This is a genomic window from Pseudarthrobacter sulfonivorans, from assembly GCF_031454915.1.
GTDB lineage: Bacteria > Actinomycetota > Actinomycetes > Actinomycetales > Micrococcaceae > Arthrobacter > Arthrobacter sulfonivorans_C.
The window spans coordinates 115,344-171,897 of sequence record NZ_JAVDRS010000003.1; the positions used below are offsets into that span (position 1 = coordinate 115,344).

55 protein-coding genes (2 of these 55 only partly in view) are annotated in these 56,554 nt (G+C 65.9%); 21 read left to right on the forward strand and 34 right to left on the reverse strand.

Translation table 11 applies throughout. The features are described from left to right. From J2808_RS08455 to J2808_RS08475, 5 genes are all read right to left on the reverse strand, one after another. A protein-coding gene (locus J2808_RS08455; RefSeq protein WP_309814577.1) for an amino acid permease crosses the window boundary here: on the reverse strand, positions 1–648 show its 5' end (the start). Its footprint begins 813 nt before the window's first position; the window shows 648 of its 1,461 coding nt (coding positions 1–648); its start codon is at positions 646–648; the stop codon falls past the left edge of the window. Between the two features lie 188 nt (positions 649–836). Beyond that, the gene (locus J2808_RS08460; RefSeq protein ID WP_397428029.1) at positions 837–1,190 is read right to left on the reverse strand and encodes a Rieske (2Fe-2S) protein; all 354 of its coding nucleotides are present in this window, start codon (positions 1,188–1,190) and stop codon (positions 837–839) included. A gap of 11 nt (positions 1,191–1,201) precedes the next feature. After that, the gene (gene nirB, locus J2808_RS08465; RefSeq protein WP_309814583.1) at positions 1,202–3,718 is read right to left on the reverse strand and encodes a nitrite reductase large subunit NirB; all 2,517 of its coding nucleotides are present in this window, start codon (positions 3,716–3,718) and stop codon (positions 1,202–1,204) included. Further along, a complete protein-coding gene (locus J2808_RS08470) occupies positions 3,718–4,065 on the reverse strand; it encodes a molybdopterin oxidoreductase (protein ID WP_309814586.1) in 348 nt (115 codons plus the stop codon). Before J2808_RS08470 ends, nirB begins: the two co-directional genes overlap by 1 nt. Positions 4,066–4,318: 253 nt before the next feature. Then, positions 4,319–6,082, reverse strand: coding sequence for an ABC-F family ATP-binding cassette domain-containing protein (locus tag J2808_RS08475; protein ID WP_309814589.1), 1,764 nt, complete (start codon positions 6,080–6,082; stop codon positions 4,319–4,321). Positions 6,083–6,383: 301 nt separating this feature from the next. Between J2808_RS08475 and J2808_RS08480 the strand changes: the two genes are divergently transcribed. From J2808_RS08480 to J2808_RS08495, 4 genes are all read left to right on the forward strand, one after another. Next, positions 6,384–6,899, forward strand: a complete 516-nt coding sequence (locus tag J2808_RS08480) for a histidine kinase (RefSeq protein ID WP_309814592.1) — start codon at positions 6,384–6,386, stop codon at positions 6,897–6,899. Further along, positions 6,899–7,762 carry a DUF4097 family beta strand repeat-containing protein gene (locus tag J2808_RS08485; protein WP_309814595.1) on the forward strand — a complete coding sequence of 288 codons (864 nt, stop codon included), beginning with the start codon at positions 6,899–6,901 and terminating at the stop codon, positions 7,760–7,762. The genes J2808_RS08480 and J2808_RS08485 overlap by 1 nt, the downstream gene beginning before the upstream one ends. A 62-nt stretch (positions 7,763–7,824) precedes the next feature. Further along, the gene (locus tag J2808_RS08490) at positions 7,825–8,769 is read left to right on the forward strand and encodes an ATP-binding cassette domain-containing protein (RefSeq protein ID WP_309814598.1); all 945 of its coding nucleotides are present in this window, start codon (positions 7,825–7,827) and stop codon (positions 8,767–8,769) included. Continuing rightward, positions 8,766–9,554 (forward strand): ABC transporter permease, encoded by a 789-nt coding sequence (locus tag J2808_RS08495; protein WP_309814602.1) that lies wholly within the window; start codon positions 8,766–8,768, stop codon positions 9,552–9,554. Before J2808_RS08490 ends, J2808_RS08495 begins: the two co-directional genes overlap by 4 nt. An 83-nt stretch (positions 9,555–9,637) precedes the next feature. Here the strand turns inward: J2808_RS08495 and J2808_RS08500 are convergent, their stop codons facing one another. From J2808_RS08500 to J2808_RS08510, 3 genes are read right to left on the reverse strand one after another with little or no spacing between them, the layout of a single operon-like run. Continuing rightward, a complete protein-coding gene (locus J2808_RS08500) occupies positions 9,638–10,507 on the reverse strand; it encodes a metal ABC transporter permease (RefSeq protein ID WP_309814605.1) in 870 nt (289 codons plus the stop codon). Between the two features lie 3 nt (positions 10,508–10,510). After that, positions 10,511–11,353: a metal ABC transporter ATP-binding protein gene (locus J2808_RS08505; RefSeq protein ID WP_309814608.1), complete on the reverse strand. Its 843-nt coding sequence runs from the start codon at positions 11,351–11,353 to the stop codon at positions 10,511–10,513. Beyond that, positions 11,350–12,369: a metal ABC transporter substrate-binding protein gene (locus J2808_RS08510; RefSeq protein WP_309814610.1), complete on the reverse strand. Its 1,020-nt coding sequence runs from the start codon at positions 12,367–12,369 to the stop codon at positions 11,350–11,352. The genes J2808_RS08505 and J2808_RS08510 overlap by 4 nt, the downstream gene beginning before the upstream one ends. A 92-nt stretch (positions 12,370–12,461) precedes the next feature. Here J2808_RS08510 and J2808_RS08515 point away from each other — a divergent pair, with 92 nt between their 5' ends. The 5 genes from J2808_RS08515 (at position 12,462) to J2808_RS08535 (ending at position 16,902) form a co-directional block, all read left to right on the forward strand. After that, positions 12,462–13,223 carry a CPBP family intramembrane glutamic endopeptidase gene (locus J2808_RS08515; RefSeq protein WP_309814612.1) on the forward strand — a complete coding sequence of 254 codons (762 nt, stop codon included), beginning with the start codon at positions 12,462–12,464 and terminating at the stop codon, positions 13,221–13,223. A gap of 76 nt (positions 13,224–13,299) precedes the next feature. Then, positions 13,300–13,740 carry a VOC family protein gene (locus tag J2808_RS08520; protein WP_309814615.1) on the forward strand — a complete coding sequence of 147 codons (441 nt, stop codon included), beginning with the start codon at positions 13,300–13,302 and terminating at the stop codon, positions 13,738–13,740. Positions 13,741–13,761: 21 nt separating this feature from the next. Then, entirely contained in the window at positions 13,762–14,751 is a 990-nt protein-coding gene (locus J2808_RS08525; RefSeq protein ID WP_309814618.1) for a 1,4-dihydroxy-2-naphthoyl-CoA synthase, read from the forward strand. 13 nt (positions 14,752–14,764) lie between these two features. Further along, entirely contained in the window at positions 14,765–15,940 is a 1,176-nt protein-coding gene (locus tag J2808_RS08530) for an AMP-binding protein (RefSeq protein WP_309814621.1), read from the forward strand. Positions 15,941–16,020: 80 nt separating this feature from the next. Next, the gene (locus J2808_RS08535; RefSeq protein WP_309814623.1) at positions 16,021–16,902 is read left to right on the forward strand and encodes a 1,4-dihydroxy-2-naphthoate polyprenyltransferase; all 882 of its coding nucleotides are present in this window, start codon (positions 16,021–16,023) and stop codon (positions 16,900–16,902) included. Here the strand turns inward: J2808_RS08535 and J2808_RS08540 are convergent. Continuing rightward, the gene (locus J2808_RS08540; RefSeq protein ID WP_309814625.1) at positions 16,899–17,210 is read right to left on the reverse strand and encodes a DUF4229 domain-containing protein; all 312 of its coding nucleotides are present in this window, start codon (positions 17,208–17,210) and stop codon (positions 16,899–16,901) included. The genes J2808_RS08535 and J2808_RS08540 overlap by 4 nt on opposite strands. A gap of 60 nt (positions 17,211–17,270) precedes the next feature. On the opposite strand from J2808_RS08540, the gene J2808_RS08545 reads away from it, so the two are divergent. Both J2808_RS08545 and J2808_RS08550 read left to right on the forward strand, forming a co-directional pair. After that, positions 17,271–17,672 (forward strand): PLD nuclease N-terminal domain-containing protein, encoded by a 402-nt coding sequence (locus tag J2808_RS08545; RefSeq protein ID WP_309814629.1) that lies wholly within the window; start codon positions 17,271–17,273, stop codon positions 17,670–17,672. Positions 17,673–17,677: 5 nt separating this feature from the next. Further along, positions 17,678–18,247, forward strand: a complete 570-nt coding sequence (locus tag J2808_RS08550; RefSeq protein ID WP_309814631.1) for a hypothetical protein — start codon at positions 17,678–17,680, stop codon at positions 18,245–18,247. A gap of 88 nt (positions 18,248–18,335) precedes the next feature. On the opposite strand, the gene J2808_RS08555 is transcribed toward J2808_RS08550, so the two are convergent. The 10 genes from J2808_RS08555 to J2808_RS08600 form a co-directional block, all read right to left on the reverse strand. Next, on the reverse strand, positions 18,336–19,829 hold the full coding sequence (locus J2808_RS08555) for a dynamin family protein (RefSeq protein ID WP_309814634.1): 1,494 nt from the start codon (positions 19,827–19,829) through the stop codon (positions 18,336–18,338). Next, complete coding sequence (locus J2808_RS08560) at positions 19,826–21,784, reverse strand: dynamin family protein (protein WP_309814637.1); 1,959 nt, start codon at positions 21,782–21,784, stop codon at positions 19,826–19,828. Before J2808_RS08560 ends, J2808_RS08555 begins: the two co-directional genes overlap by 4 nt. A gap of 108 nt (positions 21,785–21,892) precedes the next feature. Continuing rightward, positions 21,893–22,888 carry an IniB N-terminal domain-containing protein gene (locus tag J2808_RS08565; protein WP_309814640.1) on the reverse strand — a complete coding sequence of 332 codons (996 nt, stop codon included), beginning with the start codon at positions 22,886–22,888 and terminating at the stop codon, positions 21,893–21,895. 157 nt (positions 22,889–23,045) lie between these two features. Continuing rightward, positions 23,046–25,097: a LuxR C-terminal-related transcriptional regulator gene (locus J2808_RS08570; protein ID WP_397428014.1), complete on the reverse strand. Its 2,052-nt coding sequence runs from the start codon at positions 25,095–25,097 to the stop codon at positions 23,046–23,048. Between the two features lie 3 nt (positions 25,098–25,100). Next, positions 25,101–27,059, reverse strand: a complete 1,959-nt coding sequence (locus tag J2808_RS08575) for an Hsp70 family protein (RefSeq protein WP_397428030.1) — start codon at positions 27,057–27,059, stop codon at positions 25,101–25,103. A gap of 155 nt (positions 27,060–27,214) precedes the next feature. Then, positions 27,215–28,336: a c-type cytochrome biogenesis protein CcsB gene (ccsB, locus tag J2808_RS08580; protein WP_309814645.1), complete on the reverse strand. Its 1,122-nt coding sequence runs from the start codon at positions 28,334–28,336 to the stop codon at positions 27,215–27,217. Then, the gene (gene resB / locus J2808_RS08585) at positions 28,336–30,060 is read right to left on the reverse strand and encodes a cytochrome c biogenesis protein ResB (protein ID WP_309814649.1); all 1,725 of its coding nucleotides are present in this window, start codon (positions 30,058–30,060) and stop codon (positions 28,336–28,338) included. The genes ccsB and resB overlap by 1 nt, the downstream gene beginning before the upstream one ends. After that, on the reverse strand, positions 30,060–30,815 hold the full coding sequence (locus tag J2808_RS08590; protein ID WP_309814651.1) for a cytochrome c biogenesis CcdA family protein: 756 nt from the start codon (positions 30,813–30,815) through the stop codon (positions 30,060–30,062). Before J2808_RS08590 ends, resB begins: the two co-directional genes overlap by 1 nt. A 15-nt stretch (positions 30,816–30,830) precedes the next feature. Next, positions 30,831–31,436, reverse strand: a complete 606-nt coding sequence (locus tag J2808_RS08595; RefSeq protein WP_309815557.1) for a TlpA family protein disulfide reductase — start codon at positions 31,434–31,436, stop codon at positions 30,831–30,833. 8 nt (positions 31,437–31,444) lie between these two features. After that, positions 31,445–32,125 carry a histidine phosphatase family protein gene (locus tag J2808_RS08600; protein WP_309814654.1) on the reverse strand — a complete coding sequence of 227 codons (681 nt, stop codon included), beginning with the start codon at positions 32,123–32,125 and terminating at the stop codon, positions 31,445–31,447. Positions 32,126–32,329: 204 nt separating this feature from the next. Between J2808_RS08600 and J2808_RS08605 the strand changes: the two genes are divergently transcribed. The 3 genes from J2808_RS08605 to J2808_RS08615 all read left to right on the forward strand — a co-directional run bounded on the left by J2808_RS08605 (position 32,330) and on the right by J2808_RS08615 (position 34,564). Further along, positions 32,330–32,878 carry a YceI family protein gene (locus J2808_RS08605; protein WP_309814657.1) on the forward strand — a complete coding sequence of 183 codons (549 nt, stop codon included), beginning with the start codon at positions 32,330–32,332 and terminating at the stop codon, positions 32,876–32,878. A gap of 159 nt (positions 32,879–33,037) precedes the next feature. Beyond that, the gene (locus J2808_RS08610) at positions 33,038–33,574 is read left to right on the forward strand and encodes a hypothetical protein (RefSeq protein WP_309814661.1); all 537 of its coding nucleotides are present in this window, start codon (positions 33,038–33,040) and stop codon (positions 33,572–33,574) included. 159 nt (positions 33,575–33,733) lie between these two features. After that, positions 33,734–34,564, forward strand: coding sequence for an AI-2E family transporter (locus tag J2808_RS08615; protein ID WP_309814663.1), 831 nt, complete (start codon positions 33,734–33,736; stop codon positions 34,562–34,564). A 59-nt stretch (positions 34,565–34,623) separates the two neighbouring features. On the opposite strand, the gene J2808_RS08620 is transcribed toward J2808_RS08615, so the two are convergent. Together J2808_RS08620 and J2808_RS08625 are read right to left on the reverse strand one after the other, a co-directional pair. Next, positions 34,624–35,331, reverse strand: a complete 708-nt coding sequence (locus J2808_RS08620; protein WP_309814665.1) for a redox-sensing transcriptional repressor Rex — start codon at positions 35,329–35,331, stop codon at positions 34,624–34,626. A gap of 90 nt (positions 35,332–35,421) precedes the next feature. Beyond that, positions 35,422–35,676 (reverse strand): glutaredoxin family protein, encoded by a 255-nt coding sequence (locus J2808_RS08625; protein WP_309814668.1) that lies wholly within the window; start codon positions 35,674–35,676, stop codon positions 35,422–35,424. A gap of 99 nt (positions 35,677–35,775) precedes the next feature. Between J2808_RS08625 and J2808_RS08630 the strand changes: the two genes are divergently transcribed. Continuing rightward, positions 35,776–36,594 carry an HAD family hydrolase gene (locus J2808_RS08630; RefSeq protein ID WP_309814672.1) on the forward strand — a complete coding sequence of 273 codons (819 nt, stop codon included), beginning with the start codon at positions 35,776–35,778 and terminating at the stop codon, positions 36,592–36,594. Between the two features lie 92 nt (positions 36,595–36,686). Here the strand turns inward: J2808_RS08630 and J2808_RS08635 are convergent, their stop codons facing one another. From J2808_RS08635 to J2808_RS08670, 8 genes are all read right to left on the reverse strand, one after another. Continuing rightward, entirely contained in the window at positions 36,687–36,785 is a 99-nt protein-coding gene (locus J2808_RS08635; RefSeq protein ID WP_003792170.1) for a 30S ribosomal protein bS22, read from the reverse strand. A gap of 189 nt (positions 36,786–36,974) precedes the next feature. Beyond that, a complete protein-coding gene (locus J2808_RS08640; RefSeq protein WP_190987656.1) occupies positions 36,975–37,187 on the reverse strand; it encodes a helix-turn-helix domain-containing protein in 213 nt (70 codons plus the stop codon). A 138-nt stretch (positions 37,188–37,325) separates the two neighbouring features. Next, the gene (locus J2808_RS08645) at positions 37,326–38,435 is read right to left on the reverse strand and encodes a 3-deoxy-7-phosphoheptulonate synthase (protein WP_309814677.1); all 1,110 of its coding nucleotides are present in this window, start codon (positions 38,433–38,435) and stop codon (positions 37,326–37,328) included. A 309-nt stretch (positions 38,436–38,744) separates the two neighbouring features. Then, a complete protein-coding gene (locus J2808_RS08650; RefSeq protein WP_309814680.1) occupies positions 38,745–39,764 on the reverse strand; it encodes an acetylxylan esterase in 1,020 nt (339 codons plus the stop codon). Positions 39,765–39,873: 109 nt separating this feature from the next. Beyond that, positions 39,874–41,349, reverse strand: coding sequence for a rhamnulokinase (locus J2808_RS08655; RefSeq protein WP_309814683.1), 1,476 nt, complete (start codon positions 41,347–41,349; stop codon positions 39,874–39,876). Further along, on the reverse strand, positions 41,346–43,394 hold the full coding sequence (locus J2808_RS08660; protein WP_397428016.1) for a bifunctional aldolase/short-chain dehydrogenase: 2,049 nt from the start codon (positions 43,392–43,394) through the stop codon (positions 41,346–41,348). The genes J2808_RS08655 and J2808_RS08660 overlap by 4 nt, the downstream gene beginning before the upstream one ends. Before the next feature lie 2 nt (positions 43,395–43,396). Continuing rightward, positions 43,397–44,563 carry an L-rhamnose isomerase gene (rhaI, locus tag J2808_RS08665; protein ID WP_309814689.1) on the reverse strand — a complete coding sequence of 389 codons (1,167 nt, stop codon included), beginning with the start codon at positions 44,561–44,563 and terminating at the stop codon, positions 43,397–43,399. Between the two features lie 100 nt (positions 44,564–44,663). Beyond that, complete coding sequence (locus tag J2808_RS08670; RefSeq protein ID WP_309814692.1) at positions 44,664–45,011, reverse strand: L-rhamnose mutarotase; 348 nt, start codon at positions 45,009–45,011, stop codon at positions 44,664–44,666. A 142-nt stretch (positions 45,012–45,153) separates the two neighbouring features. Between J2808_RS08670 and J2808_RS08675 the strand changes: the two genes are divergently transcribed. The 5 genes from J2808_RS08675 (at position 45,154) to J2808_RS08695 (ending at position 49,967) form a co-directional block, all read left to right on the forward strand. Beyond that, complete coding sequence (locus J2808_RS08675; RefSeq protein ID WP_309814695.1) at positions 45,154–46,200, forward strand: LacI family DNA-binding transcriptional regulator; 1,047 nt, start codon at positions 45,154–45,156, stop codon at positions 46,198–46,200. A 117-nt stretch (positions 46,201–46,317) separates the two neighbouring features. Next, positions 46,318–47,721, forward strand: a complete 1,404-nt coding sequence (locus J2808_RS08680) for an FAD-binding oxidoreductase (RefSeq protein WP_309814698.1) — start codon at positions 46,318–46,320, stop codon at positions 47,719–47,721. Positions 47,722–47,745: 24 nt separating this feature from the next. Beyond that, on the forward strand, positions 47,746–47,907 hold the full coding sequence (locus J2808_RS08685; protein ID WP_309814701.1) for a hypothetical protein: 162 nt from the start codon (positions 47,746–47,748) through the stop codon (positions 47,905–47,907). Positions 47,908–48,029: 122 nt separating this feature from the next. Next, the gene (locus tag J2808_RS08690) at positions 48,030–49,274 is read left to right on the forward strand and encodes a Gfo/Idh/MocA family protein (protein ID WP_309814702.1); all 1,245 of its coding nucleotides are present in this window, start codon (positions 48,030–48,032) and stop codon (positions 49,272–49,274) included. Between the two features lie 105 nt (positions 49,275–49,379). After that, the gene (locus J2808_RS08695) at positions 49,380–49,967 is read left to right on the forward strand and encodes a hypothetical protein (RefSeq protein ID WP_309814705.1); all 588 of its coding nucleotides are present in this window, start codon (positions 49,380–49,382) and stop codon (positions 49,965–49,967) included. Positions 49,968–49,987: 20 nt separating this feature from the next. On the opposite strand, the gene J2808_RS08700 is transcribed toward J2808_RS08695, so the two are convergent. Genes J2808_RS08700 through J2808_RS08720 form a run of 5 tightly spaced genes read right to left on the reverse strand, consistent with a single transcriptional unit; the run spans position 49,988 to position 55,147 of the window. Next, positions 49,988–51,247, reverse strand: a complete 1,260-nt coding sequence (locus tag J2808_RS08700; RefSeq protein ID WP_309814708.1) for an MFS transporter — start codon at positions 51,245–51,247, stop codon at positions 49,988–49,990. Between the two features lie 48 nt (positions 51,248–51,295). Beyond that, entirely contained in the window at positions 51,296–51,940 is a 645-nt protein-coding gene (locus J2808_RS08705) for a Poxvirus protein I5 (protein ID WP_309814711.1), read from the reverse strand. A gap of 24 nt (positions 51,941–51,964) precedes the next feature. Continuing rightward, positions 51,965–52,882 (reverse strand): carbohydrate ABC transporter permease, encoded by a 918-nt coding sequence (locus J2808_RS08710; protein WP_309814714.1) that lies wholly within the window; start codon positions 52,880–52,882, stop codon positions 51,965–51,967. After that, on the reverse strand, positions 52,879–53,832 hold the full coding sequence (locus tag J2808_RS08715; RefSeq protein WP_309814718.1) for a carbohydrate ABC transporter permease: 954 nt from the start codon (positions 53,830–53,832) through the stop codon (positions 52,879–52,881). Before J2808_RS08715 ends, J2808_RS08710 begins: the two co-directional genes overlap by 4 nt. 31 nt (positions 53,833–53,863) lie before the next feature. Beyond that, positions 53,864–55,147 (reverse strand): ABC transporter substrate-binding protein, encoded by a 1,284-nt coding sequence (locus tag J2808_RS08720; RefSeq protein WP_309814721.1) that lies wholly within the window; start codon positions 55,145–55,147, stop codon positions 53,864–53,866. A gap of 178 nt (positions 55,148–55,325) precedes the next feature. Between J2808_RS08720 and J2808_RS08725 the strand changes: the two genes are divergently transcribed. Then, positions 55,326–56,554 carry the 5' portion of a beta-galactosidase gene (locus tag J2808_RS08725; protein ID WP_309814724.1) on the forward strand. 787 nt of this gene lie beyond the right edge of the window, so the window shows 1,229 of its 2,016 coding nt (coding positions 1–1,229); its start codon is at positions 55,326–55,328; the stop codon falls past the right edge of the window.

The following is a 56,554-nucleotide window of genomic DNA, read 5'->3' on the forward strand; positions in this document are numbered from 1 at the left end:
GAACATTCCACCTTCGGCGGCGAAGAGGTTATTGACCGAGGCGTTGCCGTCGCCCACCTGGGCGTTGGTGATGACCATAAAGGTGCCTACGGCCAGGAAGATCATGATGGCGCCGACCTTGAGGCAGGAGGCCCAGAATTCGAATTCGCCGAACGCTTTCACACTCAGGAGGTTGACGCCCACGAGCAGCAGCAGCGCCGCGATGGCGGACAGTTCAACAGGGACGTTGGGGAAGAAGAACTGGAAGTACAGCCCGATTGCGATGAGTTCCGCGATGCCGGTCATGGCCCAGTTGATGAAGTACATCCAGCCGGACAGGTACGCGCCCTTCTTGCCGAACATTTCGCCGGCGTAGCTGACGAAGGAACCGGACGTCTGGCGGTACATGATGAGTTCGCCCAGGGCACGCATCAGCAGGTAGGCGATGACGCCGGCGATGGCGTACGAGAAGATCAGCGCAGGACCGGTGGAGGCCAGGCGCCCGCCGGCACCCATAAAGAGGCCGACGCCGATGGCGCCGCCCATGGCGATCATGGTCACCTGGCGGCCGCTCAGGGATTTTTTGTAGCCCTCGGCGCTGAGGGTGGAGTCGACGACGGCGGATGGCGCCGCTGGGCTCACGAGTTCTGTGGGGGTACTTTGAGGCACAACAATTCCTTGTGGGTAGGGGATTGGCCGGCGCCCCTGGCTGAGCTACTCACATCCTGAAAATTCGCCTTCACTGTGTTTGAAGGAATTTCCTGCATGGAAAGTCTCGTTGCGTCGAAGTTCGCGCGGCGTTCCTATCCTACAAGACCCGAACCGCACCAAGTGACGCGGGCTACATTCATCCCCGGTTAAGCCAAACTATTGCCTGCCCCGGGGCCGTTTTGCAGAACAATATTCTGCGCTGAGTCCTCCTGGACGCCGTAGGTGCGCAGTGGTTCGGCGCCCGTGGTGGAGCATCCGGTGGCCAGTTCGAAGGCGTGCTGATGCAGCGGGCACATCACCACCTGCTGGTCGATGGTGCCGTCGGCGATGGGCCCGCCGCGGTGGGGACAGATGGCGGACACTGCCCGCAGGGACCCGTCACGGAGCCGGAAGACCGCCACCTGCTCGCCGTCGACGCCGAATGCCCGGCCCTCCCCGAGGGGGATCTGGTCCACCGGGCCAAGGTTGTGGCTGGCCGCGCCCACCGGATTCGTACTCATTGGATCGGCGCTCATCGGACCGGCACCTGAGGGAGGACGGTCAGTGGCAGGGAGGTCCGGAACTGGCCCGGGGTGAGTGGGTCATCGCGTTCGCTCCACGGATCCACATAGCTGTCCACCGAAGCCTGCATGGCCGCGTCCAGCCGTCCAGCGATGCCTTCGGAATCGTCCACGATGACCGCGCGGAGGTGCTCGATGCCCACCCGCGGCACAAAGGCGTAGGTCCGTTCCAGCCAGTTGGCCTGCTCCCGGTAGTACTGCATAAAGCGGCCGGTCAGGAGCTTGACGTCCTGGGGGTCGTCCACCGTGGCCAGCAGGTCGCCCTTGCGGATATGGGCACCCGCCGCACCACCGACATACAGTTCCCAGCGGCCGCCCTCCACGGCCACCACACCCACGTCCTTGACCAGCGACTCCGCACAGTTCCGCGGGCACCCGGACACGGCCAGCTTCAGCTTGGCGGGCGACTCGATCCCCTGGAACCGGGACTCGATCTCGATGCCCAGCTTGGTGGAATCGCCGGTGCCGTACCGGCAGAAGTCTTTGCCCACACACGTTTTCACGGTGCGGAAGCTCTTGCCGTACGCGTAGCCGGAGGGCATGTCCAGGTCAGCCCAGACCTGCGGGAGGTCCTCTTTGGGGATCCCCAGCAGGTCGATCCTCTGCCCGCCGGTCAGCTTGATCAGCGGTACCTGGTGCTTCTCGGCGACGTCGGCAATCCGGCGCAGCTGCTGCACCGACGTGACGCCGCCCTTCATCTGCGGCACCACGGAGAACGTGCCGTCACGCTGGATGTTGGCGTGCACGCGGTCGTTGATGAAGCGGGCATCGCGTTCGTCGATGTATTGGTCCGCGAGCATCATCTTCAGCAGTGAGGCGAGGCCCATCTTCGATCTGGCGTCCTCGGCACTGCCGGGGGCCAAAGCCGCGAACACCTGGGACACGGAGCGCAGACCCTGTTTGCGGATGGCGGCCATCAGGGCCGGCTTGTCCAGCGGAATCCCGGGAACGTAGTAACTGGCGGCCGGGTCCTCCTCCACTGCGCCGTCCGCCGCCCACTCCACCACCTGCTTGACCAGGAGTTTGCAGGAGCCGCAGCCCTTGCCGGCCCGGGTGGCGTCCATGGCACCGGAAACCGTGGAGCAGCCGCCCTTCACGGCGGCCACGAGCGCCCCTTTCGAAACGCCGTTGCAGTTGCAGACCTGCGCGCCGTCGTCGAGCTCGGCCACGCCCACGTCCTCACCCGGCCCGCCGACGTCGAACATCAGCGCGATCCGCTCCTCCGGCAGGGGCAGCCCGCGGTCGTAGGCCTGGGTCAGATAGGCCACCTTCCGGCTGTCGCCCAGCAGCGTGGCACCCACCATTTTGTTGTCGCGGATCACGATGGACTTGAAAACGCCGCGGCTCGGCTCGGAGAAGACAATGTGCTCGTCCGTGTCGAGTTCCGGGCCGTGGAGCCCCATGGAGGCGACGTCCACGCCGGCCACCTTGAGCTTGGTGGCGGTCCGGGAGCCGAGGTAGGCCGAGGACGTGTCGGCGCCGGTCACATGGTTGGCGAGCACCACGGCCTGTTCCCACAGCGGCGCCACCAGGCCGTACACCTCGCCGCGGTGCTGGACGCACTCCCCCACCGCAAAGATGTCGTCTTCGTCCTGGACCATCAGCCGGTCATCCACCACGATGGCCCGCTCCACCGGCAGCCCGCTGAGCACGGCCAGGTCCACGTTGGGCCGGATCCCGGCGGCCACCACCACCATGTCGCAGGCGATGTCCTCCCGGTCCCGGAGGCTGACGCCGGAAACCCGGTCGGTGCCAAGGACGGCCGTGGTGCGGCTGGACGTATGCACCCCGATGCCCAGCGCCTCCACGCTCCTCCGCAGCACCGCGCCGCCGTCGGACGCCATCTGCGCATTCATAAGATGCCCGCCCGAGTGCACCACCTCCACGTCGATCCCGTGGCTTTTCAGTCCGTAGGCCGCCTCGAGGCCCAGGAGGCCGCCGCCGATCACCACCGCCCGCCGGTGGTGGTCCTGCTGCGCATGCTGGACCATCCTGCGCGTGTCATCGATGGTGCGGAAGCCGAAGATCCCGTGTTTCACGGACCCGCCCGGCGTGTAGAGGCCGTCCATCGGCGGCATGTGGGAACGGCTGCCGGTGGCGATGATGAGCGTGTCGTACGGCGTGACCCTGCCGTCGTTGGAGAACACGTGCTTGGTGGCCTTGTCGATCCGGTCAACGCGGACCCCGGCGTGCAGGGTGATGCTGTTCTCGCGGTACCAGGAGAGGGCGTTCAGGAAGATGTCGGCGTCACTTTCCTCACCGGAGAGGACATGGCTGAGCATGATCCGGTTGTAGTTGCCGTAGGGCTCGTCGCCGAACATGGTGATGGTGAACTGGTCCGCGCCGCCCCTGGCGAGGATCTCCTCCACAGCGCGGGCGCCTGCCATCCCGTTGCCCACTACCACCAGCCGACGGCGGGGCGTGCCGCCCAGGTGCCTGCCCTGCGGGCGGTCCAGCACGCTGGTCATCAGTGCTCCACCATGCCCAGGTCCACCACAACGAACCCCGACACCCCGTCCGGAGCAGCGACATGGAGCTCAACCACCGAGCCGCCGTCGATGTCCTCAACCACCCGCAGCGGCACGTGGACCTCGCTCTTGGCGCCGATGGGGAAGTAGCGCATGGGCACGCCGTTCCGCATGAGCACCACCGTTATGAGTTCACTGCTGGAATTGCCGCCCCGGAAGTAGAGCGTCTGGTTGATGATGCCGTCCGGAACGTAATGCGACAGCCCGCTGTGGATGAGGACGGGCTTCTCCAGACCGGTGCCCTCGAAGGGGAAGATGCCCTGTAGGAAAAGGTTCTTGGTGATCACGGACAGATCCTTTCGGCCGGCGGAAAGACTGGCATGTGCCCATCTTCCGCCGCCGATGTTTCCGCCCGCCGGTCAGTGCGTAACTTTTCGCTTACGCAAACCTCACCAGCTTCGGGGCGGCGTCCAGGACTGGCGGAAATGCGTAACTTTTGCCTGTCCTCACGGCGGCAAACCCCGGAAACCCGGGGAAGTCCGCGAGCAGCATGGCTAAAAGTTACGCAATTTGGTTACGTTCGCCCGGGGTCCCCCGGGCTTAGGCCCGGGCCAGCACGCCCTTGTCCATGGAGTACCGGATCCAGCGTCCTGCCTCGTCCGTCCGCGACTTTTCGCTCTTCTTGGCACAGCGGGCAAACCAGTCCCGGAGGGCTCGGTCATGGCTCACCATCACGAGTGTCCCGGTGAAATCCGCGAGCGCCTCTTCCAGCTGTTCCACCAGCACGGGCGCCAGGTGGTTGGTCGGTTCATCGACGATCAGGGTGCCATAGCCGCCCAGCAGGAGCCGGGCCAGCGCGAGCCTGCGCTGCTGGCCCGCGGACAGGCTGCCAACGGGGACGTGGAACTCGCTGGTTCGGAACAGTCCGAGGCGCAGGAGGGCCTCGGCGTGCTCATCGATGTTGCCGCCCAGGCCTGCCACGAAGGCCGGCAGCAGGCGGAGGGAGGGACGCTCCGGCAGTTCGAGCTCCTGCTGGAGATAGCCGATGCGCGCCGGCCGGGCCACGCTCCCCTCGGCCGGCTCCAGGGTGCCGGCGAGCACGGAGAGCAGCGTCGACTTGCCGGCACCGTTGGGGCCGGTGATGAGGATTTTCTCGCCGGCCCAAGCTTCGAAATCCGTGGAGCGCAGGCGGCCGGGGACACTCACGCCGCGGGCCGAGAGGACTGCTGACGCGTGCCAGCCAGCGGAACCCGGATCCAGGGCACCGGGATCCACCGCCCGTTGACCCGTGGCCCCCGGACCGGGACCGGCGGACCCGGCAGCGGACCCAGCTTCCAGAGCCCCCGCGTCCACGGCCAGTTCCGCGTTAAGCCGCAGCGGCACCGGCGGGCGGTCCACCGGACTGGCTTCCAGGCGGCGGAGGCGTTCCTGGGCATTGCGGACTTTGCTGGTGGCCGCCTTTTGCCAGGTGCCGGCCTTGAAATCGAAGCCCATCTTGTCGCCGTCGCGCTTGCGGGCGTACCCCATCCTGTCGGTCACGGTGTCAGCCTGCCGCTGCTCGGCCTCCATCGCGTCAATCCAGGCGTGGTACTGCTGGACCCAGCGCTGGCGTTCGGCGGCCTTCTCGCGGAGGTAGCCGTCATAGCCGTTGCCGTAGCGGGTCACCGCGAGGCGTTCGGCGTCCACCTCAATGATCGTGCTGGCCACTTTGCGGAGCAGCACACGGTCGTGGGAGACCACCACTACGGTGCCGCGGTGGGCCGCCAGCCGGTCCTCCAGCCAGGCAGTTCCCCGCGCGTCCAGGTGGTTGGTGGGTTCGTCCAGGAGCAGGATGTCCGCCGGATCGGCCAGGACGCAGGCCAACGCCACGCGTTCCTGTTCGCCGCCGGAGAGTGAGCCCAGGACCCGGTTCCGGTCCAGGCCGCCCAGCCCCAGCCGGTCCAGTGCGGCCTCCACCCTGGACTCCGCAGCGTACCCCTCGCGCAGCTGGTACTCGGTCTGCAACCGGCCGTAGGTTTCGAGTTCGTCGTCCTCGGCGTCGGCCAGGCCTGCCTCCAGCCGGTCCAGTTCGGCCTCGAGGGCCCGGAGCGAGGCAAGCGAAGCGTCGATGGCGGCGCCCACGGTGAAGGATTCCGGCAGGCCATGGGTCTGGGCGAGGTAGCCTACCCGGCCTTGGCTGGCTACCGAGCCTTCGTTGGGAGCTTCAAGCCCGGCCATGAGCCGGAGCAGCGTGGATTTGCCGGCGCCGTTTTCGCCCACGATTGCCACATGCTCGCCGGCCGTGATGACCAGGTGGATGGCGTCAAGCAGCTGGCGGTCGCCGTAGCCATGGGAGACGGCTGAAAGGCTGAGGTGTTCGGTCACGGAAAGTCCTTGTAATTTGCTGCAGTGTGGCGGCCGGAGCTGACCCGGATGGATCAGGTGATGCTCGACGGCGGCCTTGGATTTGGGGGAACTGTCCGGCGTGGCCGGGCTGCTGCTTAGGACTTCATCGGTCCAGCCTGCCGTGGGGAAGCCCGTCAGTCAACAATGGCGACGGCGACGCAGCAATACCCCAGCCCTTTAGTGGCGTTTGACCCCTCAACACGACTATCGACACCATCGGCGACACCACTATCCACAAGAAAGTATTGCAATGACACCATATTGACGTCATAGTGGTGTCATGCAACTCAATCAGTACGTCACAGCCGTCCAGCACCAGCTGGACGTAGCCGCCGCAGCTGGAGGGCAGGACGCCCTGGCCCTCAGCGAGCGCCTTACCCCGGCCCTCGAATCCAGTCTCCGCCTGGTACTGCTCGAAGCCCTCTCCGACGCCGCCAGCGAGATGACCCTCGAGCTCGCGCCGGCATCGGTGGAGGTCCGGCTGCGGGGCCGCGATCCCGAGTTCGTGGTCACTAATCCGCCCGCCGCCAGCGACTTCGAAGCAGTAACAGCGGGGTCCAGTCAGCACGCGCGCCAGGCCCCAGAAGAGTTCGACGGCGCCAGCTCCTCCCGGACAACGCTCCGGCTTCCGGATCACCTCAAGCAGCAGGTTGAAGAGGCCGCGGGCCTCGAAGGGCTCTCCGTAAACTCCTGGCTGATCCGGGCAGTGGCCGATGCCCTCACCGGCCGCAACTCAACACAACGCTCAGCACGCCGGGACCCCGGCGAGCAGACCTTCACAGGATGGGCCCACTAATGAACACCTTCCAGACACCCCAGCCAATCGCCGTCGTCGTGGACGTTTCTGTCCGCGCCGACATCCGGGTCGTCGCGGCCAACCGCGAGGACACGGTGGTCAATGTGCAGCCCCGCGATGCCACCCGCGCCCTCGACGTCAAAGCGGCCGAGCAGACCACCGTGGACTATGTAGAGGGACGCCTGCAGGTCAGGCTGCATCCCCTGCGCCGCTACAGCTGGTTTGGCGACGGCGGGGCAGTGGACATCACTGTGGACGTGCCCATCGGCTGCAGCCTGGAGCTGAAGTCCGGCATGGGTGACCTCCACTGCGAGGGCGAGTTCAGCTCGGCCGACCTGAAGACCGACATGGGCCACATCCGCATCGACCATTGCACGGGCCTCCGGGCCCACAGCGGCATGGGCGATGTGACAGTGGAACGCGTGGCGGGCCGGGCCGAGGTCAAGACCGGCTCAGGCAAGATCCGGATCCGGGAGATCGACGGGGTTGCCAGCATCAAGAACGGCAATGGCAGCACGCACATTGTGGACACGGCAGGCGAGCTGCGGGTCAGCGCCGCCAACGGAGACGTGGCCCTTGAGCGCGCCGGCGCAACCACAACCATCAAGGCCTCCAACGGCGACATCACGGTGGGCGAGGTCAGCCGCGGGACCCTCACCCTTCAGACCGCAGCGGGCTCGCTGGCCATCGGCGTCCGCGAAGGAAGCGCCGCGTGGCTGGACCTCAGCACGAAGTACGGCCGCGTCCGCAATGGACTGGACGCCACCACCGGGCCCGGAGAGGCGGACGCCAAAGTGGAGATCCGTGCCCGCAGCGCCTACGGCGACATCACCGTGCGCCGCTCCCCCGTCCCCACCAGGTAGAGAACCAACCAGATAGAAATCCATCCCACTCAGGATCCACCCCAGTAAGCAAAGGAAGAGCCATGGCAACCACGGCATCCGCGGCGATCACGGCCGCCGGTTTACGCAAGGCATACGGCAGCAACCAGGTCCTCGACGGCGTTAACCTCACCGTTCCGGCGGGAACGGTCTTCGCTCTCCTCGGTCCCAACGGCGCCGGCAAGACCACCATTGTGCACATTCTCTCCACCCTGATCCGCGCCGATGGCGGGGACGCCGCGGTGGGAGGTTTCGACGTCGTACGCCAGGTCGATGAGGTACGCGGCAGGATCGGCCTCACCGGGCAGTTCTCGGCGGTGGACGGCCTTCTCACCGGCGAGGAAAACCTGGCGCTGATGGGCAGGCTCCACCACCTGCCGCCGGCCGAGGTCAAGCGGCGCACGGCAGATCTCCTGGAGAAGTTCGATCTCGTGGAGGCTGCCCGGAAACCGCTGGTCACTTACTCAGGCGGCATGCGGCGGCGGCTCGACCTCGCCATGACGCTGATGGGTGATCCGGGGATCATCTTCCTGGACGAGCCAACAACGGGCCTGGATCCGCGCAGCCGCCGCACCATGTGGGAGATCATCCGCCGCCTTGTTTCCCGCGGCGTCACCATCTTCCTGACCACCCAGTACCTCGACGAAGCCGACCAGCTTGCGGACAAAATCGCCGTGCTGGACCAGGGCCGGATCGTTGCCGAGGGCACGCCGGCCGAGCTGAAGCGGCTGGTGCCCGGCGGGCACATCCGCCTCACCTTCGGTGACCTGGCCGCGCTGGAGCGCGCCGCCGTCGTCCTCGGTCCTGAAGCCCGCGACGACGACACCCTCACCCTGGATGTCTCCGGCGACGACGGCGTCCGGTCCCTGAAGGACGTGCTGGACCGCCTGGAGGGCGCGGCCATCGACGTCAGCGACCTGTCCGTCCACACACCGAACCTGGATGACGTCTTCCTCGCCCTCACCAGCCAGAAGGAGAACGTACGATGAGCACCCTCGGCTATGCAGTCAGCGATTCGACCACCATGCTGCGCCGGAACCTGAAGCATGTGGTCCGCTACCCCTCGATCCCGCTGTTCGTGGCGGGGACGCCGATCGTCTTCCTGCTGCTTTTTGTGTACGTGCTCGGCGGGACGCTGGGTTCGGGGCTGGGCGGCACGCGGGATGACTACCTCGCGTACATCGTGCCGGGCGTCCTGATGCTGACCCTCACCGGGAGCGCCACGGGCACCGCAATCTCGGTGGCCACGGACATGACGGAGGGCATCGTGGCCCGTTTCCGCACCATGTCGATATCGAGGGGCGCCGTTCTCACGGGCCACGTCCTGGGCAGCCTCATCCAGACCATGGCCGCCATGCTGCTGGTGGCCGTCGTGGCCGTGCTGATCGGCTTCCGGCCCACCGGTTCGCCGGCGGGATGGCTCGGAGCCTTGGGCGTGCTGACGCTCATCGCCTTTTCCGTGACGTGGCTGTCCGTGGCCATGGGCATGAACGCCAAGAGCATCGAAACGGCCAGCAACCAGCCCATGATCTTCCTGCTGCTGCCGTTCCTGGGCAGTGGGTTCGTGCCCACCGATTCCATGCCGGACGTCCTGCGCTGGTTCGCCGATGTGCAGCCGTTCACGCCGTTCATTGAGGCGGTGCGCGGGCTGCTGATGGGGACCACGGTTGAAGCCGGCACGATGCTCGCCACCGTGATCTGGTGCGCCGTCCTCAGCGTGGCCGGGTATGCGTGGGCGCTGTGGCTCTACAACCGCAGGTCCGTCCGGGCCTGACAAAAGCAACGCGGGGTCACTTAATGCCCGATTTTCCCCTCGGATTGGGCATTGAGTGACCCCGCGTTGCTGTGGACGCTTGGTTACGCGACCTGTAGTGCGGCTGCCTTCTTGCGGCGGGCCTTCGCCAGGCGCGTTCCGATCAGCCCCTGCCGCGGGCTGAACAGATAGACGACGGCGAACACGGCGCCTTGGGTGAGCACCACCATGGCGCCGGAGGCGGTGTCCAGGTAGTAGCTGAAGTAGATGCCGGCGATGGAGCAGACGGCCGAGACCACCGGGGCAATCACCAGCATGCGGGAGAAACGGTCGGTCAGCAGGTAGGCCGTGGCGCCGGGGATGATGAGCATGGCCACCACCAGGACCACACCGACGGTCTGCAGCGCCACCACGGACGTCAGCGCAAGCAGTCCCAGGAGCAGCGCCCCCAACCGCTTTGGCGAAAGTCCGATCGCATGGGCGTGCGTGGGGTCAAAGGCGTACAGAGTGAGATCGCGGCGCTTCAGGATCAGGATGGCAAAGGCCACGACGCCGAGGACCAGCACCTGGATCAGGTCCGGGATGCTGACGCCCAGGAGGTTGCCGAAGATGATGTGGTTCAGGTCCGTCTGGCTGGGGGTGACGGAGATCAGCACCAGGCCCAGGGCAAACAGCGAGGTGAACACAATGCCGATCGCGGCGTCCTCCTTCACCCGGCTGGTGTTGCGGACCACCCCAATCAGGGTGACGGCGATCAGCGCGAAGACCAGTGCGCCGAGTGCGAAGGGTGCCCCCACAATGTAGGCGAGCACCACGCCCGGCAGCACGGCATGGGAGACGGCGTCGCCCATCAGGGACCAGCCGATCAGCACCAGCCAGCAACTGAGCACGGCACAGACGACGGCCGCGAGGGCGGTGGTGATGATGGCGCGGACCATAAAGTCGTAGCTCAGGGGCTCAAGCAGGAATTCCATGGCTCAGCGCTCGCTCTCGTGGCCGGCGGCGTGGGCAGGGGCGGGCGGCGCAGGGGCATGCGCATGGGCCTCGGACCGCGTAGGGCGGTGCCTGTGGCCGGGCTCTTCTGGAAGGTCCCGGTTCAGCACGTCCAGGCCGAACGCCATGGCCAGGTTTTCCGGCTGCAGGACCAATTCCGGGGCGCCGTGCATCAGGACGCGGCGCATCAGGAGCACGGCTTCGTCGCACAGTTCGGGGAGGGCGTGCAGATCGTGGGTGGAGATCAGGATGGTGCAGCCGTCCGAGGCGAGTTCGCGCAGCAGCCGGGTGATGGTGGCTTCCGAGCGCTTGTCCACACCGGCGAACGGCTCGTCCAGGAGCATCATGGTTGCGCCCTGGGCGATGCCGCGGGCCACGAATGCCCGCTTCTTCTGGCCGCCGGACAGCTGGCCGATCTGCCGGCCTGCAAACTCGGACAGTTCCACCCGGTCCAGCGCCTCATCGACGGCGGCACGGTCGGCCTTGGACGGGCGGCGGGTGAAGCCCTGGTGCCCGTAGCGGCCCATCATCACCACGTCACGGACGGACAGCGGGAACTGCCAGTCCACGTCCTCGCTCTGCGGCACGTAGCCGATCCCGCCCTCCTTGCGTGCCTTGGCGGGTGACTGTCCGCCGATCAGGACGCGGCCGGCGTCGGGCTTGATCATGCCCATGATCACCTTGAACAGGGTGGATTTTCCCGAGCCGTTCATGCCGATCAGGCCGCAGATCCGGGCGGCGTCCAGGGTGAGGGAGGCGGAATCGAGCGCCAGCACCTCGCCGTAGTGGACGGTGACGTTTTCGACGAGGATGGCGGGGGCGTTCATGACTTTGCCTGTCCTGAAGTGGAGGCGCTTGCGGTGGCGCTTGCCGAGGTGCCGGTCAGCGCTTTGGTGATGAGGTCGGCGTCGTGCCTGATCAGGTCGAGGTAAGTGGGCACGGGACCGTCCGCCTCGGACAGCGAGTCGACGTAGAGGACGCCGCCGAACTTCGTCCCCGTGGCCCCGACCACCTGCTGCATGGGGGCGTCCGACACTGTGGATTCACAGAAGACGGCGGGGACCCGGTTGGTCCTGACATACTCGATGGCGCGGGTGATCTGCTGCGGCGTGGCCTGCTGCTCGGCGTTGACGGCCCAGATGTAGACCTCGCGGAGCCCGGCGTCGCGGGCCAGGTAGGAGAAGGCGCCCTCGCAGGTCACCAGGGCGCGCTGCTTCTCCGGCACGCCGGCCAGGCTGGCTTTCATCTCGTCCTGCACAGCCTGCAGCTCGGCCTTGTAGGCGTCACCGTTGGCCTGGAATGCCGCGGCGTTGTCCGGGTCCAGTGCGCTGAAGGCCTTCACCATGTTGTCCACATAGATCTGGACGTTCACCGGCGACATCCAGGCGTGCGGGTTCGGTTTGCCCTGGTAGGAGTCCTCGCTGATGGACATGACCTCCACACCGTCGCTGACCACGGCATGCGGCACGTCCAGACCCTCCACGAACTGCCCGAACCACGCTTCGAGGTTCAAGCCGTTATCCAGGATGAGGTCCGCCTTGGAGGCCTTGCGGATATCGCCGGGGGTCGGTTCGTAGCCGTGGATTTCCGCGCCCGCCTTGGTGATGGACTCCACCGTGAGCTTGTCGCCCGCAACGTTCCGCGCCACGTCAGCCAGGACCGTGAAGGTGGTCAGCACCACGGGCTTCTCGCTGTCTCCGTTGCCCGAGGCGTCACCCCCGCAGGCAGAAAGGGTGAGGGACAGGAGGACGACGGCGGCGGCACCGGCAGCGCGGGACGCTGCGGTTCGCGGCGTGAGGGTCCGGGCGGCTACTTTGGCGCACCGAAACAGAAAGTTAGGCATACCGAATATTCTACGGGACGCCGAACTGGCCCCGCAATGTGACGCTGCCCGCTCCTCGCTCCCAACTGGGTAGCGGGCGATAGGCTGAACCCATGGCCACAACACACCGGCGACCACCCGCTCCGCAGCCGGAGCTGTACCGGATTTCCGCCCTCGATTTCACCGCTGTCGGCCTGTACGTGGCCGCAGCTGGACTCTTCGCCGTCGCCGGTGAACTGCTCGCCCCGTTCCTGCGGCAACTGGCACCCAGCCCAGCCGCGGCGTCGTACGGAGTGAATCTGCTCTTCTATGGGTCCGTCGGGATCCTGGCCGTGATCGCCGCCCGCCGGGTCGTGGCCAGGGACCTCCGGGTGCTGGCCACCCGCCCGTGGTTCACGCTCATGATGATCCCTGCCGCGGTGATAGGCATGATGATCCTCACCGCCATCGTGGTCACGGCGGCGGGCGGCGTACAGACGTCCGCGAACCAGGCCGGACTGCAGGAGCTGATGCAGCAGGTCCCCGCCTGGCTCATGGTGCCCGTGGTGGTCATTGTGGGCCCGTTTGTGGAGGAGTACATCTTCCGGCACCTGCTGATCGGCAAGCTCAGCCGCCGGCTCAACATCTGGCTGTGCTGCGCCCTGTCCGTGGTGCTGTTCGCCGCCCTCCACATCGTGGGCCAGGAAGCGATCACCCTTCCGGCGCTGCTGCCCTACCTGGCCATGGGCGCCACCTTGGTGTTTGTGTATATGTGGACCGGCAAGAACCTGATGTTCGCCTACTTTGTGCACGCGGCGAAGAACCTTCTGGCCGTGGTGTTCATCTACGCCATCCCGCCGGAGCTCTTCGAGCAACTCCAGCAGGTCCAGCCCTGACTCACTGCAACGCGGGGTCGCATGAGGGGGCTGTATAACCTATCCATCAGCCCGCCGCCGCGCGTAGGTTGAGGGGATGGGACTGAAGATCCAGATCGTGGTGGACAGCAAGAACCCGCACGAGCTCGCTGACTGGTGGGCGGAGACCCTGGACTGGGCCGTGGAGCCGCAGGACGAGGGGTTCATCCGCTCCATGATCAGCCAAGGCTACGCCACGGAGGCGGAAACCCTCACCCACCATGGCAAACTCGTGTGGCGGACAGGACAGGCCATCCGGCCGGTGGAGGAACTCGAGGCAGCCGCACCTGCCCACCGTGTCCTGTTCCAGGCGGTCCCGGAAGGAAAGACCGTCAAGAACCGCGTCCACTGGGACGTCCGGCTGGACGGGCGGGACAAGGAAGAAGTCAGGAAGCAACTGGAAGCCCGCGGGGCCACCTTTCTCTGGACCGCCAACGAAGGCCCGCACGAATGGCACACCATGGCCGATCCGGAGGGCAACGAGTTCTGCATCAGCTGAGCCGATTACTAGACTTGTCCGGTGAGCAACCAAATTCCCGCCAAGGTGTCCGACGTCTTTGACCCCACCCGCTGGCGCACCGTCTCCGGCTTCGAAGATTTCCAGGACATGACCTACCACCGGCAGGTTGAGCGGGTCTCGACAAGCTCGACCACCGGGACGGGCTCAACAACGGGGACTGAAACGGAAACCAGGGACCTGCCCACCGTCCGGATCGCGTTCAACCGCCCCGAAGTCCGGAATGCGTTCCGCCCCGGCACCGTGGACGAGCTGTACCGTGCCATGGACCACGCCCGCATGACCCCTGACGTCGCCACCGTCCTGCTCACCGGCAACGGCCCCTCCCCCAAGGACGGCGGGCACAGCTTCTGCTCCGGCGGGGACCAGCGGATCCGCGGCCGTGACGGCTACCGCTATGCCGACGGCGAGACCCAGGAAACCATCGACCCCGCCCGCGCCGGCCGCCTCCACATCCTGGAAGTCCAGCGGCTCATGCGCACCATGCCCAAGGTGGTCATCGCCATCGTGAACGGTTGGGCCGCCGGCGGCGGGCACTCCCTACACGTCGTCTCGGACCTGACCATCGCGTCCCGCCAGCACGGCAAGTTCAAGCAGACGGACGCCACGGTGGGAAGTTTCGACGCCGGTTACGGCTCCGCGCTGCTGGCCCGCCAGATCGGCCAGAAGTCCGCCCGGGAAATCTTCTTCCTGGCCCGCGAGTACTCGGCCGAGGACATGGTCCGGATGGGTGCGGTGAACGAGGCCGTGGACCACGAACGCCTCGAGGAAGTGGCCCTGGAATACGCCGCGGACATCGCCCGCCAGTCACCCCAGGCCATCCGCATGCTCAAGTTCGCCTTCAACCTCGCCGACGACGGCCTGGCCGGCCAGCAGGTCTTCGCCGGCGAAGCCACCCGGCTGGCCTACATGACGGACGAGGCGGTGGAAGGCAAGGAAGCCTTCCTGGAGAAACGCGACCCGGACTGGTCCCGCTTCCCCCACTACTTCTAAGGCAGGACGGCACATGAACATCGGACGCCAGCACATCGGCCCCCTGGATATCGAACCGGCGCTCACCGCCCTGGCCGCCGCCCTGCGCGGTGAGGGACCCGCCGTCGAACTGTCCGTCAGCCCTGACGGCGAGCTGGTGGTGGGGCATACCGAGACCCCGGGCTGCGACGACGCCGTGGCGGTGGTGCGCACGTCCGGCTCGACGGGCGCGCCGAAGGCCACGGTCCTGACCGTCGAGGCGCTGGCGGCCTCCTCCATGGCCACAGCGATGGCCCTCCAGGGCGAAGGCCAGTGGCTGCTGGCCCTGCCGGTGCAGTACGTGGCAGGTGTGCAGGTCCTGGTGCGTTCGCTGTTCGCCGGCACCCGGCCGTGGGTCATGGACATGTCCGGCGGCTTCACGCCCGCCGCGTTCACGGCCGGCGCCCTGGAACTGACCGACAAGATCCGCTTCACCTCGCTGGTGCCCACCCAGCTGCAGCGCCTGCTGGACTCGCCCTCGCCGGATACCTTGGCCGTGCTGCGCCGCTTCGACGGCATCCTGCTGGGCGGGGCACCGGCGTCGGCCGGACTCCTGGAGGCCGCCCGCGAGGCCGGGCTCCGGGTCGTCACCACCTATGGCTCCGCCGAAACCTGCGGCGGCTGCGTGTACAACGGCGTGCCGCTGACCGGGGTGGAGGTCCGGATTGCCGAGGACGGCCGGATCCTGCTGGGCGGCGACACCGTGGCCGCCGGATACCTCGACGCGCCCGAAAGCACGGACACGTTCTATGAGGAAGACGGCGTCCGCTGGTACCGCACCAACGATCTCGGCGCCCTTGATGGGGACGGCCGGCTCACCGTGCTGGGCCGCGCCGACGACGTCATCATCACCGGCGGCCTCAAGGTCTCCGCCGCGCATGTGCAGGAAGAGCTGGAAAAGTCCGACGGCGTCGCAGCGGCTTTTGTGGCCGGTGTCCCGTCCGCTGAATGGGGCCAGGCCGTGGCCGCCTACGTGGCGCTGGCCGGCGCCGACGTCGCCTCCCCCACCGGGGATCACGCCGTCGTGCTTGAAGAGGACTGGCACCAGCGGCTGGGCCTGCTGGCCCCGAAAACAGTGCTCGCCGCCCCGGAGCTGCTGATGCTTCCCAACGGCAAGCCGGACCGGCTGGCAATGATCGAGCGGCTCAACTCCCTGCACCAGGGAAAGTAGAGTAGAGCTGCACCGGCGGCGCGTCAGCGGCCTGTGCGCAACCGTTTCACCGTTCTCCCCAACCCAACGAGGTACTCACCGTGGCCACAGCCGCACAATGGATCCAAGGCGCCCGCCTCCGCACTTTGCCGGCCGCCATCGCACCCGTGCTGATCGGCACCGCCGCGGCCTACGAGCTGGATTCGTTCCGTCCCGTGAACGCCGTGCTGGCCGCCCTGGTGGCGCTCCTCCTGCAGGTCGGGGTGAACTACGCCAACGACTACTCCGACGGCGTCCGCGGCACCGACGAGGACCGTGTTGGTCCGCTGCGGCTGGTGGGCTCCGGTGCGGCCAAGCCCGAGCACGTCAAGTATGCGGCGTTCGGTACGTTCGCGCTGGCCATGCTGTTCGGCCTGGCGCTGGTGGTGATCACCCAGAGCTGGTGGCTGATCCTGGTGGGAATCGGCTGCGTGATGGCCGCCTGGGGCTATACCGGCGGCAAGAACCCGTACGGCTACATGGGCCTGGGTGACGTCTTTGTGTTTGTCTTCTTCGGCCTGGTGGCAACCCTCGGCACAACTTACACCCAGGCCGGGCAGGTCAGCCTGCCTGCTGTCATCGGCGCGATTGGTACCGGCCTGATTGCGTGCGCCCTGCTGATGGCCAACAACGTCCGCGACATCCCCACGGACATGCAGGCCGGCAAGAAGACCCTGGCCGTGCGGCTGGGGGACAAACACGCCCGCGAAAGCTACGTGCTGATGCTTGCCGTGGCCATCCTGCTGGTGGTGATCCTTGCGCCCGGGAGGCCGTGGATACTGATTGTCCTGCTCCTCATCCCGGCCTGCCTGATGCCCGCCTGGCTGATGATCAACGGGCGCAAACGCAAGAGCCTGATCCCCGTGCTGAAGCAGACCGGCCTGATCAACCTCGGCTACAGCCTGCTGTTCTCACTGGGACTGGTGCTCAGCCACGGAATCTAGGCGTCGGGAGTCTTCGGTGTGCTGCTGCGGATGGTGACGTCGGGGTTGGCGTCTGTGAGGCTGTCCTCGGCGTCCGCGTCGGCGGCCTCGCCGGCGTTGCGCACCGGCTTGGTCTTGCCGGTGAACCGGTCATGCAGGGCGGCGGCAGCGTCGTCGCGCTGCTTCTGGAAGAACAGGTAGCTGACCGCGAAGGCGATCAGCGCCGCGCAGACGACGGACAGCAGCGCCCCCAGCTGCAGGAACATGAACAACACAAAGAGCGGCGCAAACAGCGCCAGCCGGATCAGGGAGTATTTCAGGAAAGCCACCATCCAAGTTTAGCGGCCCCGCCTGAACGCCGATGGCGTGCGAACGATAGACTTAATGGCATGCTCTTCCGTGTGGCTCTGGCCGTGGCAGTACTCGTCATCTTTGTGTATGGATTGGTGGACGTGATCCGTACTGACGCCCGCCTGACCCGGGGCATCTCCAAGCCGGCATGGATCATCGTGATGATTGTGCTCCCGGTGATCGGCGCCATCCTGTGGCTGCTGATCGGACGTCCCCGGAACACGGCTCCCGCCCGCCGGACATACAGCGGTCCCACCGCCCCGGATGATGATCCTGATTTTCTCCGGAACCTGGAGGTCCGCCGCCGGAAGCAAGCCGAAGCCGCCCGCCTCAAAAAGCTCAAGGATGAGCTGGAGGCAAAGGCCGAGGACGGTCCTGCCGGCGCCGGACCGGACAGCACAGGAGACGCGGACACCCGTGACACTGGCGACGTGAAGTAGGACCTATGCCACAGCACCCCGACGGAGAATCCCAACTGCCAGTTGGCTCCGCCGAGGCTGCCACGCCCCCTCCTCCCCCGCCGCGGCCTGGCCTGTCCTACTCCCGCCCAGCGCCCATCGAGGTTATTCCGCCAACACCCAGCAGCGTCAGGGTGGCCCGGGCTTTCTGGCTGTCCGGCTTCGCTGCCGGACTGGCCGTCATTGTCGGGTCCTTCCTCACCCGCGATTCCCACCTGGACCGGCTCCGCACCGTAGTGGACCAAATGGCCCCGGGCGGGAATGCCGATGCTGTGACCACGTCCACCGCGGTCGTTTTCTGGGGCAGCCTCAGCCTCCTGCTGCTGCTGATCGTGCTCCAGGCGGCCCTGCTGTCCGCTGTCTCCGGACGCCGTGGCTGGGCCCGCTGGCTGATGCTTCCGCTACTGGCAGTCCAGGTGGCGGCGATGGCCGTGACGTCAGTTTTCCTCGTTCCCGAGGGCGACGCCGGCAGCTACGTTTTAATCCTCTGGGGCGCCCAGTTGCTCCTGGCCTTCGTCGGCTGGCTGGCGCTGCTGATGCCGTCAGCAGGCAGGTAGTTCAAGTCGCGGCGGGACGGGCCACAGGGCTTCACCCCGGCGCGTTAGTAGGTGCGGCTTCCGTGGGGCCCGCCGTTGGAACCCGCCGTCACGCAGGTTGCCAGTGCAAATGCAGCCCGGCAGCCTCAGCCAGGACGCCTTCACAGCTGCGCACCACCACGCGGCAGGCGTCCAAAGCCGACCGGTCCGTCAGTGGATTCTCAGACACCAGCCGCCACCGGTGAAGGATCCGGTGGGCCTCGGCGCTGATCTCTTCAGTGGATGCCTCCGTCTGCAGACCCAGCCGCGCGTGCGCTGCCACACCCTCGCCGCCAATAATCCGCTCCGCCTCTGCAGCCAGCTCGTGCCTGAGCGTGACGCCCGTTGTCCGCAGCGCGGCCAGCAGGCGCAGTTCCCGGAACTCGTGCGCATTAATCTGGAGTCGTTCCAGGGCCGCGGCCAGATGTCCGGCTCCTGCCCGTGGTGAGCTGCGGAGCAGGGATTCCACGCCCACCAGGGCGGTGCGGGCCTTGAGGGCATCAGCGCGGGCATGAAACTGTCCCTCGAGCATGGTCAGCAGCGGGTCCAGCCCGCTGCGCCGGGCAAGCTCGTGCGCCAGCGGTGTGGGGTCCGTGAAGCCGGCCCGGATCAGCACAACCCCCAACCGGATCCCAAACAGCCCGAACCGCGCCAGCAGCTGCTCCCTTGCCTCGGCGGTGAGGCCTTCCGGGACGGCGGCCCGCAGGAACCTGTCCGCGGATAGCAGCAGCCGTTCCCGGTCCGGCCGGTCCATGGCGGAAAGGAGTGCCAGCGATTCATAGTCGGACTGGCGCATGCTCCGGGCACTCTGGGCCAGCAGACCTGCCACCGGGACCACCCCCAATGCCAGCTTGCGCAGGCTGGGGTCCCGACGGTACCGCTCGGCGATGTCCCCCGCCGAAAGCAGGGAATCGATCCGTCCTGCGCCAATTTCGTCGGCCCGGGACAGCACTGCCAAGGCGTTGACGGTGCCGGAGCGGCCCGCTTCGGTGTCCTTGAAGGACTCCAGGAACCGCAGATCGGCGGCGTGCATGTGCCGCATCAGGTAGACAACCGCGTCCGCTTCGGAGGGTGAGTCTGCTGGCGTGAGGAAACTGACGGAGCGGGCAGACACATCCTCGGACAAGGACGCGATGCCCGGGGTGTCGATCAGGGTGACATTCCGCAGGCTCTCCGACGGCCACTCCACGACCAGCCGTTCGACGTCCTCCGCCCGGTCCCTGCCCAGATCAAACACGAGCCGCCCGTTGGCCCGCTTCAGGGGCAGCAGACGGGATCCGCCTGCCACGGAATGGAGCGTGATGCGGGGTGTATGGGCGAACCGGTACCACGTGACGATCCGCGTGCATTCGCCGGTGTCCGTGGGGGCGATCTCTTCTCCGATGATGGCGTTCAGCAGGGTTGATTTTCCAGCTTTCACCATTCCTGCGACGGCGATCCGCAGGGGTTCGGCCAGCCTCGCGGCGTACCCTTCAAGAGCCGCCACCGCAGCGGGATCATCGCGGTAGACGGCAAGGGCTTCCTTGATCAGGTCGGACACTCCCGCGACCGTCGGCGCCTTCATCGGACTGCCACCACCGCCGGTGCCCGCAAAGGCGTGGATGCGGGCCCATGAGCAGGCCTGGCCGGCGGTTCGCTGCCTGCCAGGGCCTCGGCGGCCTGGTGCAGGGCGTCCACGCGCTTGAGCCCGGCCTTGATGTCCCGGATCCGCATGTCCTTCTCCAGCTTGTACGTGGTGGCTGCCTTCTGCGCGGCCGACACGGAATCCGAGAGCGAGCGGTGGTGCATCTCGGCAATTTCGGTGAAGTGGTCACGGGTGGACCGCTGGACCAGCCGAAGCCTGTCCTTGAGCTGCTTGCCCACCTGGAAGACCACATCGTCCAACTGGCGGCGGACCAGCGCCTTGGCTTCTGCCTGCCGGCGCTTGAGCCTGGCTTCCTTGTCCTCCCGGTAGGCTTTGCGTCCCAGCAGCAGCCCGGCCCCCACGGAGAGTGGATTGATCAGGGCCATGCCGAAGAGCCCCGTCAGGAGGCCGAACATCAGGACGCCCCCGTAGGAGCCCCGCATGCCGATCAGGACCTTCTGCATCGGGTTGATGTGGCCGTCATCCATGCCGGGCATGTCGTCCACGGGATCCAGGGCGTCCCCAGTGTCGGAGACGCGCAGGACGGGAAGCGCCACCTCGTCTTCCGAAAAGTGCTCCGCCACTTGCGATGCCAGCCATTGCGACCGCTCGCTGGTCCAGACGAATGTGTCCGAGATGGCGGCTGCGGTGCACTCTTCCAGCCATTTGGTGAATGCAGTCCAGGTGGGACCCGGATCGCCCTGGTCAATCGCCGTTTCAGCATCGCGCTGGATCCGCCGCAGACGGTCCCGCAGGTCGTACTCCATATCGGCAATCAAATCGCCGATGCCGTCGTTGAGCGTGATCTGCCAGCGGGCGGAACGTTTGCGGAGGTCATCGGCCTCCACCTTCGCTGCCTCGAGGCCCGCGATCATGGCCGGGGTGCCCGCAGGGTCCTCCAGCGCCGCCAGTTCCGACTGCAGGGACAGCCGAAGGTTGTCCGAGACAGAGAGGAGATCCTGGCCCACTGAGCGCCGCTGGATCCGTTCTGCCTTCCCCACAATTTCATTCCGGAGATGGCCGATCAGGGCGGGGAAGCCCGATTCGTCGTTCAGTTCCCCGTCCCGCAGCCGGCTGGCTTCGAGCCTGAGATCTGAGGATACCGGGATCAGCGGAATGTCCGGCGACACCTGGGAAAGGTGTCCGCGGTCCAACTCGGCCACCCTGCGCCATTCCGGGTAGAGGTCCGTCTTGGACAAGACACCCACCACGCTCGGCGTGATCCGCATGGCCTGCTTCAAGAACCGGATCTCCGGCTCGGTATATTCCTGGGACGCATCCGTGACGAGCAGCATCGCATCTGCCGTAGGCAGCGCCGTCAGGGTAGTCAGCGTATGGGTTGACCCCAGGCCGCCGACGCCGGGCGAATCAACAACGGTCAGGCCTCCGGCCAGGACCTTGCGGGGCAGGAAGACTTCCGCGGCCACCAGCTTCTTGGCGTTGCCGGGATTCCCGCGTTCGGAGACATAGGCAGCCAGGTCAGCGATATTGATGGGAAGGCGCTCAAGTTGCTCATCTTCGCTGGCGTCCTTCTCTGCCCGCGGCAAGAGGACGGACGCCGACGCCGGGTCTCCGTGCCGGACGACGGTTGGCACCGAAGTGGCAATGTCGTCATCGACCGGGCAGACCGGCGCGTTGACCAGGGCGTTGATGAGCTTGCTTTTGCCTTGCTTGAATTCGCCCACCACAATCACGCGGATGCTGGGATCCTTCAACCTGAGAAGGGTCTGGTCAAGGCGCTTCCGCAAGTCGGCTCGCTCGCCTTCGCTGACAATTTCGATGCCCTGCTCAACCAGTTTGACGAGTTGGGCCGAGGTGGCCGGCGCCGATGCCCTCGCCGGTGCTGCGGGGTCTGCCGTCGTTGCCGGACCCGCGGGTCGCTGCGGTTCAACCATTACCAGTCCTTTGGTCAAGTCTCTCGAAAATGGGACGTTGGGGTGGCCGGGAAGTGCCCGGCAGGAGGTTGGACTCCGGCCGGGCCTGCCTGTGTACCCGGGACTGAGCTAGGAGACGATGACCGCTGAACCGTCCTCAGCCTCGGCATCGGTTTCGGTGTTCAACGAATCATTCACAGAGTTGTCAACCTCCGCCGTAAACGAATCATTCACAGAGTTGTCAACCTCCGCCGTAAACGAATCACTCACAGAGTTGTCAACCTCCGCCGTAAACGAATCACTCACAGAGTTGTCAACCTCCGCCGTAAACGAATCACTCACAGAGTTGTCAACCTCCGCGTTCAGCGAATCATTCAGGGAGTTGTCCGTCTCGGAGTTATCGTTCAGCGAATCATTCAGGGAGTTGTCGGTCTCGGAGTTATCGGTGTTACCGACATTCCGGAGGTCAGCATCGATGTCGACGTCGGTGTTGAAGGAGTCCTCGACGTCCGTTTCCTCGTTCTCTACGTTGGCGTCACGGCCGGCATCGATGGAGTTGTCCGTCGAGCTGTCATTCGAGTTGTCCGTGTTGTAGGAGTCCTCGACGTTGTTGGAGTCCTCAATGTCGACGTCATCGCCGGCAGCAACTGCCCTGTCTCCGGACGCGACAACGGAATCGTTGTCGAACCACTGCTCGACGTCGCCTTCGGCCCAGATGTTCTGGTTGACCGACTGGTCGGTGATGGTATCCCGGTCATCCACTGATGTCTCCCAGGAGTAGTTGTTCACCACGTTGTGCAACTGCTGGACGGCATGGTCATGGTCGTCGTCATGGTCGTCGTCACGGTGGCCATGGCCGCCGCCGTGGGGAGGGGTAACGGCCACCCCGCCGCCGGTTTCTGCCCTGTTGCCGCCGGTGTTGTAGGAACGGTCGAAGGAAGAGGCGTTGATGGGTGCGAAGTCCAGGATGACCGGCATGGCCGCGTCAACGTCCGAGGAGCAGACGCCGCCGAGGCCAGCGTCGTCCAGGGCGCGCTCTGGATTGTCAAGGAACTCCTTTGCTGCCTGCTGGTTTCCGAAAAGGCTCATCAGGAACAGGACGAGGTCGTTTGCGAGGGTAGGCATTTGGTGGTCCTCAAATCTTCTCTGAGTTGTGGATAGCCCGGCTTCATCGCCGGGCCTGCATCAACCGTAAGATCCCACCCATGGACCCGGCATCGGGTCGTTTCCCCCTACTGGCTGGACCCCTGCCGGGGATCCACGGCCCGTGCCGTTAGGGGCACTAGGGGTTCTCGTGCTGCGGGTCTTCGGGTCCGAGGGCGAGCCTCAGCCTGACCAGCAGGTCGGAACGGTTTTCGGCACCCAGCCGGCGGCGCATCCGGGCAATATGGTGCTCGGCGGTACGCGGGGAGATGTAGATTGCTTCCCCGATTTCCCGGTACGTTTTTCCTTCCAGCACCAGCCGTGCCACTTCTTTCTCGCGCTCGCTCAGCACTGAGGCATCCGGCTGGCCGGCCCCATTGCCTTGGTCCGTGCCGGGAGCATGGCGGACCTCGGATTGTCCGTCGGGGCTCGGCCCGGCCGAGTTCCCTTGCGGATGGAGGTCACGGGCACAGGACAACAGGCGCAGCATGTCCTTGCGCTCTCCTGCCCGGGCGGCGGCGTGGCCGGCCAGCCGGGCGCCTTCCCAGGGCATCCCGACGGCGTTCAGCCCCCGGGCGGTTTCCTCCACGTCCGCTGCCTTGAACTTTCCCGCGAGGACCGATACCCAGGCTTTGCCCGCAGCAGCGAGCTGGGACGCCAGAAGGCTGTGTTCTGCTGCCCGGGCCAGCGCTGCAGCGTGGGGGGCCAGGGCTGCGGGACTGTCGTTCAAGAGCGCCGCCTGGACGGCAGCCCAATGCAGGGGGACGGCCCATAATGGCGGTTCCCCCAGATCCCGCAGGAGCGTCCACGCCTCATCGAGGTAATGCGAGACCCGCCTGGTCTCCCTCAGCCGGGCGGCGGTGATCATCAGCTCCCCCCACGGCAGCAGGCTGTACAAGTCCACCGTGGTGTGCAGCATGGCTTCCCGGGCGCGTTCCCACGCCATGAGGAGGCCGTGGACCTCCCCGCTCCGGCGTGCCAAACCTACTTCCAGGGCCGCACAGAGGAATTCGTCCCGTGGAACCAAAGGCCAGTGGTTGGCTTTTGAGGCCTCGTTGATGGCCAGCCGGGCATCCTCCGGGTTGTCCTGCTGCATCGACGACCAGGCCTGGAGCAGGAACAGCCGTGGCTTGACCGCGTCGCCTCCCTGGCCCGCGGTCGCGGCGGAGCGTGCGATGGTTTCCGCGAGGTGCGGTTCACCGCTGTGCAGGGCCACGAGCGCGGCCAGGGCGCCGGGTGTCTCCGGAAGAGGCAGGGCAGCACCCGACGCGTTCAACATGTCCGAGGCGTGGATCAGGATCGGGAGTCCCTGGTGCGGATCGACGGACAGCGATTCCAGGATGCCCGCGGCCGTCTGCGCCTGCGCCACAGCGAGGAGCGTCGGCGACGCCGGTGTGGAGCCGGCCGGGAACATCTCCCCGGCACCGGCGAGGTTGCCGCAGCCGATCATCGCAACTGCGGCCGCTGGTCCGGATGATCCCACCCTCGCCCGGCCCAGCCAGGTGTACACGTCTGCGCCACGGGCCAGCATGCCCCGCTGCGCCCAGATGGCTGCAGCGACGTCCACCCCGAGGCGGAGGTCGGGCGGATCAGGGCACGTAAGCAGCCCGTCGATGATCCGTCCTGCAGAATCAAGATCCCCTGTGGCCGATACTGCCTGGGCGCGGCGGGCGGCCAGGGCCAGCTCATCGGCGCCTGCCAGGAGGGCCTCGTCGTAGAGCTGGGCGGCCAGGCCCGGATGCTGTTCCAGAGCCCGGTCTCCGGCTTTTTCGAGCTCGGCGGCAACACGGAGGTCAGCCAGCCCGCTGCGTGCCAGCTCGCGGGCGAAGTCGCCGAGAGGGCGGCCCTCCGCGACGAAGCAGCCCACAAGTTCGCGCTGGAGCGCATGGACACGCGGAGTGGACGTAGATGTCAGAAGGGCATGCTGGGCGGTTCCTACTACGGTGCCGTCGGGCTGAAGGAGCCCGGACGATTCCGCCCGGGCTACCAGCGCCTCGAGGCTCTCCACGTCACCTTCCGCCACTTTTCGTTCCAATTCCTGCGGCAACGGTCCGGGGAGGGAGAAGCCAACCGACAGGGCGAGGAGCAGTTCCCGGACTGCGGCGTTCTCCCCTCGCAGTTGCTGGGCCATAAGCGGGGGGCTGGCGGGCGCTTTCGATTCCGCCACAGGTGCGGTGTGGTCGGTGTTCATGGGTCAAGCCGCCGATACGGTAGGGACGGGATCAGTTTCCGTCGCGGCGGGTGCCGGCGGCGGATCGGACGTCGGGGCAGGCGACTCCGTCGTCGGTGCGGGCTCGACGCTCGGTTCCGGCGTCGGGGCAGGCGACTCCGTCGTCGGTGCGGGCTCGACGCTCGGTTCCGGCGTCGGGACAGGCACGGGCGTGGTCGGGACAGGCTCCGACGTGGTCGGGACAGGCACGGGCGTGGTCGGCACAGGCCCGGGCGTGGTCGCGACTGGCCCGGGGGTGGTTGGACTGGGGGTCGCCGTTCCGGGAGTGGTGGTCCCGGGCGCGGCCACCTGGGTTGGATCACTCGTTGCGCCGGATCCGGCGGTTGCGGCACCCCCGGCGTTACCGCCGACCGGCAGTAATGCCGGGGCATACGGCGTGTCGACGGGCGTCTCTGCCGCTTCGAGTCCAGCCGCCGGGGTGTCCGCAGGCTCCTGCGCACTGGCCTCGATGCCCTTCCCCGATTCCTTCGTCCCGCCAGCGCCGGGATCGGCGGGCTTGGGCTCTGGTTCCTGAGGAATGATCATTGCGGAGAGGCTACCCAGTCCCCCCGGACTTTGTGCCGCTGTGGCGGTGAAAAGGGTGAACAGGGCCGCCCCCATGGCCACCGCAGTCAGCCGCACCGTGGGCCGCGGGCCATGCGTTCCGGCCTTCCGGCCACGGCCACGGGCAACGCCCCTGGCACCGTCGCCGACGGCGGCGGTGCCAGCCAAGGAGCCAAACGCGGCCGCGGATTTCCGGGACCAACTTGCACGGCGCCCGGCGTCGTGCGGCTCAAAAACGATGTCTGCCGGAGCAGGGATCCCAGGGACGCCACCGGCAGCAGCCGACGGCGCAATGGCCGGAGCGGCCCGGAGTGCGGCCACGGCTGCGCCAAGGCAAATGGAAGACTTTGGGTCGGCGTCCACGGCGATGGGCCGGTCCAGCTGCTCCGAAATCAGCTGCGCCACGAGAGGGATCCGTGATGATCCACCAATCAGGAGCACCGCAGTCAGGTCAGCCGGTTCCAGTCCAAGTTGTTCCAACGAACGTTCCAGGGCATCCACTGTTTCGCGGATGGGTTCCTCAACCATGGCCTCGAACTCTGAGCGGACCAGCCGCACCTGCTGCTGGACCCCGGGCAGGAACACTGAAATGCTGGCCTCGCTGTCGGCCGAGAGCGCTTCCTTGGCTTCCACGCATTCGCGCTTAAGCCGGGCCAGCGCCGCCAGGGCGCCGGGATCTTCCGGGTCAAGGCCTGCCAGGACCTCCCCCGTGTGCTCCGCGACGTGGCGAAGGACCGCGGCGTCGAAATCGGCGCCTCCCAGTCCTTCGATCCCTTCCGGACGGCCCAGGAACTCAAAGCTGCCGTCGCCGGTTTTCCTCAGGATTGCTGTGTCAAAGGTCCCGCCGCCGAGGTCGTAGACCGCGATGGTGCTGCCGTCCTCCACGCGCATCTGGGAGGCGTAGTGCAGTGCCGCCGCTTCCGGCTCGCTGATGAGCGTGACGTTGTTCAGTCCCTTGGCAGCGAGGGCTGCCAGGACCGCGGTGGTCCGGTGTCCGCCCCAGGCTGCCGGGTGGGAGATGATGATTTCCGACGGCGGGGCGCCCTCGCGTTCTTCGGCCCTATCCGCAACCCAGCGGGCCATGGTGGCAAAGATCTCCTCAGCAGGCAGGGCCAAGGTCCCCACAGCAATGGGTACGCTGTCCCCGATCCGGCGCTTGAATTCGCGGACTACCCGGCCGGGGACATCCAGGCCGCGGCGTTCGGCAGCCTCCCCCACCAGGATGGTGCCCTCTTCGGGGTAAAAGACGACGGACGGCACTGCCGTTCCCCGGAGCCCCAGCGGGAGGCTCTCCGGAACAGGCTGGGCAGTCTGGTCTGTCTTGGCAATCGCGGCGGCAGTGAAACTTGTCCCGACGTCTACGGCGAGAACGTAGCTCATGAGCACCTCGGAGAAACGCAGCTGGCTGTCTGCAAGCTTCATCACAGACGAGCTTCCACCAAGGTAGCATCACCGTCTGCCGGGCGACACCCTTATTCGTACATCGATTGGCGTATTATGCCGCCGGTCAGTGGCAGCTTAGGAGAAAGCCCTGCTCAGAGGCCTGAGTAGGAATGCAGACCGTTAAAGAACTGGTTCACGATGGTGAAGTTGAAGACCACACAGAGGTAGCCCACAATCGACAGCCACGCAGCGCGGGTTCCGGTCCAGCCGCGGGTTGCACGGGCGTGCAGGTAGCCTGCGTAGACCACCCAGATCACAAACGTCCAGACTTCCTTGGTGTCCCAGCCCCAGAACCGGCCCCAGGCCTTTTCGGCCCAGATGGCCCCGAACATCAGGGTGAAGGTCCAGCCGATGAACGCGATGGCGTTGATCCGGTAGGACAGGTTTTCCAGGCTCAGGGCCGAGGGCACCAGCCGCATGAAGCCGAGCTTGTCTGCGCCCCCGGCAGCGATGGTCTTTTGCCGGTGGGACTGGACCAGCTGCAGGGCCGACATGGCGAACGTGAGCGTGAACAGGGCCGAGGAGAGCACCGCGATGGAGACGTGGATGATCAGCCAGTAGCTTTGCAGCGCCGGGACCAGGTGGCCCACCGGCGTCCAGTAGGCAACGGAAGCGGCCACCAGCATGATGATCGCCAGGCCCACCACGAACGTTCCCAGGAACCGCAGGTCGCGGCGGATCAGCACCACCAGGAAGACTGCCACGGCCACAAAGGCGCCCGTGGTGAGGAACTCGTACATGTTGCCCCACGGCACCCGGCCGGCACCCAGGGCACGCGTGATCACGCCTGCGCCGTGGATCAGGGCACCCAGGACGGTGAGGGCGACGGCCACGCGTGCCGGAACGCGGCGTTCCGCCGCATAGCGCATGTCGCCGTCGGCCGTCTGCCCTGCTGCGGAACCTGCGCCGGCCTGCTTGGCAGCGGACGACGACGGGCGTTCGGCCCTCCCGGCAGGTCCGGCCAGGTGCGAATCAACGCGGTTCGCTGCCGCCGCAGAGCCGGCAGACGCACCAACTCCGGCCGCCACCGGAACCTTGGCCCCGGCAGCAGCCCCTGCAGCCTCCGCGGCCTTAAGATCAATGGCGCGCAGCGCCTTGCTGCTCTTGGCCAGGTCCCAGGCGAAGGCGATGAAGGCCACGGTGTAGGTGCCGGCGGCGAGCAGCATCAGCAGTTCGCTGTATGCGCCCATGGTTTCGTTGATGACGAAAGGCATTACTGGTCCTTTGTGGGTCCGGCGGAGCCGGTGGGGGTGGTGACGGAGTCTGCGCCATTATCGCCCTGGCGGCTGGGAGTTTGCTGGGTGGAGGCGGAATCCTCAAGGTCCCATTCCTCCGCGAGGAGTTGCCGGATGGCCTGCGCTTCGGCAGCCAGGCGGTGGTCCTCGCCGCGGGCCAGGAGGCCGTATTCCACCATGGTCCGGCCGTCTTCGTGGGTTCCGGTGCGGACCCAGACGCGGCGGCGGTTGACGTAGAGCGAGACGATGAGGCCGGCCACGGCCAGCAGGGCGAAGATGAGGGCGTAAAGCTGGCCAGGGTTGTGGTGGATGTCCACGCCCACGTACCGCTTGACGCTGTCGAAGCTGATGCTGCCCTTGTTATCCGGCAGGGTGTAGGTGCTGCCCGGCGCCAGGGTGATGCCGCCGGCGTCCAGGTTGCGGTTGTTCAACGGGGTCAGGTCCTGGACGTCCAGTTCAAAGACGTTCTGCGGCGCCCCGTTGTCCAGGCCAAGGTCCCCGAAGTAGGAGTTCAGGGTCAGCTGCGGGTTGAAAAGGTCCGGATCGCCGCTGAAGGAAATGCCGTCGTCCGTAACGAACGCGGTGGGCAGGAAGAACCCAACAAATCCCAGCTGGTCAGGCTTGGCATCGGGGACCTTGATGACCACTGACGAGTAGTAGTTCTCGCCCTGGAGCTTGGCCACTACCGGGCCCTGCATGGCGATGTTTCCGGCGCCGTCGCGGATGGTCACCACGGGAGCGTAGCCGTTGCCGGTGAGATAGATGCTGGTGCCGCCCAGGGTTACCGGTTCGTTGACCTTCAGGACCTCCTGCTTGGCGGGCGCGTCCGGGGTTTCCCGTGTAGTCACCTCAGCGTTGAAGTCGATGGGCTGGCCGAACTTGCCCGGGGACTCGCGGTCGAACAGGACATCGAACTTGTCCAGCTGGATGGAGTACGGCTGGAGCTGGCTGGACTGGAAGTTGGTGCCCGGCGTGAACTGGTCGTAGCCCACCAGGGTGTTCACGAAGGTGTCGCCCTCCACCAGGATGCGCTGGCCGCTGTAGCCAAACAAGCCGCCGATGGCCACGGACACGAGCACACCGATCAGCGAGGTGTGGAACACCAGGTTCCCCACCTCCTTGGCGAAGCCGCGCTCGGCGCCCAAAGACGGCCGCGCGCCGTCGTCGTCCCTCACCTCAACGCGGTAGCCGCGCTTCCGGAGCACGCCCGCGGCGCTTTTGATGGCGTCCGACGCCGGGAGGCCGGCATCGGCGGGAACCACCAGTGTGCCGTACTCAGGGAGGCGGGAGAGCCGCTTGGGGGTGCGCGGCGGCTGTGACCGCATGGCCTTGTAGTGCGCGATGGCGCGCGGGACCACGCAGCCGATCAGTGAGATGAAGAGCAGGATGTAGATGGCCGAGAACCAGGCCGAGGAGTAGACGTCGAAGAGCTGCAGGGTATCCAGCAGCTCCCCGTACTCGGCGTTGTCCTTGATGTACTGGGTGACCACAAACGGGTTGGCCGGGCGCTGCGGGAACAGCGAACCCGGCACCGCGGCAACAGCCAGCAGCAGCAGGAGGAACAGCGCCGTACGCATGCTGGTCAGCTGGGTCCAGGCCCACCGCAGCATCCCGATCGGCCCCAGGACGGGCAGTGCCGCGTCTGCCTTGGCGGCGGCAACGGGGGCCGGGGACTTCTTGTTGGATTTCACGCGCTCGCTCATCAGATCGGCAACTTCACATCGGTTTGGAACCAGTACTGCAGTTCGGTGACCCAGGCGCCCCAGACGCCGCTGGCCATCAGGAGGCCCAGCACCACCAGGATGCCGCCGCCGATCCGCTGGATGGCAAGGCGGTGCTGGCGGAAGAAGGACATCACGCCCAGGCCCCGGCGGACGGCCAGGGCAATCAGTAGGAACGGGATGCCCAGGCCCAGGCTGTAGACGAACGCCAGGAGGGCGCCCTTGGCGGCGGAGGACCCGCCGGACAGGCTCAGGAGCTGGACAGCGGAATAGGTGGGCCCGATGCACGGGGCCCAGCCCAGGCCGAAGGTCAGACCGAGCAGGGGCGCTCCCCAGAGGCCGGCCGGCGGCTTGGCGTGGATCTTGGCGTCACGCTGCAGCCAGCCGAAACCGCCCATGAACACCACGCCCATGATGATCACCAGGATCCCCAGGAGCTGGGTGATCCAGGCATTCTGGGAGCCCGTGACCAGGGTGCCCAGCTGGCCGAAGGCGCCGCCCAGCAGCACAAAAATGACCGAGAAACCCAGGACAAAAAGGCCGATGCCCGCAAACATCCGGCCGCGCTTCTGCTTCTGCAGGTCCACCCCGCTGAGGCCGGTGACATAGCCCAGGTAGCCGGGCACCAGGGGCAGCACGCACGGGGACAGGAAGGACACGAGGCCGGCGAGCAGGGCCACCGGGATGGCAAGTAGGAGCGAGCCATTCAGGATGGTTTCGGCGAAGGGGCTGTTCACGGTCCGGGGCCGCCGCTACTCTGCCACGGCGGAGGCAATGAGGGCTTTAAGGGTGCCCTTCTGGATTTCGCCCAGCACGCGCGACGCCACCCGGCCCTGCTTGTCCAGGACCAACGTGGTGGGAACCGCCCCCGGCGGAACGATGCCGGACACGGCCAGGAGAACGCCGCCGTTTTTGTCATCGAAGCTGGGGTAGGTCAGGTTGAAGGTCTTATCGAAGGCCTCGGCGGTGGCCTTCTCGTCGCGAAGGTTCACGCCGAAGAACTGCACGCCCTGGTCCTTGAACTCCTGGTGCAGCTCTTCCAGGATGGGCGCTTCCACCCGGCACGGGGCACACGCGGCGAACCAGAAGTTCAGGACCGTCACCTTGCCCTGGAAGTCTTCAGGGGTCACAGCCGTGCCGTTGAACAGCGTGCCGTTGACGGCGACGGCGGCCTTGCGGTCGGCCGCCGTGAATTCCGTCACGGAGCCATCTCCGGCGATGTAGTTCTTGTTGTCGCCGGCTTTGGCCTGCTTCGCCAGGGCGTCCTCCTGGGCGCAGGCGGAAAGCCCCAGCGTAAGGGCGGTGAGGGCGGCGCCGCCGGCGGCGAGAACGGCGCGGCGGGATGCGTTTGGGTTAATGGCCACGATCAAGCCCCCGGCGTGGTGGCGGCACCGGGGAGAAGGGCGGCAGCGGGCTCACTGTACTCAACGCGCAGAAGGGAGCCGTCGTCGTCGAACACCAGGGAGGTGATGGACGTCAGTGTGCACTCGCGTTTGCGCGGGTCATGCCAGAGCGGACGGCCCTCGGCGCTGAGGCGGGTGGCCCAAATGGGGAGCTGGTGGCTGACCATGATGGCTTCGGGGCCGCTGGTTCCGTAGTCACCGGCGGAAAGTTCGATGGCCCGGAGCCTGGCATCCTCGACGGCGGCCCGGACGCGCGCAGCCTGCGCCTTGTAGGGCTCGCCCCAGGACGGCCGGAGCGGGTTGACCAGGTGCGGCCAGTGCTTGGGCTTACGGAGCTCGGCTTTGGTGACCTTCAGGCCCTGGAAGTAGTTCTCCGCCTCGATGATGCGCTCATCGGTGTGGATCTCAAGGTGCAGCGCCGCCGCAGTGGGGGCCGCCGTCTCCTGGGCCCTGACCAGCGGCGACGCCGCCAGATAGACAATCCGGGCACCCTGCGCGGCGCGCTCGGCGAAGTGGGCGGCGAGGGTCTCTGCCATTTCCTGGCCCAGCTCGGAGAGGTGGAATTCGGGCAGCCTGCCGTACAGAACGCCGTCGGGATTATGGACCTCGCCGTGGCGGAGCAGATGGACAGTGGCTTGGGGCATGTTTACCAGTTTCTCAAAGATGGCGTGCGATCCGAAATCTTCTACATTCCGTAGAACTGAAACTCTGGGAAAAAAGTTCCTGAACAAGGAACAAAACATGCAAATGCATGCTTATACTCAATGCAACGGATAGTTGATACTTCAACAGATGAAGGGTCAAGCTGTCCGGCAGTACCACCCGACAAACCCACAAGGAGAAACACCATGGCTCTTCCCGCAGACGTCACCACCGGCACCTGGACCCTCGATAACTCGCACAGCGAGATCGGCTTCACTGTCCGCCACGCCGGCATCAGCAAGGTCCGCGGCCAGTTCAAGGATGCAGCGGCAACCCTGGACCTCGCCGAAAACGTGGCCGATTCCACGATCAGCGCCACCATCCAGACCGCCAGCTTCGACTCCGGCGACGCCAACCGCGACGGCCACGTCCGCGGCGAAGATTTCTTCGACGTCGAGAAGTTCCCGGAAATCTCCTTCGTCTCCAGCGGCCTCGTGGCCGCCGGCGCCAGCTACGAACTGACCGGAGACCTCACCATCAAGGGCGTCACCCGTCCGGTGTCCCTGGAGACCGAGTTCAACGGTGTGGCCGTTGATCCGTTCGGCATGACCCGCGCCGGCGTTTCCGCTGAAACCACCATCAGCCGCAAGGACTTCGGCCTGACGTGGAACGCCGTTCTCGACGCCGGCGGCGTGCTGGTGAGCGACAAGGTTGCCATCAACCTGGAACTGGCGTTCATCGCTCCCGCCGCATAATTCAGTACCAAGAGCGCTTTAGTACGCACAGGTCATTAGTACGTACTGTTTTTAGCAAGCGAGCACCGCGCCCGGCTGCCAGGATCCCCAATTCCTGGTGCCGGGCGCGCGGTGTTTAAGTCGTGGAGACAAGGGGACACGCGGTCTACAGTGAGATCCATGACCAACCCCAGTGAAGTACCGCAGCCTCAGCAGCCGGGCCAGCCGAGTGGATTCCACTTGCAGAAGCCCACCGACGGTCCGCAAAGCTTCAACGACGTTATGCCCAAGGGTGGCTTCTCGGGCATGTTCAGCGTGATCGGGCTGCCCACGGAGCTCAAGGTTTCTTACTGGATCTGGCTCATCGGCGGCATGCTGGGTGTCCTCGGCAGCTTGTTCGGCCTTCTTGCCACCTTGGCATTCTTCACCGTGGCACCCGCACTGGCTGCGGTGTTCCTCGTGCTGGTCCTGGTGGCACTTGCCCTGGCCGCGGCCCAGATTGTCTTCGGCCTGAAGATGAAGGAAGGCAAGGAATGGGCCCGCCTGGCTCTCACCATCGTCGCCGGCGTCTCGCTGGTCCTGGCAGTCATTGGCGGGAGCATGGGTGAGGGCATCGGCAATAACTGGCTCGGGTTCCTGATCAGTGCCGCAGCAACGGTCCTGATGTGGCTCCCCAACTCGCAGGCTTGGTTCACCGCCGTCAAGGGCCGCGCCTAAACGGCGGGTTTCAGCAGTTCCCGCGAGGCCGGGAATACCTCTCCGGAATGACCCGCCACGGCACCGGCCGGGGGTACGGTGGGAGTAAGCCGTACTGGGGGCAGGCCAGTGGACTGCACCCAGCAGCCGAACTGACCTCTGACCTGCAAAGGACCGCTCATGAGCACGCCTGTCCCGCCTCCCGTCCCGAACGAACCCGAGCCCGGCCAGCAGCCGCCGGCACCCCGCTATGGCGAGAACAGCCCGCCGTCCGGGCAGCCCACGCCCCCGGCACCGCAGTACGGGCAGTCCACTCCCCCCGCACCGCAGTACGGCCAGAATGCGCCGCAACCGCAGTACGGGCAAAACCCGCCGCAGTTCGGGCAGAATGCGCCGCAACCGCAGTACGGGCAAAACTCGCCGCAGGCACCACAGCCACAGTTCGGGCAGCCCACCCCGCCCGCCTATGGCCAGCAGCCGTACGGGCAGTCCCCCTACGCCCAGTACCCCTCGGAGAAGCTGCAGGGCGCGGGACCTAATGGCGTTCCCCAACTGGTCAACATTTCGTTCTGGCTCCTGATCGGCGCCGCGGCGCTGTTTGTCGTCACCATGCTCATGGGCATCAGCATGCTCGATGACCCGATCATGCGGGATGCCTTCGAGGATGCCATGCGCAGCAGCGGCGCCACGGGCACCGAATTCAACTTCGAGGACTTCAGGAGTGCCCTCGCTGGAACCTTGGTGGTCCTGGCAATCCTCGGCGCGGGCATGTATGTGCTGGTGGCCTTCTTCGTCCGCAAGGGTAAGAACTGGGCACGGATCCTGGGCACCGTGTTCGCCGCGCTGTCCGTGACCAGCCTCTTCCAGGTGCCCAACATCGGGACCCTGGGAACCTTGGCGGGCATCGCGGCGATCGTTCTGCTGTACCTGCCGTCCACGGCTCCGTACTTCCGCAAGCAGCAGCCGTTCGCCAACCCCTACAGCTCGCCGGGCAACCCGTACGGCCAGTAGGTTCCACCCAGCAATCCACACCCAGCGGGCGTGGACCCTGCCAGCCGCCTGAACAGCACCTAGGCGGTATGGTCCGGGGTCTGCGCCCGCTGTGCATGATAGGCCAGGATCTGCAGCTCGGTGGCCATGTCCACCTTGCGGAGGTTGACTCCGGCAGGGACCTGGAGCATGACCGGGGCGAAGCTCAGGATGCTATGGACGCCAGCCGCCACCACGCGGTCGCAGATGGCCTGCGCCACGGCGGCCGGCAGGGCCAGGACCACCATGTTGGCGCCCGTCCGCTCGAGTACTGCCTCCAGGTCCGCCACGTCGCTGACGCGCAGCCAACCCACCTCATTGCCTACCACCATCTGGTCTGCGTCGAAGATTGCCACAACGTCAAAGCCGCGTGTCTCGAAGCCGCCGTAACGTGCCAGGGCCTTTCCCAGGTTGCCGGCACCAACGATGGCCACCTTCCAGTCATGGGTCAGGCCGAGTGCTGCGGAGATGTGGCGGCTGAGGTACTGCACTTCATAGCCAACGCCGCGGGTCCCATAGGAACCCACGTAGGACAGGTCCTTGCGCAGTGTTGAGGAGCTGACGCCCGACGCTTCCGCCAGGGATTCCGAGGACACTCGCTCCACGCCTTCAGCGAGCAGTGTGTTCAGGGCGCGCAGGTAGATGGTCAGCCGTGCTACGGCTGCGGGCGGAATCTGCTTGGCGACTTCTCCACCCGGGACCGCCCCCGTACCCTCTACGGCATGGGGAGATGAATCCAGCGAACTCACTATCCCCTCCATTGCCTCGCGTTGTGACTCCACTCTAGAGCCCTGCCATTGCTGTCAACAAAGCCAGCGACATTTTTGGCAATCGGTTGCCTACTGGGCCATGGCACGCTGGAGGACACGCTCAAGCCGCACTTCGTCGATTTTCCAGAAGTCGCGCTGGATTCCGTCCACCAGCACTACCGGAATTTCCTCCGCGTAACGCCCACGCAGTTCCGGCAGTTCATCAACCTGCTGTTCCGTCCACCCAAGTCCCAGTGAGGCGGTAACGCGTTCGACGGCGTCGCGCGCGTCTGCGCACAGGTGACAGTCTGCTTTGGTGATGAGGACTACCTCCGGTTTTGCCATGGTTTAACCGTATCGCCCTTTGGGCGCGTACAACGCGGCGCGCGGCGGCGCGGGCGACGGCTGAAATCTTCCCACCGAGTATTGACTAGACTCGTGGACATGCCCGAGGAGAAGTACGTCGCTGTGATCACCCAGCCGGATGCGGTGATGCAGACCGGCGAAGCGGCCTTCTTCGACGTTGACAACACCCTCATGAAGGGTGCCAGCCTCTTCCACGTGGCACGCAAGATGCACCAACGCGGCGCCTTTACGTTGACCCAGGCCGCCGGATTCGCCTGGAAACAGTTCAAGTTTGTGACGCGCGGGGAGAACATGGACGACGTCCACGCTGTCCGCGATTCGGCCCTCACCCTCGCGGCGGGCATCACCGTGGATGACATCAAGGCCCTGGGCGAAGAAGTCTACGACGAAATGATCGCCTCCCGGATCTGGCCTGGAGCCAAGGCGCTGGCGCAACAGCACCTGCGCGTAGGCAGGCGGGTCTGGCTGGTCACGGCAACCCCCATTGAAGTTGCCGCAGTCATCTCCACCCGGCTGGGCCTCACGGGCGCCCTGGGCACCGTGGGCGAAATTGCCGACGGAATGTACACAGGCCGGCTGGTGGGTGACATCCTGCACGGCTCCGCGAAAGCAGTAGCAGTCCAGGAGCTCGCCGACGCCGAGGGGCTGGACCTGAAGCGGTGCTGGGCCTATAGCGATTCCTACAACGACATTCCGCTGCTGACCCTGGTGGGGCACCCCGTGGCCATCAATCCTGATTCCAGGCTGCGCAGCCACGCGCGCGACCACAACTGGCCGGTCTACGATTTCCGCTCCGGCCGCCGCGCCGCCACCCTCGGCCTCAAGGCGGCCACAGCGGGCGGCGTAATTTACGGACTCTGGAAAGGCTTCGCCCGCATCCGCGGCCCGCGCATCTAGGCACCCGACCGGCCAGCTGCTGGCGCCCACGCGCACAAAAAATGCCCGCTGCCGGGAAGGCAACGGGCATTTTCACGCTTGTCGAAGTATCTCTACTTCTTATTGCGGCGCTGGTGACGGGTCTTGCGAAGCAACTTGCGGTGCTTCTTCTTGGCCATACGCTTGCGACGCTTCTTAATAACTGAACCCACGAAAGTTCCTCACAAACTAGATGCAGTACCTGTCTGATGGAAAAGGTCCGTGGACAGAGCTACAGACAGAAACAACTGACAGATTCTTACAATGACGTAAAACAATCCTTAACAGGGTACCGCTTTCTGGCGGCGACCACCGACTGCAGTCCATTCACGGGCTGAATCGGCGGTTTGGGCTCCGGACCGCTAGGCGGTTTCGGTGTGACCGTCCACCACAGCACCCTTGAGATACTGCTCGACGGCGCTCTCCGGCACCCGGTACGACCGACCGAAACGCACCGCAGGCATTTCGCCGGAATGGACCAGCCGGTAGACGGTCATTTTGGAGACGCGCATGACCTCGGCAACTTCGGCCACGGTCAGAAACTTCGCGTTCGAGAAGTTCTGTTCTGCGGACATTTCCCTATTCCTTTGCTGATGGATGACGACTAACCCCAGCTGTGTTCCATTGCGGTGTGCCGATGCTGAGCCATCCACCAACCATGTGATAGATACTCTAGAGGTTCATGGGGCTGTAGTGAAAGTCATCCGGAGCAATCATTGTGCAGTGCGGCGTTTCCGCGCGGACGCCGCGAGCTGGTCCAGCACCGAAACCGAGACGTCCCACTCCATGCACGCATCCGTGACGCTCTGCCCGTAGACCAGCTCTGACCTGCCCGCAGCGTGCTCGGCAACATCCAGGTTCTGGGCGCCGCCCACCAGGAAACTTTCCAACATGACGCCGGCGACTGCCTGCGCCGCCTGGCCGCCCTCCTCGAGCTGCGCACCGATTTCCAGCGCCACTTCAGCCTGCCTGTGGTGGCTCTTGCCGCTGTTGGCGTGGCTGGCATCCACGATCAGCCGGGGGTTCAGCCCCTTGCCGGCCAGCTTGGCGGAGGCACTTTCGACGTCGGCCGCTGAGTAATTGGGGCCCTTGCGTCCGCCGCGGAGGATGACGTGGGTGTCCGGGTTGCCGGCGGTGGCCACCAGCGCGGCCCGGCCGTCGCCGTCGATCCCCAGGAAAGCCTGCGCTGCCGCGGCGGCGCAGCACGCGTCGATCGCAACCTGGAGGTCGCCGTCGGTCCCGTTCTTGAAGCCGATGGGCATGGACAGTCCGGACGCGAGCTGGCGGTGGATCTGGCTCTCGGTGGTGCGCGCCCCGATGGCTCCCCAGGAGATCAGGTCCGCCATGTACTGCGGGCTGATGGGCTCCAGGAACTCGGTGGCCGTGGGCAGCCCCAGCGCGGTGACCTGCTGCAGGAACCGCCGGGCGGTGCGGAGGCCGGTCACCATATCGTGGCTGCCGTCCAGGCGCGGATCATTGATGAGGCCCTTCCAGCCAACCGTGGTGCGAGGCTTCTCAAAGTAGGTCCGCATGACGATCAGCAGGTCTTCCTTGTGCTTTGCGGCCTGGCTGACCAGCCGGCGGGCGTATTCCAGGCCGGCCTTGGGATCGTGGATGGAGCAGGGGCCAACAATGACCAGCAGGCGGTCGTCCACGCCGTCCATAATGGCGCGGACTTCATCACGGCCGCGCTCGACGACGTCCGTCACCCGGGCATCCAGCGGCAGCTCGGCGATGAGCTCCGCAGGCGTGGGCAGCGCAGTGAATTCGCTGATGCGCAGATTAGACGTGGATTTGGCGGGAGTGGCTGTTGCGGGGCTCATGCTCGGGGTCCTGTTCCAGATAGGAAGCGGGCCCAGATCAGAACCCGCCGGAGAAATGGCGAAGGGCAGAGAATGATCTCTGCCCTGTTGGCTCTGAAGGAAGTTGGATGCGTGTCAGTTAGACGCGGGCTCCTCCAGAGCCAACGAAAAATACGCATACCAACGGTTAGTCATAGGCACACCATAACTGCACGCCGCGGCCGCCGCAAAATCGCGGCCGTCACACAGAACTCCCCAGCGTTGTTCGCAGATCCGAACCGTGAACGTCAGGACTTGCGGACAACCCCAGGACGCGCGGCCCACACCGCGTCAGCCCAGGAGCTTGCGGAGGTACTCCAGCTGCCGGATCCAGTGGTGCTCCTGGCCGCCCTCGTGGTTGTTGAACCGATAGACCTCGATCTCCTTGGCGGCCCCGCTTCCGGCCGAAGCCCCCGCCCCGGCTCCGTAGGCGTTGAAACTGGCGAAGACGGTGGACGGCGGGCAGACATCGTCCATCAGCGCCACCGAATAAAGGGCGGGAGCAGCGGCCGCCCTGGCCAGGTTGACGCCGTCGAAATAGTTCAGCACCGACAGCATCGGCTCGTACCGGTCGCGGTGGCGGCCCAGGAAGGCCGCGATCTCCGGATAGGGCCCGCGGGGTGCGGTATCGATGGCCCGGGGAAAGTCCTGCAGGAACGGGACATCGGGCAGCGCGCCGATGACGCCGTCGAGCCTTCCGGCCACCAGCCCGGCAACAGCCACCACAAGGCCGCCGCCCTGGCTGATTCCGGCCAGGACCACGCGGGAAGCATCCACGTCCGGGTGGGATTGCGCAGCTTCCACCGCACGGAACGCGTCAACATACACGCGCCGGTAGTAATAGTCCTCGCGACGGCCTGCACCCCGTGTCATGAGTCCGGCAAAGGCGACATCACCGGCGGACGGGTGGGGGTCCGGAGTGTCCCCCACGATCCCGCCGAAGCCCTGGCCCCGCGTGTCCATGATGAAGTGCGCATAGCCGGCCTGCGCCCACTTCGTGTCCTGGTTGACCAGGCCGCGCCCGCCCGAGTAGCCGATGTACTGCACGACGACGGGCAACGGGCTCCCTTCTTGACGATTCGCCGGGAGGTGCAGCCAGCCCTTGATCGGCGCGCCGCCGTAACCGGCGAACGTGACGTCGAAGGTGTCGATGACCGTCAGGTGGTTCTCCACCGGCGCGAACGTTGCGTTGAGCGGGAACGTCCGGGCCTCCTCAAGGGTGGCGTCCCAGAAGACCTGCAGATCGGCGGGCGGCATGACGGCGGAGGTATAGCCGCGGAGCTGCTCAAGCGGGAGGTCAAAGAGGGGCATGGTGGGGTCCGGTCCTGTCTCGTCTGGGTATCTTTGGAGATCCTACGTCATACCACTCGTTCTGCGGCACCCCAAGATTTCCATCGACGGCGCGCCACAACCCGAGGCGTCACAACCGGGACAGCTGCTGCGGAGTGAACGTCCGCAGCCCGTGCGATGCCGCCACCAGGCGCCGCAGATCCGCGAGCCCCCCGTCGACTTTCCCGGCGGCCCTTGCCTGGACCAGGATGTTGCCGAGCGCGGTGGCTTCGACTGGTCCGGCCACCACCGTTTTTCGGGTGGCGTCGGCGGTGAGTTGGCAGAGCAGCCGGTTTTGGGAGCCGCCGCCGACGATGTGGACGGTGTTCACGGTGCGGTCTGCGAGGCGTTCGGCGGCGGTGATGGCTTTGGCGTAGCCTGTGGCGAGGCTGTCCATGATGCACCGGGTGATGGCTGCGGGGTCGTCCGGCAGGAGGTGGCCTGTGTGGCGGACTGCGGCGCGGATGCGGTCCGGCATGTTCTCCGGTGCGATGAAGTAGGGGTCGTCGGGGTTGATCTGTGGCCCGCCCGGGGGCAGTGCCGAGGCGGTGTCGAGGAGCTTGGTGAGTTCGGGGGTGTAGCCGTCAGCGGCCCAGGTTCGCTGGCATTCGCTGAGGAGCCAGAGCCCGCCCATGTTGCGCAGGTAGCGGATGGTGCCGTCCACGCCGCGTTCGTTGGTGAAGTTCGCTTCGCGGCTGGCCTGGGTCAGGACGGGGTGCTTGAGTTCGAGCCCCACCAGCGACCAGGTGCCGGAGGAGACGTAGGCGAAGTTCTCTTCCTGCGCGGGGACGGCGGCGACGGCGGATGCGGTGTCGTGCGAGCCGACTGCCACCACCGTGGTTGCGTGGGCCAGTCCGGTCCGCGCGGCGATGGCCGGCAGGAGGGTGCCGATGGTTTCGCCGGGCTCGATCAGCGGCGGGAACACGTCCTTGGGCAGGCCCAGGGCGGTGAGGAATTCGGTGGCCCACTCCCCGGCGACGGCGTCGAAAAGCCCCGTGGTGGAGGCGTTCGTGGATTCGGTGCGGCGGACGCCGGTGAGCAGGAACGCGATCAGGTCCGGGATCAGCAGGGCCTGCAGACCCTTCAGGTCCGGCTCGGTGGCGAGCTGGTAGAGGGTGTTGAACTGCAGGAACTGCAGTCCAGTGGTGGCGTAGAGCCGGGCCGGGTCCAGTTTCTGATGCACGGGTGCGACGGCGGCGCGGCTGCGGTCATCGCGGTAGCTGTAGGGCTGGGCGACGAGTGCGCCGGCCTTGGTGACGAGGCCGTAGTCCACCGCCCAGGTGTCGATCCCGATGCTGGTGATGGTCTCGCCGTGCTCCCCTGCGGCGCGGGCCGCGGCAGCGAGGCCGGTGAGGACCTCCGCGAACAGGGCGTCGAAGTCCCAGCGGAGGCCGCCGTCGACCTCCACCACCCCGTTGGGGAAGCGGTGCACGGTCTCCAGGGTCACTCCCGATCCGCTGACGCGGCCCAGGATGACGCGGCCGGAGGACGCGCCGATGTCGACGGCGGCGAACACCGCCCCGGCCGTGGCCGGGACGGTGTTCGCTGCTGATTCGGTGCTGCTCATCGGAGGAAGGCTGCGGCCACGCCGGCGTCCACGGGGATGTGGAGGCCGGTGGTGTGGGACAGTTCGGCGCTGGTGAGGACGGCGGCGGCGTTGGCCACGTTCTCGGGCAAGACTTCGCGCTTGAGCAGGGTGCGCTGGGCGTAGTACTTGCCCAGTTCCTGCTCGTCCACGCCGTAGACCGCGGCGCGTTTGGCGCCCCAGCCGCCGGCGAAGATCCCGGAGCCGCGGACCACGCCGTCGGGGTTGATGCCGTTGACGCGGATGCCGTATTCGCCCAGTTCGGCCGCGAGCAGCCGGACCTGGTGGGCCTGGTCTGCCTTGGTGGCGGAGTAGGCGATGTTGTTCGGGCCGGCGAACACCGAGTTCTTGGAGGAGATGTAGATGATGTCCCCGCCCATGTCCTGATCGATCATGACCTTCGCCGCGGCCTTGGAGACCAGGAAGGAGCCCTTGGCCATCACGTTGTGCTGCAGGTCCCAGTCCTTCTCGGTGGTTTCCAGCAGCGGCTTGGAGATGGACAGTCCGGCGTTGTTGACCACCAGGTCCAGCCCGCCGAACGCCAGCACCGCCGCGTCGATCGCGGCGGCAACCTGGGCTTCGTCGGTGACGTCGGCCTGGACACCGATGGCGACGTCCGCGCCGCCGAGCTCCGCGGCGACCTTTTCCGCGTTTTCGAGGTTCAGGTCGGCAATGACGACGCACGCGCCGTCGGACGCCAGCCGGGTGGCGATGGCCTTGCCGATCCCCGACGCCGCACCCGTCACCAGCGCGATGCGGGTGGCGTGGGATTTGGGCTTGGGCAGGCGGGCGAGCTTGGCTTCCTCAAGGGACCAGTACTCGATCCGGAACTTCTCGGATTCCTCGATCGGCGCGTAGGTGGAGATCGCCTCGGCACCGCGCATCACATTGATCGCGTTCATGTAGAACTCGCCGGCAACACGGGCGGTCTGCTTGTTCGCCCCGAAGGAGAACATGCCCACGCCCGGGACCAGGACAATCGCCGGATCCGCGCCGCGCAGCGCGGGCGAGTCCGCATCGGCGTGGCGGTCGTAGTAGGCCTGGTAGTCCTCGCGGTAGGCGGTGTGGAGTTCCTTCAGCCGGGCGATCGAGTCCTCGATGGAGGCCTCGGCCGGCAGGTCCAGGATCAGCGGCTTGACCTTGGTCCGCAGGAAGTGGTCCGGGCAGGAGGTGCCCAGCGCCCCAAGGCGCGGATGCTCGGCTGCTGCCAGGAAGTCCAGGACGACGGCGTCATCGCTGAAGTGCCCCAGGACCGGTTTGTCCGTGGACGCCAGCCCGCGGATCACCGGGGCGAGTGCGGCGGCCTTCGCGCGGCGTTCGGCCTCCGGCAGGGCACCGTAGCCCGGGAGCGTGGGCCCGAAGGGTTCGGCCTTGCCGTTCTCCCGGATGTATGTCTCGGCCTGTTCGATGATCCACAGCGAGTTGGTCTCGGCTTCCTCGGACGTGGCGCCCCACGCGGTGATGCCGTGGCCGCCCAGGATGGTGCCGATGGCCTGCGGGTTGGCTTCCTTGATCGCGGCGATGTCCAGGCCCAGCTGGAACCCGGGGCGGCGCCACGGAACCCAGAGGACCTTGTTGCCGAAGATCTTGGTAGTCAGCGCCTCGCCGTCCACCGCGGTGGCAATGGCGATCCCGGAATCCGGGTGCAGGTGGTCCACGTGCGCGGCATCCACCAGGCCGTGCATGGCGGTATCGATCGACGGCGCGGCGCCGCCCTTGCCGTGCAGGCAGTAATCAAAAGCGGCCACCATCTCATCTTCACGGTCCACCCCGGGGTAGACATTCTTCAGCGCGTTCAACCGGTCCAGGCGCAGCACCGCAAGGTTCCCGGCCTTCAGCGTGCCCAGGTCCCCGCCCGAGCCCTTCACCCACAGCAACTGGACATCCTCGCCCGTCACCGGGTCCTTCTCCATGCCCTTGGCCGAGGTGTTGCCCCCGGCGAAGTTGGTGTTCCGCTTGTCCGCACCCAGGCGGTTGGAACGGGAAATCAGGTCTTCAACAGTCTTGTTAATGTTCTGTGCAGTCATTACTAGGCGCCCCATCCGGCTTGCTGGCCGCCTGCGCGGTCCTCGTTGATCTGTTTCTGGTAACCGCTGGCCCTGAAGGCGGCCATCGGGTCCGCGGGCAGGCCGCGGGATTCACGCCATTCGGCCAGGATGGGCCGGACGTCGGTGTAGAAGGCGTCGTTGAACACGGCATTGGCGGCCAGGACATCCCCGCTCCGCTGCGCCTCGGCCAGGGCGGCGGTGTCCACCAGCAGGGCGCGGGCCGTCATTTCCTGGACGTTGAGCACCGAGCGGATCTGACCCGGGATCTTCTCTTCCAGGTTGTGGCACTGGTCCAGCATGAGGGCCACCCCGGACTCCTTGCCGAAGCCGCCGCCGCGGATGACCTCGTACATGATGCGGAACAGCTGGAACGGATCGGCCGCGCCCACAATAAGGTCATCGTCCGCGTAGAAGCGGGAGTTGAAGTCGAAGGAACCGAGCTTGCCGAGGCGCAGCAGCTGCATCACGATGAACTCGATGTTGGTGCCCGGCGCGTGGTGGCCGGTGTCCAGGCACACCAAGGCCTTCTCCCCCAAAGCCAGGGTCTGCGCGTAGGAAGTGCCCCAGTCCGGAACATCGGTGTGATAAAAAGCGGGCTCGAAGAACTTGTACTCCAGCACCAGGCGCTGGTTCTCGCCCAGCCCCGCGTAGATCTCCTGCAGCGACTCGGCGAGCCGGTCCTGGCGGCCACGCATATCGTCCTGGCCCGGGTAGTTGGTACCGTCCGCCAGCCAGATCTTCAGATCCTGTGAGCCGGTGGCGTGCATGATCTCGATGCAGTCCAGGTGGTGCGCGATCGCCCGGCGCCGCACGGACTCGGTCGAGGACGTCAGGGACCCGAACTTGTACTCGTCATCCTGGAAAGTGTTCGAGTTGATCGTGCCCAGGCCAACGCCCAGGCCCGCCGCGTACTCCTTCAGGGCCGCGTAGTCATCCACCCTGTCCCACGGGATATGCAAAGCCACCGTGGGGGCAAGCCCGGTCAGCTCATGGACCTTGGCGGCGTCCGCGATCTTCTCCTGCACGGTCCGCGGCGTGCCCGGCGTGCCGAACACCTTGAAACGCGTGCCTGAATTTCCATAGGCCCACGAGGGGACCTCGATGGCGAGCTCTCCGAGCCTGCCCAGCGCCGTTGCTACGTCATTCATGATGGGTTCTTTCCGGTCTGTGATGCTGTGGTCAATAACTGATGTGGTCTGTAAATGCTGTGGTCTCTTCATGGCGTGGCCCCGATGCGGGGCAGGCCGCTCAGCGGGTGGTGGACTCCGCCGTCGCCAGCTGGTCGTCAAGGTTGAAGACTTCTTCGAGGACCTGGAACCCTTCGTCGGGCGCCTGGTCCGGGTTGTCGAACAAGGTAGCCATTTCGGCCTGCCACCGCGCGTTGACTTCGGTCAGCGCCATCCGCGCCCGGACGGCGTCGAAATCGTCGCATTCGAGGTAGCCGATGAGCAGCCCGTCTTCGCCCAGGAAAAGCGAGTAGTTGTGCCAGCCGGCGGCTTTAAGCGCCCGCAGCATGTCCGGCCACACTGCGGCATGCCGCAGCCGGTATTCGTCGATCAGCTGCCGCCGGACCGACGAGCGGAAACACACCCTCATCTGCACTCCTCCTGAACTTTCTGATCTTTTGAATCGTTTCATTGTTACGATTCAAAGTACCCTTGAGCCAAGGAGGTGTCAAGCAATTGCCGGCCGTAGGCTTGGACCAGGAAGTATTGCGCGGCAAAAGGTACGGAGGAACATGAATCGCTCAGCCAGCATCAAGGACGTCGCCAACCAGGCCGGCGTTGCCGTGGGCACGGTGTCGAACGTCCTGAACTACCCGGACAGGGTTTCCCAGCGGACCAAGGAACGGGTGCTGCAGGCCATTGACGAGCTGGGCTTCGTCCGCAACGACGCCGCACGCCAGCTGCGGGCCGGCCACAGCAGGACCATCGGGCTGATCGTGCTCGATGTTGGCAACCCGTTCTTTACCTCGGTGGTGCGCGCTGCTGAAGATGCCGCGGCGCTCCAGGGCAGCGCCGTGCTGCTGGGCGACAGTGGCCATGACGCGAGCCGCGAATCCAACTACATTGACCTTTTCCAGGAGCAACGGGTGCAGGGCCTGCTGATCTCCCCCGTCGGGGACGTCACCAGCCGCATCGACCAGCTCCGTGAGCGCGGCGTCCCCACCGTCCTGGTGGACCGGCTCGCCGACGAGAATAAGTACAGCTCCGTCTCGGTAGACGACGACGCCGGCGGTTACCTCGCTGCCCGGCACCTGCTGGACATCGGCCGCCGTCGGCTCGCCTTTGTGGGCGGCCCCGCTTCCATCCGCCAGATTGCCGACCGCCTTCAGGGGGCGGAGCGGGCCGTGAAGGAGGAACACGACGCCACGCTGGAGGTTCTCGATTCCGACGGACAGACCGTGCTGGCCGGCCGCAGCGTGGGCAACATGCTGGTGGAGCGTGGCCGCGGCGGGCTCCCGGACGGCATCTTCTGCGCCAACGATCTCCTGGCCCTCGGCGTTATGCAGTCCCTGGCGATGACGCACCGGCTGAGGATTCCCGAGGACATTGCCCTGATCGGGTATGACGACATCGACTTCGCCGTCTCCGCGGTTGTGCCGCTCTCTTCCATCCGCCAGCCCACCGAGGCGCTGGGACGGACCGCCATCGAACTGCTGGTCGAGGAAGTTGAGTCCGACAGTCCGAGGCACCGGGCCGTGATTTTCACCCCGGAACTGGTGGTGCGCCAAAGCACGGGTGCGGCTCAAAGTACAGCCGGCGCCCCTGCGGACATCCCGTAGGAACGGCCTTTTAGCCTCAGCTTCCCTGGTCTTCTCCGCGCCCCGCTGCACGGCTGCAGATTCCTCTTGTCAGGTCCCTAAAACGTGTGGGACTCTGCTGGAAAGAGCGAGAGGTCCGTGAGTTCAGTGACACAAGACACGGAGATCAACGGCACTGCTGTCGACGAACTGCAGACGTCCTTTCGGGGCGAAATCATCCGCCCGCATGATGCGGGCTACGACGATCATCGCAAGGTGTGGAACGGGTCGATAGACCGGCGGCCCGCCGTCATAGCCCGCTGTACCGGCGTGGCGGACATTCGCGCCGCACTGAGGCTGGCCCGTTCGCTGGGCCTGCTGGCGGCCGTGCGCGGCGGCGGTCACAGCTTCCCTGGACTGTCCGTTTGCGACGACGGCATGGTGATCGACCTCAGTCTGATGAAGGGGATTCGGGTGGATCCCGAGGCACGGACGGCACGTGTCCAGGCCGGTGTACTGCTCGGAGAGCTTGATCGCGAGACCCAGGAGTTCGGGCTGGCTGTTCCTTCAGGAATCGTGACCCATACCGGAGTGGCGGGCCTGACCCTCGGCGGCGGCATCGGCTGGATCATGCGTAAGCACGGACTCACCATCGACCAGTTGCTTTCCGTGGACCTGGTCACGGCCGACGGGGAACTGGTGAGGGCCAGCGAGGAACATAACGCCGACCTTTTCTGGGGTGTGCGCGGCGGTGGCGGGAACTTCGGCATCGTCACCGAGTTCGAGTTCCGGCTTGTCCCCGTGGGTCCCCAGGTAATGGCGGGGCCGGTCTTTTGGGCCATGGAGGACACCCCGGAAGTGCTGCGGTTTTATCGCGACTGGCTCGCCGACTGCCCTGATGAGCTCATGACCGCCGCGATCCAGAGGAAGGCGCCGGCGCTGCCGATCGTGCCGCCCGGGCTGGTGGGCAAGCACGTTATCGCGATCGTTGGGTGCTATGCAGGATCGGTTGACGACGGCGAACGGGTCATGCGGCCGCTGAAGGAATTCGGCTCCCCGGTTCTCGATTTGTGCCGGCCGAAGCCCTTCCTGGAGCACCAGAAGATGTTCGATCCCTCGTTTCCGCACGGCTGGTCCTATTACGTCCGGTCCTGCGACGTGGCGGGCCTCAGCGACGACGTCATCGATATCGCCACCGAACACGGCCTGCGCATCACCTCTCCGGTCACCAGCGTGGCCATGTGGCAGCTGGGCGGGGCAGTGGGGCGCATTGCCGATGACGCCACCGCGTTCAACGGGCGCCAGGCCGGGTTCACGTTCAACATCAACGGCAACAGCAAGACCGCCGACGGATTCGATGCGGAGCGCCAGTGGGCCCGGGACTATTGGTCTGCCCTGGCGCCCTACCACACCGGCGTTTACGTGAACTTCCTGATGGAAGAGGGTGAGGAGCGCGTCAGGCAGGCGTACGGGGCCGCCAAGTACCGCAGGCTCAAGGCCCTCAAACGCAAGTACGATCCCACGAACTTCTTCCGGCTCAACCAGAACATCAAGCCTGACTGACATCGTTACGGATCGGAGAAAGCCATGCTCAAGACCCTGCTCTGCAAAATGAACGTGCGCCACGATTGGCACGTCGAAACCACGGACGACGGCGGCCGCTACCGGCGCTGCACACGCTGCGGCAAGTACCAGACCGGCGGCAGCGGCGGCCGGAACGGCAACTGGGCAGCCCCGCTCGGCATGTGAGAAGTGCCCGCAACGCGCTGGACTATCCCCGCCCCCATGCCGCACACTGGATGCGGGAATGCGCTTGCCCTCATGCCCGGGAAGCAACCCCCTTGCGCCCTTTTGGGCAGGAACGGAGCACCATGGGAACGCCAGCCCCCGCAATACAGTCAGCAGTCCCGGCACCGTCGGCCGCTTCGCAACCCGGGAAACCGACGGCGGCAGTGAGGGTGGCGCTGGTAGGCGTCCACGGCTTCGGAACCCACCACCTGCGGAACCTTGAACGCTTGCAGGAGGCCGGCGTCGTCGACCTCGTGGCAGTAGCCGATCCCCAGCCCCCGACACCCGGATCCGTTCCGGACACAGCAGCGATCTTCGCTGGGCTGACGGAACTCCTGGCGGGCACCCCGGACCTGGACGTGATCATTGTGGCCACGCCCATCCAGACGCACGCACCGCTGGGCCTCGCCGCGCTGGCCACAGCAGCGGATCTCTACCTGGAGAAGCCGCCGGTCGCTTCGCTGGCGGATTTCGACACGCTCCTTGAGGCTGCCCAAGCCTCCGGGCGCAGCGTGCAGATCGGCTTCCAGAGCCTTGGATCGCATGCGTTGGCGGCCATCGAGGAACTCGTGGCCAATGGAACCATCGGCACACTGCAGGGCATTTCCGCGACCGGCCGCTGGGTGCGTCCCCGCGCCTATTTCAAACGCTCCCGCTGGGCGGGGAAACGCAGCCTTGATGGCGTAAATGTGGTTGACGGCGTTGCCACGAATCCGCTGGCCCATGCCGTGGCAACGGCCCTGCGGATCGCCGGGGCCCGGACCACGGCCGATGTCAGGTCCGTGGAAACCGACCTGTACCGCGCCAACGACATCGAATCCGATGACACGTCCGTGATCCGCATCCGCACCACAACGGGGCTACCCATCACCTGTGCCCTCACCATCTGCGCCAGCGAATCCGTTGAACCCTACGTCACCTTGCAGGGCTCGGCGGGCACGGCCATATTCCACTACACCGAGGACCGCCTCACTGTGACCACAGCGAACGGACAGACGGAGCAGACATACGGCCGGGACGATCTCACCGCGAACCTGATCGACCACCGGACAGAGGGTGCCGAACTGATCAGCCCGATCGTGGAGAGCGGCGCTTTTATGCTGGTCCTCGAGGCCATCCGGACGGCGCCTTCACCCGTCCGGATCGGGCCGGAGTATGTCCGCTGGGAGGGTGACGGCGACGAGGCGCACGCCGTGGTGCTGGGGATCGAAGAGGCCTTGGAGCGTGCCACGCAGGAGCATGCAACGTTCAGCGAACTGGGGCTTCCCTGGGCTGCTTCCCGGAGCGCAGCGGATGAACGGCACCCAGCCGCGGAACGACGCCGGTAACCGGCGCACACGATGCCCTCGGACCCTGAAGCTGGCAGCGGAGTCTTGAAGGCCGGGCCGCGGAACAACCTGTAGGGTGCAATCCAAGGGACAAAGGACACGCCCATGGATTACTCGAACTTCTCGGTCGGCTTCCTCGATATGCTTGTGGCTGTTCTCCTCGGCGTGATTGCCGGCATTATCACTTTGGTCCTTGCCCGAAGGAAAATGCGTCGTCTTGCCCTGGCCGTCGGACTTTCTTCCGCCCTGCTGATCGGGGCAGTGCTTCTCGCCAGCGGGTTCATCCAGACCGCCAAGACCAACGCGATGCTCCACGTTGCAGATGAGCTCGCGGTCCCTGAGCGGTTCGAGCCCGGCAAAGACGAGAACTTCAGGGGAGGAAGAGTGGTCCGCGCCACCGCCTTCCTGCCCTGCGGCGCCGTGACAGCCCCGTGCCCGTCCCTGCACCGCCAGTGGTCCGGCCCCGCGCTCCTCGAACTGACGCGGGCGGACCTGGAGGAGGTCATTCGCCGCAGCGGCTGGCAGGGCAGGCTGGTGGTTGATGACCGGTACTGCCGGCTCACCTACACGAATAGCAGCAGCGTTAGCTGTTTCGCGGAAGGGGTCCTCGGAGGCTTTGACACGACACTGCGCCTGTCACAGACGAGGGGCGACTCGTGGTGGTTGGGGCTGTCAATGCGCCCTGAACGATGACAGGCCGCCGCTGTTGAGGGTCACCGCCGGTTGCGCCGCGAATTCCGCCACAGCAAGAGTCCGACGACGGCCGCGGACAGCATCGCCAGGGCTCCGGTGACCACAAGGCCCGTCCGCACGCCGAACTCCTCGGTCAGCCATCCGGCGAGCAGGCCGCCCAATGCGTGGCCGCCCAGAAGCAGCGGCAGGTAGAGGGCCATGACCCTCCCCCGGATTTCGGGGCCGGCTTCCAGCTGCACGGCCGTTGCCGCGCTGGTCAGGAAGAGCAGGGCCATCAGGCCCACCACCACAAGCATCACGATGAAAAGAACCAGCGTGGGCATGAGGGCGGCAACCAGCTGGGAAAGGCCAAAAAGACCCGCGGCGGCAACGATTCCCTTGCGGCCCAAGGTCTTCAGCCGGGCAGCCAGCAGCGCGCCGGCGAGGGCACCCACGGCGCCAACTGTGTTGAAGAGGCCAAACCCGGCCGCTCCGTTGTGCCACACCCGTTCTGCGAAGGCGGCCAGCACCACCGGCCCGTTCATCCCGAATGCCCCCAGCAGCCCGGCCAGGGTAATGATCAGAAGCAGCGCGGGCCGCTCACGGACATAGCGGAACCCGGCCAGCAACTGCCCGCGTCCCCGCGATGCCGGGGCGCTGGCGTGCAGGAGCGCCGGCCGGACGGCGGCGATCATGCCCAGCACCAGCAGCGAAAGGAGGGCATTGGCGGCGAAGGCGGCGGCAGATCCCGCCTGTGCAATGACCACCCCGCCGACGGCTGGCCCCAGCATGGCACCAAACTGGCCGATGGCATTGTTGACGCCGATCGCGGGCCGCAGCCCGGCGTCGCCCACCACCTCGTTGACAAACACCTGGCGGGCCGGCGCGTCGATGGCTGACGTCACGCCCAGCGCCACGCAGCTTCCGTACACGGCCCACACGGTGATGTTTCCGCTGGCCACCCAGGCCGCCAGCCCGATGGCCAGCAGCGCGATCACCGACTGGCAGATCATCATGATGCTGCGCTTGGGGAAGATATCCACCAGCAGGCCACTCAGGGGTCCGACCACCAGCATGGGAAGGAACTGCAGGGCGACGGCGATGCCCACCGCCGCGGGACTGCCTGTGAGCTGAAGAACCAGCCAGTCCTGGGCCAGCCGCTGCATCCACACCCCCATGCTGCCCGCAAGGGTCATGCCCAGAAAGAGGCGGTAGTTATGCTGCGTCAGCGGGTGAAACCAGCGGACCGGCGGCTGCGGTGAACGAAGGGATTCTGCGGACTGTGGGCGGTCGGAAGACACGACGGGGCTCAACTCGCTAGTGACGGAAAGGGCTGGTGACGCAACTTGCTAGGCGCGCGTGGACCGCATCTTGACCGCGGCCGCTGCCAGGATCAGAGTGCCCGGGACCACCACAAAGAGGGCCGTCAGCATCCAGACAAACACCACGGCGGCGAACAGTGCGCTGGCGAGAAGAAGCGAGCCTGTCCAGTCGCGCAGCGACACAGCCTTGGCGGTAGCAAAGGCCGTGGACCAGGCGGTGGACGGGGTGGATTCCCCGCCTTCAACGTCGGACCAGGCAAAGTCGGACCAGGATGCCGCTGTGCGCAGGAGCAGGATCGCGCCGGCCACTGCCAGGACGAGCGTGGCCGGAAGGACCACTGCACTGCCCGGCAGTTGCCCCACTGTTGCGAGCAAGAGGTTCAGGATAATCACGACGGCGGCTCCCGCCGTCGTGATTCCCAGCCTCCAACTGCCTGGGAGGGCAGCGCGGAAGGTGGTCCACAGGGAACGGACGGTATCGTCGCGTCCGGAGAGGTGCCGTTCCAGGTGGGCGATCCCCGCCGCATAGGCGGCGGGGATGGTGACCAGCGGGATGGACAGCACCAGCACCAGCAGTCCGGCGAGGAGGGTCTCGGAAAACAGGGCGAAGCGGTTTACCGGGATGGGTTCACTCCGGTCGGATGCGGGTGTGGTGTTGTCCATGATGCTCATTTTCTGTCTCGTGATCTTTCGCCGTCAGCCTTTGAGGCCTTGGGTGGAGACGCCTTCGACGATGTAGCGCTGGAAGACGAGGAAGAAGATCAGGACCGGGAGGAGGGCCAGGACGGACATGGCGATCATGGCCCCGTAGTCCGAGCTCTGGGTCTGGTCCACAAAGAGACGGAGAGCCAGGGGCAGCGGGTACTTTTCCGGGGTGTTCAGGTAGAGCAGCGGGCCCAGGAAGTCGTTCCAGCTCCAGATGAAGGAGAAGATCGAAGTGGAGATCAGGGCCGGTTTCATCAGGGGCAGCATGATGGAGGTGAAGATCCGGACGTGGCCGGCGCCGTCGATGCGTGCTGCCTCGTCCAGTTCGGCGGGGAGGTTGCGCATGAACTGGACCATGAGGAACACGAAGAACGCGTCGGCGGCGAGGAACTTGCCGATCAGCAGCGGGATGTAGGTGTCCACCAGGCCGAGCTGGTTGAAGACGATGTACTGCGGGATGATGACCACGTGGAAGGGCAGGAGCAGGGTGGCGATCATCATGCCGAAGAACACGCTGCGGCCGGGGAACTTGATCCGGGCGAACGCGTAGGCGGACACGGACGCGGAGAGAATGGTGCCGACGACGGCGCCGATGGCCAGGATCAGGGAGTTGGTAAAGAACTGCAGGGTGGAGACCCCGCCGATCCCGTCCATGGCCGTGACGAAGTTATCGAAGCTGAAGTTGGCCGACCACAGCGAGGTGTTGGCGCCGCCGATCTCGGCGTTCGGCTTGAACGATGAGGCGACCATCCACAGCGCCGGGTAAAGCACCACGCCGGTCAAGGCCAGGGCGACGGCATGGAAGGCCACGCTCTTGGCGCGCTTGGCGCCCGTGGATTCGGACTTGGGGTTGTAGTGCGGCATTTGTACGTCCGGTGTGGACTGGGTGGGGGTTGCCAAAGTTGTCATTTCGAATCACCGCTGTAGTGGACCCAGGACTTGGACGTGCGGAAGATGACCAGGGTTATCAGGCCGACGACGATCAGCAGCAGCCAGGCCATCGCCGAGGCGTAGCCCATCCGGAAATCGCTGAAGCCGCGCAGGTACAGGTAGAGGGTGTAAAAGAGGGTGGAGCCGGCCGGGCCGCCTTCACCGTTGGAGATGATGTAGGCCGAGCTGAAGATCTGGAACGCATGGATGGTTTCCATCAGCAGGTTGAAGAAGACCACCGGGGAGAGCATGGGCCAGGTGATGTTGAAGAACTTCCGCACCGGGCCGGCACCGTCCATGGACGCCGCTTCGTAGAGCTCGTTCGGGATCTGTTTGAGGCCGGCGAGGAAGATCACCATCGGGGCACCGAACTGCCAGACGGTCAGCAGGATGAACATCGGCATGGTCATGGAGGGGTTGCCTACCCAGCCACCGAGGTTGATGCCGAAGAAGGACAGGCCCTGGTCCACCGGTCCGGAATCGCCGAACATGGCCTTCCACACGATGGCGATGGAGACGGATGCGCCGATCAGGGACGGGGCGTAGAACGCGGAGCGGTAGAAGCCCTGGCCCCTTCGCTTGCTGTTCAGCAGCATGGCCACCGCCAGTGCGGCGGCCAGCTTCAGCGGGGTACCGAAGACCACATAGCCCACGGTCACGCCCACCGACTGCAGGAACCGCTCATCCTGGAACATGGCGGTGTAGTTGTCCAGCCCGATCCACTTGGGCGGATCGAACAGGTTGTAGTTGGTGAAGGACAGGTACAGCGAGGAAACCATCGGGCCCAGGGTCAGGGCGATGAATCCCAGCAGCCAGGGCAGCAGGAAGGTGTAGCCGGCGCGGGCGTCCGCCCCGCTCCGCTTTGACTTGCGCGGAGCGGGAGCGGACGGCGACGCCGAACGCCTGCTCAGGGTTGGGGTTTGAGTCACGAAATCAGTCCGTCAGTCATGAATGCCTGGATCAGGCATTCTGCTTGATGAGGTCTTCGGCTTCCTTGAACCACGCATCAACGGCGCCGTCCACGGTCAGCTTGCCGTAGTTCAGGTCAGAACCAACACGCCTGAAGGAGGTTTCGAGCGTGCCGAAACCGACGATGGGCGGCTCGGGCGCGTCCTTGAGGTACTTCTCGATGGACTTCTCGTAATCCACAACCAGCTTGTCGGTTCCCTCGAAGTTAGTGCCGTCACGCTGGGTCTTGGAGGCCGGAACACCACGGGAGGTCTTGAAGATCTGGCCTACTTCGGGGTCGTTGACCATGAAGTCGATGAACCGGGCAGCAGCGTCCTTGTACTTGGTCTTAGCGCTGGCCGCCATCAGCATGGAAGGCTTCAGGAACAGGCCCAGATTCTCCTTGTCATCGGAGGGAACCGGCACCAGCTTGAGTTCCTTGGCACCGCTGTCCGCGAGGTAACCGGCCATGAAGTTATCCCACGTGACCTCAGTGCCGGTCACGTTCGAGCCAAACGGAGACTTCGGCGCAAGCTGGGTGACGCGCTCTTCGGAAACGATGGCGGGGGTGCCGCGCAGCTCGGCGGTGAGGTTCCACCACTTCTTCAAATCGTCCTTGGTGAAGCCGAGCTTGCCGTCCTCGGTGAACGCCTCGATGTTGTTCTGCCGCAACCAGACATTGAACATCCACCACACGGAGGTGTAATCCGTGCCACCGAAGAGCGCCCCGTTGCCCTTGGCTCCGACCTCGGCCAGGAAGGCATTGAATTCCTTATACGTCCACGTGCCGTCCGGCTCAGCGATACCCATCGACGCGAGCTTCGCCGGATCGTAATACACCGCAAACGCGTTGGTGCTCGTTGGAATGCCATACGTCTTGCCCCGGATCTGGCCCGACGGCAACAGGGACTTATCGAAGGCGTCGGTGTTGATTTTGACGGTGCCCAGGTCCAGGAGCTGGTTGCGCTGGCCGTAATCCCGCAGGAAGGACAAGTCAAACTGCATCACGTCCGGGAGGCCCCCGCCGGCTGCCTCCGTTGCACGCTTCGGCCAGTACCCGCCAAAATCCGTGAAATTCCCGGCGACCTTAATATCCGGATTCTTACCCTCGAAGAGGGCGATCGCCTTGCGGGTACGCTCGGCGCGGTCGTCATTGCCCCACCAGGTGTAGTTGATGGTGACGGGGTTCTCCGCGGAACCCGTCTGGCTGGCGGCGGGCGATCCGCAGGCTGCCAGTGCCGCGGCCGACGCCGTACCGACCGCCACCGTGGTGAGGAAATTCCTTCTTGTGATCATGAGAGCCTCCTTGCTCGGGTTGTGCAAGACCATTGCTCCGACAACTTCAAGAGTGAGTTGTGAGCTGGCTTACACGCTTTCTGAATCGATACAATACGGGCATTCCTGAATTTGGGCAAGCGTTTTCCCAAGCCCGGGTTTGCGGTACGTTTAGTCCATTCGAAGACAGAGGAGTCCCATGACTTTGCAGCAGACCTCCGGTCCGGCCAGTGTCTGGAGCCTCGTGGAGGGGATCGCCTACGGTGGCGATTACAACCCGGAGCAGTGGCCGGCCAGCGTGCGGCTGGAGGACCTCGAACTGATGAAGGAGGCCGGCGTCAGCTTCCTGAGCGTCGGGATTTTCTCCTGGGCCCTGCTGGAACCCGCCGAAGGCCAGTATGACTTCGGCTGGCTGGACGACGTGATGGACAACCTCGCCGCGAACGGAATCAAGGTGGCACTGGCTACGGCCACGGCCGCCCCGCCCGCATGGCTGGTGCGCAAGCATCCCGAAATTCTCCCCGTCACGGCTGACGGGACCGTGCTGGGCCCGGGCTCGCGGCGGCACTACACGCCGTCGTCGGCCGTTTACCGGCGGTACGCCGCCGGCATCACGCGCGTCATCGCTGAGCGGTACAAGAACCACCCCACACTGGCGCTGTGGCACGTGGACAACGAGCTGGGCTGCCACGTTTCGGAGTTCTACGGCCCGGAGGACGCCGCGGCATTCCGGGCGTGGCTTGAGCGGCGGTATGGCAGCATCGAGGCGCTCAACGCCGCCTGGGGCACCGCGTTCTGGTCCCAGAACTACGGCTCGTTCGAGGAGATCCTGCCGCCCGGCGCCGCTCCTTCAACGCTCAATCCGGGCCAACAGCTGGACTTCCGGCGGTTCAACTCATGGGCGCTCATCGACTACTACCGCGAGCTTGTTGCGGTGCTGCGCGAGGTCACGCCCGGCATTCCGGCCACCACCAACCTGATGGCATCCAGCGCCACGAAAGCCCTGGACTACTTCGACTGGGCCAAGGACCTGGATGTCATCGCCAACGACCACTACCTGGTGGCGGCGGATCCGGAGCGGCACATCGAACTGGCGTTCAGCGCGGACCTGACCCGGGGCATCGCGGGCGGTGACCCGTGGATCCTGATGGAACATTCGACGTCGGCCGTCAACTGGCAGCCGCGGAACCAGCCCAAGATGCCGGGCGAGATGCTGCGCAATTCACTGGCCCATGTGGCCCGTGGCGCGGACGCCGTGATGTTCTTCCAGTGGCGGCAGAGCTTTGCCGGGTCCGAAAAGTTCCACTCGGCAATGGTCCCGCACGGCGGCCGAGACACGCGCGTTTGGCGCGAAGTGGTGGGCCTCGGCTCTGCCCTGAAGAGGCTCGCGCCGGTCCGCGGTTCACGAGTGGAAGCGCGGGTGGCGAT

Bases quoted from the DNA above. Each gene is read 5' to 3' on its own strand.
- J2808_RS08460 (WP_397428029.1), bottom strand. From the start codon at position 1,190: ATGAGTACGAATCCGGTGGGCGCGGCCAGCCACAACCTTGGCCCGGTG.
- nirB (WP_309814583.1), bottom strand. From the start codon at position 3,718: ATGACCAGCGTGCTGGACCGCCCGCAGGGCAGGCACCTGGGCGGCACG.
- J2808_RS08480 (WP_309814592.1), top strand. From the start codon at position 6,384: ATGCAACTCAATCAGTACGTCACAGCCGTCCAGCACCAGCTGGACGTA.
- J2808_RS08485 (WP_309814595.1), top strand. From the start codon at position 6,899: ATGAACACCTTCCAGACACCCCAGCCAATCGCCGTCGTCGTGGACGTT.
- J2808_RS08490 (WP_309814598.1), top strand. From the start codon at position 7,825: ATGGCAACCACGGCATCCGCGGCGATCACGGCCGCCGGTTTACGCAAG.
- J2808_RS08495 (WP_309814602.1), top strand. From the start codon at position 8,766: ATGAGCACCCTCGGCTATGCAGTCAGCGATTCGACCACCATGCTGCGC.
- J2808_RS08500 (WP_309814605.1), bottom strand. From the start codon at position 10,507: ATGGAATTCCTGCTTGAGCCCCTGAGCTACGACTTTATGGTCCGCGCC.
- J2808_RS08505 (WP_309814608.1), bottom strand. From the start codon at position 11,353: ATGAACGCCCCCGCCATCCTCGTCGAAAACGTCACCGTCCACTACGGC.
- J2808_RS08510 (WP_309814610.1), bottom strand. From the start codon at position 12,369: ATGCCTAACTTTCTGTTTCGGTGCGCCAAAGTAGCCGCCCGGACCCTC.
- J2808_RS08515 (WP_309814612.1), top strand. From the start codon at position 12,462: ATGGCCACAACACACCGGCGACCACCCGCTCCGCAGCCGGAGCTGTAC.
- J2808_RS08520 (WP_309814615.1), top strand. From the start codon at position 13,300: ATGGGACTGAAGATCCAGATCGTGGTGGACAGCAAGAACCCGCACGAG.
- J2808_RS08530 (WP_309814621.1), top strand. From the start codon at position 14,765: ATGAACATCGGACGCCAGCACATCGGCCCCCTGGATATCGAACCGGCG.
- J2808_RS08545 (WP_309814629.1), top strand. From the start codon at position 17,271: ATGCTCTTCCGTGTGGCTCTGGCCGTGGCAGTACTCGTCATCTTTGTG.
- J2808_RS08550 (WP_309814631.1), top strand. From the start codon at position 17,678: ATGCCACAGCACCCCGACGGAGAATCCCAACTGCCAGTTGGCTCCGCC.
- J2808_RS08555 (WP_309814634.1), bottom strand. From the start codon at position 19,829: ATGAAGGCGCCGACGGTCGCGGGAGTGTCCGACCTGATCAAGGAAGCC.
- J2808_RS08560 (WP_309814637.1), bottom strand. From the start codon at position 21,784: ATGGTTGAACCGCAGCGACCCGCGGGTCCGGCAACGACGGCAGACCCC.
- J2808_RS08565 (WP_309814640.1), bottom strand. From the start codon at position 22,888: ATGCCTACCCTCGCAAACGACCTCGTCCTGTTCCTGATGAGCCTTTTC.
- J2808_RS08570 (WP_397428014.1), bottom strand. From the start codon at position 25,097: ATGAACACCGACCACACCGCACCTGTGGCGGAATCGAAAGCGCCCGCC.
- J2808_RS08575 (WP_397428030.1), bottom strand. From the start codon at position 27,059: ATGAGCTACGTTCTCGCCGTAGACGTCGGGACAAGTTTCACTGCCGCC.
- ccsB (WP_309814645.1), bottom strand. From the start codon at position 28,336: ATGCCTTTCGTCATCAACGAAACCATGGGCGCATACAGCGAACTGCTG.
- resB (WP_309814649.1), bottom strand. From the start codon at position 30,060: ATGAGCGAGCGCGTGAAATCCAACAAGAAGTCCCCGGCCCCCGTTGCC.
- J2808_RS08600 (WP_309814654.1), bottom strand. From the start codon at position 32,125: ATGCCCCAAGCCACTGTCCATCTGCTCCGCCACGGCGAGGTCCATAAT.
- J2808_RS08605 (WP_309814657.1), top strand. From the start codon at position 32,330: ATGGCTCTTCCCGCAGACGTCACCACCGGCACCTGGACCCTCGATAAC.
- J2808_RS08610 (WP_309814661.1), top strand. From the start codon at position 33,038: ATGACCAACCCCAGTGAAGTACCGCAGCCTCAGCAGCCGGGCCAGCCG.
- J2808_RS08615 (WP_309814663.1), top strand. From the start codon at position 33,734: ATGAGCACGCCTGTCCCGCCTCCCGTCCCGAACGAACCCGAGCCCGGC.
- J2808_RS08625 (WP_309814668.1), bottom strand. From the start codon at position 35,676: ATGGCAAAACCGGAGGTAGTCCTCATCACCAAAGCAGACTGTCACCTG.
- J2808_RS08630 (WP_309814672.1), top strand. From the start codon at position 35,776: ATGCCCGAGGAGAAGTACGTCGCTGTGATCACCCAGCCGGATGCGGTG.
- J2808_RS08640 (WP_190987656.1), bottom strand. From the start codon at position 37,187: ATGTCCGCAGAACAGAACTTCTCGAACGCGAAGTTTCTGACCGTGGCC.
- J2808_RS08645 (WP_309814677.1), bottom strand. From the start codon at position 38,435: ATGAGCCCCGCAACAGCCACTCCCGCCAAATCCACGTCTAATCTGCGC.
- J2808_RS08650 (WP_309814680.1), bottom strand. From the start codon at position 39,764: ATGCCCCTCTTTGACCTCCCGCTTGAGCAGCTCCGCGGCTATACCTCC.
- J2808_RS08655 (WP_309814683.1), bottom strand. From the start codon at position 41,349: ATGAGCAGCACCGAATCAGCAGCGAACACCGTCCCGGCCACGGCCGGG.
- J2808_RS08660 (WP_397428016.1), bottom strand. From the start codon at position 43,394: ATGACTGCACAGAACATTAACAAGACTGTTGAAGACCTGATTTCCCGT.
- rhaI (WP_309814689.1), bottom strand. From the start codon at position 44,563: ATGAATGACGTAGCAACGGCGCTGGGCAGGCTCGGAGAGCTCGCCATC.
- J2808_RS08670 (WP_309814692.1), bottom strand. From the start codon at position 45,011: ATGAGGGTGTGTTTCCGCTCGTCGGTCCGGCGGCAGCTGATCGACGAA.
- J2808_RS08675 (WP_309814695.1), top strand. From the start codon at position 45,154: ATGAATCGCTCAGCCAGCATCAAGGACGTCGCCAACCAGGCCGGCGTT.
- J2808_RS08685 (WP_309814701.1), top strand. From the start codon at position 47,746: ATGCTCAAGACCCTGCTCTGCAAAATGAACGTGCGCCACGATTGGCAC.
- J2808_RS08690 (WP_309814702.1), top strand. From the start codon at position 48,030: ATGGGAACGCCAGCCCCCGCAATACAGTCAGCAGTCCCGGCACCGTCG.
- J2808_RS08695 (WP_309814705.1), top strand. From the start codon at position 49,380: ATGGATTACTCGAACTTCTCGGTCGGCTTCCTCGATATGCTTGTGGCT.
- J2808_RS08705 (WP_309814711.1), bottom strand. From the start codon at position 51,940: ATGAGCATCATGGACAACACCACACCCGCATCCGACCGGAGTGAACCC.
- J2808_RS08710 (WP_309814714.1), bottom strand. From the start codon at position 52,882: ATGACAACTTTGGCAACCCCCACCCAGTCCACACCGGACGTACAAATG.
- J2808_RS08720 (WP_309814721.1), bottom strand. From the start codon at position 55,147: ATGATCACAAGAAGGAATTTCCTCACCACGGTGGCGGTCGGTACGGCG.